Source organism: Mesorhizobium sp. LHD-90, from assembly GCF_030929505.1.
Lineage (GTDB): Bacteria > Pseudomonadota > Alphaproteobacteria > Rhizobiales > Rhizobiaceae > Kumtagia.
The window spans coordinates 57,394-111,592 of record NZ_JAVFVV010000013.1; the positions used below are offsets into that span (position 1 = coordinate 57,394).

At 64.3% G+C, this 54,199-nt stretch carries 58 protein-coding genes (2 of these 58 running past the window's edge); 32 read left to right on the top strand and 26 right to left on the bottom strand.

Annotated elements, in window-relative coordinates:
* On the top strand, positions 1 to 139 hold the end of the coding sequence (locus tag RB623_RS19015; RefSeq protein ID WP_308058508.1) for a response regulator. It extends 1,904 nt beyond the left edge of the window; the window shows 139 of its 2,043 coding nt (coding positions 1,905-2,043); its start codon lies beyond the left edge, outside the window; its stop codon occupies positions 137 to 139.
* Positions 140 to 160: 21 nt separating this feature from the next.
* On the opposite strand, the gene RB623_RS19020 is transcribed toward RB623_RS19015, so the two are convergent.
* From RB623_RS19020 to mutS, 4 genes are all read right to left on the bottom strand, one after another.
* A complete protein-coding gene (locus tag RB623_RS19020; RefSeq protein ID WP_374121707.1) occupies positions 161 to 2,449 on the bottom strand; it encodes a tetratricopeptide repeat protein in 2,289 nt (762 codons plus the stop codon).
* Positions 2,450 to 2,816: 367 nt separating this feature from the next.
* Positions 2,817 to 3,335 (bottom strand): RES domain-containing protein, encoded by a 519-nt coding sequence (locus tag RB623_RS19025; protein ID WP_308058510.1) that lies wholly within the window; start codon positions 3,333 to 3,335, stop codon positions 2,817 to 2,819.
* Positions 3,332 to 3,679 (bottom strand): MbcA/ParS/Xre antitoxin family protein, encoded by a 348-nt coding sequence (locus RB623_RS19030; RefSeq protein WP_308058635.1) that lies wholly within the window; start codon positions 3,677 to 3,679, stop codon positions 3,332 to 3,334. Before RB623_RS19030 ends, RB623_RS19025 begins: the two co-directional genes overlap by 4 nt.
* A 232-nt stretch (positions 3,680 to 3,911) precedes the next feature.
* Complete coding sequence (mutS, locus tag RB623_RS19035) at positions 3,912 to 6,638, bottom strand: DNA mismatch repair protein MutS (RefSeq protein ID WP_374121711.1); 2,727 nt, start codon at positions 6,636 to 6,638, stop codon at positions 3,912 to 3,914.
* Positions 6,639 to 6,831: 193 nt separating this feature from the next.
* Between mutS and RB623_RS19040 the strand changes: the two genes are divergently transcribed.
* Together RB623_RS19040 and RB623_RS19045 are read left to right on the top strand one after the other, a co-directional pair.
* A complete protein-coding gene (locus tag RB623_RS19040) occupies positions 6,832 to 9,117 on the top strand; it encodes an NADP-dependent malic enzyme (RefSeq protein WP_308058511.1) in 2,286 nt (761 codons plus the stop codon).
* Positions 9,118 to 9,387: 270 nt separating this feature from the next.
* Positions 9,388 to 10,002, top strand: coding sequence for a hypothetical protein (locus RB623_RS19045; protein WP_308058512.1), 615 nt, complete (start codon positions 9,388 to 9,390; stop codon positions 10,000 to 10,002).
* Positions 10,003 to 10,007: 5 nt separating this feature from the next.
* Here the strand turns inward: RB623_RS19045 and RB623_RS19050 are convergent, their stop codons facing one another.
* Positions 10,008 to 10,154, bottom strand: coding sequence for a hypothetical protein (locus tag RB623_RS19050; RefSeq protein WP_308058513.1), 147 nt, complete (start codon positions 10,152 to 10,154; stop codon positions 10,008 to 10,010).
* A 150-nt stretch (positions 10,155 to 10,304) separates the two neighbouring features.
* Between RB623_RS19050 and RB623_RS19055 the strand changes: the two genes are divergently transcribed.
* The 3 genes from RB623_RS19055 to RB623_RS19065 all read left to right on the top strand — a co-directional run bounded on the left by RB623_RS19055 (position 10,305) and on the right by RB623_RS19065 (position 11,895).
* On the top strand, positions 10,305 to 10,754 hold the full coding sequence (locus tag RB623_RS19055) for a hypothetical protein (protein WP_308058514.1): 450 nt from the start codon (positions 10,305 to 10,307) through the stop codon (positions 10,752 to 10,754).
* Positions 10,755 to 10,870: 116 nt separating this feature from the next.
* Entirely contained in the window at positions 10,871 to 11,233 is a 363-nt protein-coding gene (locus RB623_RS19060) for a DUF559 domain-containing protein (protein ID WP_308058515.1), read from the top strand.
* Positions 11,234 to 11,643: 410 nt separating this feature from the next.
* Complete coding sequence (locus RB623_RS19065; protein WP_308058516.1) at positions 11,644 to 11,895, top strand: DUF982 domain-containing protein; 252 nt, start codon at positions 11,644 to 11,646, stop codon at positions 11,893 to 11,895.
* Positions 11,896 to 11,899: 4 nt separating this feature from the next.
* Here the strand turns inward: RB623_RS19065 and RB623_RS19070 are convergent, their stop codons facing one another.
* Entirely contained in the window at positions 11,900 to 12,052 is a 153-nt protein-coding gene (locus tag RB623_RS19070; RefSeq protein ID WP_308058517.1) for a hypothetical protein, read from the bottom strand.
* 672 nt (positions 12,053 to 12,724) lie between these two features.
* The gene (locus RB623_RS19075) at positions 12,725 to 13,717 is read right to left on the bottom strand and encodes an adenosine kinase (RefSeq protein WP_308058518.1); all 993 of its coding nucleotides are present in this window, start codon (positions 13,715 to 13,717) and stop codon (positions 12,725 to 12,727) included.
* Between the two features lie 162 nt (positions 13,718 to 13,879).
* On the opposite strand from RB623_RS19075, the gene RB623_RS19080 reads away from it, so the two are divergent.
* The gene (locus tag RB623_RS19080; RefSeq protein WP_308058519.1) at positions 13,880 to 14,590 is read left to right on the top strand and encodes a sulfate transporter family protein; all 711 of its coding nucleotides are present in this window, start codon (positions 13,880 to 13,882) and stop codon (positions 14,588 to 14,590) included.
* Here the strand turns inward: RB623_RS19080 and RB623_RS19085 are convergent.
* A complete protein-coding gene (locus RB623_RS19085; protein WP_308058520.1) occupies positions 14,587 to 15,393 on the bottom strand; it encodes an isocitrate lyase/phosphoenolpyruvate mutase family protein in 807 nt (268 codons plus the stop codon). The genes RB623_RS19080 and RB623_RS19085 overlap by 4 nt on opposite strands.
* Positions 15,394 to 15,537: 144 nt before the next feature.
* On the opposite strand from RB623_RS19085, the gene RB623_RS19090 reads away from it, so the two are divergent.
* Genes RB623_RS19090 through RB623_RS19110 form a run of 5 tightly spaced genes read left to right on the top strand, consistent with a single transcriptional unit; the run spans position 15,538 to position 19,100 of the window.
* Positions 15,538 to 16,296 (top strand): molybdopterin-synthase adenylyltransferase MoeB, encoded by a 759-nt coding sequence (locus RB623_RS19090; RefSeq protein WP_308058521.1) that lies wholly within the window; start codon positions 15,538 to 15,540, stop codon positions 16,294 to 16,296.
* Positions 16,293 to 16,772 (top strand): GNAT family N-acetyltransferase, encoded by a 480-nt coding sequence (locus RB623_RS19095; protein WP_308058522.1) that lies wholly within the window; start codon positions 16,293 to 16,295, stop codon positions 16,770 to 16,772. Before RB623_RS19090 ends, RB623_RS19095 begins: the two co-directional genes overlap by 4 nt.
* Entirely contained in the window at positions 16,769 to 18,022 is a 1,254-nt protein-coding gene (locus RB623_RS19100; RefSeq protein WP_308058523.1) for an aconitase X catalytic domain-containing protein, read from the top strand. Before RB623_RS19095 ends, RB623_RS19100 begins: the two co-directional genes overlap by 4 nt.
* Positions 18,019 to 18,504: an aconitase X swivel domain-containing protein gene (locus tag RB623_RS19105; RefSeq protein ID WP_308058524.1), complete on the top strand. Its 486-nt coding sequence runs from the start codon at positions 18,019 to 18,021 to the stop codon at positions 18,502 to 18,504. The genes RB623_RS19100 and RB623_RS19105 overlap by 4 nt, the downstream gene beginning before the upstream one ends.
* Positions 18,501 to 19,100 (top strand): GNAT family N-acetyltransferase, encoded by a 600-nt coding sequence (locus RB623_RS19110; RefSeq protein ID WP_308058525.1) that lies wholly within the window; start codon positions 18,501 to 18,503, stop codon positions 19,098 to 19,100. The genes RB623_RS19105 and RB623_RS19110 overlap by 4 nt, the downstream gene beginning before the upstream one ends.
* A gap of 51 nt (positions 19,101 to 19,151) precedes the next feature.
* On the opposite strand, the gene RB623_RS19115 is transcribed toward RB623_RS19110, so the two are convergent.
* Both RB623_RS19115 and RB623_RS19120 read right to left on the bottom strand, forming a co-directional pair.
* On the bottom strand, positions 19,152 to 20,141 hold the full coding sequence (locus RB623_RS19115; protein WP_308058526.1) for a 3',5'-cyclic-nucleotide phosphodiesterase: 990 nt from the start codon (positions 20,139 to 20,141) through the stop codon (positions 19,152 to 19,154).
* Between the two features lie 76 nt (positions 20,142 to 20,217).
* A complete protein-coding gene (locus RB623_RS19120; RefSeq protein ID WP_308058527.1) occupies positions 20,218 to 21,219 on the bottom strand; it encodes a D-glycerate dehydrogenase in 1,002 nt (333 codons plus the stop codon).
* Positions 21,220 to 21,390: 171 nt separating this feature from the next.
* Between RB623_RS19120 and RB623_RS19125 the strand changes: the two genes are divergently transcribed.
* The gene (locus RB623_RS19125) at positions 21,391 to 21,939 is read left to right on the top strand and encodes an SH3 domain-containing protein (protein WP_374121708.1); all 549 of its coding nucleotides are present in this window, start codon (positions 21,391 to 21,393) and stop codon (positions 21,937 to 21,939) included.
* 3 nt (positions 21,940 to 21,942) lie between these two features.
* On the opposite strand, the gene RB623_RS19130 is transcribed toward RB623_RS19125, so the two are convergent.
* On the bottom strand, positions 21,943 to 22,314 hold the full coding sequence (locus tag RB623_RS19130) for a DUF4260 domain-containing protein (RefSeq protein WP_308058528.1): 372 nt from the start codon (positions 22,312 to 22,314) through the stop codon (positions 21,943 to 21,945).
* 8 nt (positions 22,315 to 22,322) lie between these two features.
* Entirely contained in the window at positions 22,323 to 22,748 is a 426-nt protein-coding gene (gene irrA / locus RB623_RS19135) for an iron response transcriptional regulator IrrA (RefSeq protein ID WP_308058529.1), read from the bottom strand.
* 231 nt (positions 22,749 to 22,979) lie between these two features.
* Between irrA and fabA the strand changes: the two genes are divergently transcribed.
* From fabA to fabI, 3 genes are all read left to right on the top strand, one after another.
* Entirely contained in the window at positions 22,980 to 23,495 is a 516-nt protein-coding gene (gene fabA, locus RB623_RS19140; RefSeq protein ID WP_308058531.1) for a 3-hydroxyacyl-[acyl-carrier-protein] dehydratase FabA, read from the top strand.
* A 35-nt stretch (positions 23,496 to 23,530) separates the two neighbouring features.
* The gene (gene fabB, locus RB623_RS19145; protein ID WP_308058532.1) at positions 23,531 to 24,748 is read left to right on the top strand and encodes a beta-ketoacyl-ACP synthase I; all 1,218 of its coding nucleotides are present in this window, start codon (positions 23,531 to 23,533) and stop codon (positions 24,746 to 24,748) included.
* 124 nt (positions 24,749 to 24,872) lie between these two features.
* A complete protein-coding gene (gene fabI, locus RB623_RS19150) occupies positions 24,873 to 25,685 on the top strand; it encodes an enoyl-ACP reductase FabI (RefSeq protein WP_308058533.1) in 813 nt (270 codons plus the stop codon).
* A 2-nt stretch (positions 25,686 to 25,687) separates the two neighbouring features.
* On the opposite strand, the gene RB623_RS19155 is transcribed toward fabI, so the two are convergent.
* Positions 25,688 to 26,704 carry a class I SAM-dependent methyltransferase gene (locus RB623_RS19155; protein WP_308058534.1) on the bottom strand — a complete coding sequence of 339 codons (1,017 nt, stop codon included), beginning with the start codon at positions 26,702 to 26,704 and terminating at the stop codon, positions 25,688 to 25,690.
* A 154-nt stretch (positions 26,705 to 26,858) separates the two neighbouring features.
* Here RB623_RS19155 and RB623_RS19160 point away from each other — a divergent pair, with 154 nt between their 5' ends.
* A complete protein-coding gene (locus tag RB623_RS19160) occupies positions 26,859 to 27,935 on the top strand; it encodes a nitronate monooxygenase (RefSeq protein ID WP_308058535.1) in 1,077 nt (358 codons plus the stop codon).
* Positions 27,936 to 27,941: 6 nt separating this feature from the next.
* Here RB623_RS19160 and RB623_RS19165 read toward each other — a convergent pair whose 3' ends face one another.
* The 5 genes from RB623_RS19165 to RB623_RS19185 all read right to left on the bottom strand — a co-directional run bounded on the left by RB623_RS19165 (position 27,942) and on the right by RB623_RS19185 (position 32,712).
* The gene (locus RB623_RS19165) at positions 27,942 to 28,562 is read right to left on the bottom strand and encodes a nitroreductase family protein (RefSeq protein ID WP_308058638.1); all 621 of its coding nucleotides are present in this window, start codon (positions 28,560 to 28,562) and stop codon (positions 27,942 to 27,944) included.
* Positions 28,563 to 28,746: 184 nt separating this feature from the next.
* On the bottom strand, positions 28,747 to 30,891 hold the full coding sequence (pnp, locus tag RB623_RS19170; RefSeq protein WP_308058536.1) for a polyribonucleotide nucleotidyltransferase: 2,145 nt from the start codon (positions 30,889 to 30,891) through the stop codon (positions 28,747 to 28,749).
* Positions 30,892 to 31,216: 325 nt separating this feature from the next.
* Complete coding sequence (rpsO, locus tag RB623_RS19175) at positions 31,217 to 31,597, bottom strand: 30S ribosomal protein S15 (protein ID WP_374121712.1); 381 nt, start codon at positions 31,595 to 31,597, stop codon at positions 31,217 to 31,219.
* Positions 31,598 to 31,711: 114 nt separating this feature from the next.
* Positions 31,712 to 32,188 carry a dUTP diphosphatase gene (gene dut, locus RB623_RS19180; RefSeq protein WP_308058538.1) on the bottom strand — a complete coding sequence of 159 codons (477 nt, stop codon included), beginning with the start codon at positions 32,186 to 32,188 and terminating at the stop codon, positions 31,712 to 31,714.
* Between the two features lie 53 nt (positions 32,189 to 32,241).
* Entirely contained in the window at positions 32,242 to 32,712 is a 471-nt protein-coding gene (locus tag RB623_RS19185; protein WP_308058539.1) for an Lrp/AsnC family transcriptional regulator, read from the bottom strand.
* A 111-nt stretch (positions 32,713 to 32,823) separates the two neighbouring features.
* On the opposite strand from RB623_RS19185, the gene RB623_RS19190 reads away from it, so the two are divergent.
* Complete coding sequence (locus RB623_RS19190; RefSeq protein WP_308058540.1) at positions 32,824 to 33,045, top strand: DUF6356 family protein; 222 nt, start codon at positions 32,824 to 32,826, stop codon at positions 33,043 to 33,045.
* Between the two features lie 35 nt (positions 33,046 to 33,080).
* Positions 33,081 to 33,884: a class II glutamine amidotransferase gene (locus RB623_RS19195; RefSeq protein ID WP_308058541.1), complete on the top strand. Its 804-nt coding sequence runs from the start codon at positions 33,081 to 33,083 to the stop codon at positions 33,882 to 33,884.
* Positions 33,885 to 33,888: 4 nt separating this feature from the next.
* On the opposite strand, the gene RB623_RS19200 is transcribed toward RB623_RS19195, so the two are convergent.
* Entirely contained in the window at positions 33,889 to 35,034 is a 1,146-nt protein-coding gene (locus RB623_RS19200; RefSeq protein ID WP_308058542.1) for an alpha-hydroxy acid oxidase, read from the bottom strand.
* A 187-nt stretch (positions 35,035 to 35,221) separates the two neighbouring features.
* Here RB623_RS19200 and RB623_RS19205 point away from each other — a divergent pair, with 187 nt between their 5' ends.
* From RB623_RS19205 to RB623_RS19215, 3 genes are read left to right on the top strand one after another with little or no spacing between them, the layout of a single operon-like run.
* Positions 35,222 to 35,572, top strand: a complete 351-nt coding sequence (locus tag RB623_RS19205; RefSeq protein ID WP_308058543.1) for a metalloregulator ArsR/SmtB family transcription factor — start codon at positions 35,222 to 35,224, stop codon at positions 35,570 to 35,572.
* Positions 35,569 to 36,021 carry an SRPBCC domain-containing protein gene (locus RB623_RS19210; RefSeq protein WP_308058544.1) on the top strand — a complete coding sequence of 151 codons (453 nt, stop codon included), beginning with the start codon at positions 35,569 to 35,571 and terminating at the stop codon, positions 36,019 to 36,021. The genes RB623_RS19205 and RB623_RS19210 overlap by 4 nt, the downstream gene beginning before the upstream one ends.
* Positions 36,018 to 36,605 carry a glutathione S-transferase N-terminal domain-containing protein gene (locus tag RB623_RS19215; RefSeq protein ID WP_308058545.1) on the top strand — a complete coding sequence of 196 codons (588 nt, stop codon included), beginning with the start codon at positions 36,018 to 36,020 and terminating at the stop codon, positions 36,603 to 36,605. The genes RB623_RS19210 and RB623_RS19215 overlap by 4 nt, the downstream gene beginning before the upstream one ends.
* A 10-nt stretch (positions 36,606 to 36,615) precedes the next feature.
* Here the strand turns inward: RB623_RS19215 and RB623_RS19220 are convergent, their stop codons facing one another.
* On the bottom strand, positions 36,616 to 37,317 hold the full coding sequence (locus RB623_RS19220; RefSeq protein ID WP_308058546.1) for an isoprenylcysteine carboxylmethyltransferase family protein: 702 nt from the start codon (positions 37,315 to 37,317) through the stop codon (positions 36,616 to 36,618).
* A 185-nt stretch (positions 37,318 to 37,502) separates the two neighbouring features.
* Between RB623_RS19220 and RB623_RS19225 the strand changes: the two genes are divergently transcribed.
* From RB623_RS19225 to RB623_RS19235, 3 genes are all read left to right on the top strand, one after another.
* Positions 37,503 to 38,231, top strand: coding sequence for a pentapeptide repeat-containing protein (locus RB623_RS19225; protein WP_308058640.1), 729 nt, complete (start codon positions 37,503 to 37,505; stop codon positions 38,229 to 38,231).
* 68 nt (positions 38,232 to 38,299) lie between these two features.
* Positions 38,300 to 39,889, top strand: coding sequence for a peptide chain release factor 3 (locus RB623_RS19230; RefSeq protein WP_308058547.1), 1,590 nt, complete (start codon positions 38,300 to 38,302; stop codon positions 39,887 to 39,889).
* 76 nt (positions 39,890 to 39,965) lie between these two features.
* The gene (locus RB623_RS19235) at positions 39,966 to 40,316 is read left to right on the top strand and encodes an MliC family protein (protein ID WP_374121709.1); all 351 of its coding nucleotides are present in this window, start codon (positions 39,966 to 39,968) and stop codon (positions 40,314 to 40,316) included.
* A gap of 16 nt (positions 40,317 to 40,332) precedes the next feature.
* Here RB623_RS19235 and RB623_RS19240 read toward each other — a convergent pair whose 3' ends face one another.
* Positions 40,333 to 41,340 carry a M23 family metallopeptidase gene (locus RB623_RS19240; protein ID WP_308058548.1) on the bottom strand — a complete coding sequence of 336 codons (1,008 nt, stop codon included), beginning with the start codon at positions 41,338 to 41,340 and terminating at the stop codon, positions 40,333 to 40,335.
* A gap of 340 nt (positions 41,341 to 41,680) precedes the next feature.
* Here RB623_RS19240 and RB623_RS19245 point away from each other — a divergent pair, with 340 nt between their 5' ends.
* Entirely contained in the window at positions 41,681 to 42,385 is a 705-nt protein-coding gene (locus RB623_RS19245; protein WP_308058549.1) for a pyrimidine 5'-nucleotidase, read from the top strand.
* Between the two features lie 264 nt (positions 42,386 to 42,649).
* On the opposite strand, the gene RB623_RS19250 is transcribed toward RB623_RS19245, so the two are convergent.
* Positions 42,650 to 43,489: an LOG family protein gene (locus RB623_RS19250; protein ID WP_308058550.1), complete on the bottom strand. Its 840-nt coding sequence runs from the start codon at positions 43,487 to 43,489 to the stop codon at positions 42,650 to 42,652.
* 255 nt (positions 43,490 to 43,744) lie between these two features.
* On the opposite strand from RB623_RS19250, the gene dapD reads away from it, so the two are divergent.
* The 4 genes from dapD (at position 43,745) to RB623_RS19270 (ending at position 47,522) form a co-directional block, all read left to right on the top strand.
* Complete coding sequence (dapD, locus tag RB623_RS19255; RefSeq protein ID WP_308058551.1) at positions 43,745 to 44,599, top strand: 2,3,4,5-tetrahydropyridine-2,6-dicarboxylate N-succinyltransferase; 855 nt, start codon at positions 43,745 to 43,747, stop codon at positions 44,597 to 44,599.
* Positions 44,600 to 44,794: 195 nt separating this feature from the next.
* The gene (locus RB623_RS19260; RefSeq protein ID WP_308058552.1) at positions 44,795 to 46,285 is read left to right on the top strand and encodes a gamma-glutamylcyclotransferase family protein; all 1,491 of its coding nucleotides are present in this window, start codon (positions 44,795 to 44,797) and stop codon (positions 46,283 to 46,285) included.
* Between the two features lie 135 nt (positions 46,286 to 46,420).
* Positions 46,421 to 46,783 carry a DUF805 domain-containing protein gene (locus tag RB623_RS19265; RefSeq protein ID WP_308058553.1) on the top strand — a complete coding sequence of 121 codons (363 nt, stop codon included), beginning with the start codon at positions 46,421 to 46,423 and terminating at the stop codon, positions 46,781 to 46,783.
* A 25-nt stretch (positions 46,784 to 46,808) separates the two neighbouring features.
* Positions 46,809 to 47,522 (top strand): hypothetical protein, encoded by a 714-nt coding sequence (locus tag RB623_RS19270; protein ID WP_308058554.1) that lies wholly within the window; start codon positions 46,809 to 46,811, stop codon positions 47,520 to 47,522.
* A gap of 281 nt (positions 47,523 to 47,803) precedes the next feature.
* Here RB623_RS19270 and RB623_RS19275 read toward each other — a convergent pair whose 3' ends face one another.
* The 4 genes from RB623_RS19275 to RB623_RS19290 all read right to left on the bottom strand — a co-directional run bounded on the left by RB623_RS19275 (position 47,804) and on the right by RB623_RS19290 (position 51,981).
* Positions 47,804 to 48,778, bottom strand: a complete 975-nt coding sequence (locus RB623_RS19275; protein WP_308058555.1) for an NAD(P)-dependent oxidoreductase — start codon at positions 48,776 to 48,778, stop codon at positions 47,804 to 47,806.
* 350 nt (positions 48,779 to 49,128) lie between these two features.
* Positions 49,129 to 49,839, bottom strand: coding sequence for a FadR/GntR family transcriptional regulator (locus RB623_RS19280; protein ID WP_308058556.1), 711 nt, complete (start codon positions 49,837 to 49,839; stop codon positions 49,129 to 49,131).
* 6 nt (positions 49,840 to 49,845) lie between these two features.
* Positions 49,846 to 51,015, bottom strand: a complete 1,170-nt coding sequence (locus RB623_RS19285; protein ID WP_308058558.1) for a mandelate racemase/muconate lactonizing enzyme family protein — start codon at positions 51,013 to 51,015, stop codon at positions 49,846 to 49,848.
* A 78-nt stretch (positions 51,016 to 51,093) separates the two neighbouring features.
* Positions 51,094 to 51,981: a sugar phosphate isomerase/epimerase gene (locus RB623_RS19290; protein ID WP_308058559.1), complete on the bottom strand. Its 888-nt coding sequence runs from the start codon at positions 51,979 to 51,981 to the stop codon at positions 51,094 to 51,096.
* Positions 51,982 to 52,356: 375 nt separating this feature from the next.
* Here RB623_RS19290 and RB623_RS19295 point away from each other — a divergent pair, with 375 nt between their 5' ends.
* Both RB623_RS19295 and RB623_RS19300 read left to right on the top strand, forming a co-directional pair.
* Entirely contained in the window at positions 52,357 to 53,412 is a 1,056-nt protein-coding gene (locus tag RB623_RS19295) for a sugar phosphate isomerase/epimerase (protein ID WP_308058560.1), read from the top strand.
* Between the two features lie 206 nt (positions 53,413 to 53,618).
* Positions 53,619 to 54,199 carry the 5' end (the start) of a Gfo/Idh/MocA family oxidoreductase gene (locus RB623_RS19300; RefSeq protein WP_308058561.1) on the top strand. Its footprint extends 607 nt past the window's final position, so only the first 581 of its 1,188 coding nucleotides appear in the window; its start codon is at positions 53,619 to 53,621; its stop codon lies beyond the right edge, outside the window.

Genomic DNA, 54,199 nt, shown 5'->3' on the forward strand with positions numbered 1-54,199 from the left:
GGACGCGACAGCAATGAAGGACCGTCCGGACGATGTCCCGCTTCTTGGCAAACCCTATCCGGACGAAGCGCTGGTCGACATGATCCTGGAACTCCTCAAGCGCAGCCGCCACCTCGCCGTTCGCCAAGGCTCGGGCTGACGGCTCCGTCTGTCACTCTCTTCAAGCCGCTCGCAGCCAATGCCTTTTGTCGGTCTTGTAGGACACGCGCCGGTGCGGGTGGACGACGCTATGGAAAACGCGCAGGGGCAATATCGTCAAGCCGGGCGACGGCCGCAGGTCTGGCGTCCGGGCGATCGACGCTGAAACCACGCGCGAGATCAGGCCAGGGCCGGTGACCAGCCAGATGCTTTCGGTGGCGCCGCCGATAACCGATTGCGCCGCCTCTTGCAGTGCCGCGCCGATGACCGGATGGCGGGGAGTCGCGGCAAGGAAATTGTTGCCGATGGAGCCGAATTCGTCCTGGTAGCAGACAAACTCCGCGTCTCGCGGCAGAAGCGTGCTCAGTGGCGCAGCGCAGAAATCGTCGGCATCGAGATAGATGCCGCCTTCCACGTAAAGCACCGCCAGCCGGAAGATATCCGATTTCATCGCCGCGTGTTTCGCCGCGCGGTAGGCGCGCATCGGCTCGGGCCTGCCGAATGTCGCAAGAAACTCGCGCGCGCCCGTGTCGGACCAACGGCAATATGCGCAGCCGGCGTTGCTCTCCTTCGTGACGTCCATGAGCTTCGCGACGTCCTGCGGCGGCTGATCCTTGTCCCAGAACTGATGCAGGATTTGCGGTATCCGAGGGCTGGTCGCGTCCGACCGGGCAAAAGTTGCGGTTTCGGATCCCCCCGTTCGAGCCAGCCCCGTCAGGAGACCGAGTGCGGCGCCAAAATTTCCAGGATCGGACCGAAGCTGGGCGCCCGCCACTTCGACCAGGGTTTCATCGCCTTCGACAATCGCGGCGTGAAGCGCCTTCGTTTCCGCCGGCCGCAGTCGCAGTTCGTTGACGATCTGGCCGACCAGGCTTCGAAGCGCTCCGGTTCCGCGGCGAGCGGGACCTCCGTTCGCCGGCGTTCTCGGAATGTCGAGGAGCGCCTTCCATGCACGGTCGGGCTGGAATGTGGCGGCTGCGGCGCGGCTGAGCCCTATGCCTGCGCGTGCGTCATCCGGCGCCCGTTCCAGGATCGACTGCGCAATCTCCATCGCGGTGGCATGGTCAAACTGAAGTATTGCCAGGCGCATGCGCAGCTTTGCCCGAACAATCCATTGCTGCGCATCGTCCTCCTGCGGCCATTCGTCCAGAAGCTCCGGGACCTGGTCCCACTCGCCGGATTCGATAAGGCATTCAATGAGCACCTTTCGCTCGTTTGCCGACGTCGCCGCCCCGCGAGAAAGAACTTGCAGCGCTTCCGCTATGCGTCCCGACTTGCGCATGCTGTTTGCAAGTCGCACGCGACGAGCTGCGTCGTCTGGCGCGGAGTCGCAATCCAAGGCAAAATAACGTTGCGCTGCCTCCAGATCCCCGGTCGCCTCGGCCTGAGCGCCCATCAACTGCATCAGGCGGGGATCGCTCGGATGGTGACGGCGAAACGCTTCGACTGCATCGCCGGCATCGGCAACCATCCCCGACTTGCGAAGCAAAATCGCGGTTTGGGCGAGCAGATCGGACGAAGTCGGATGAAAACCTAGCCCCTTTGACAGAACGCCCAGCGCTTCCGGCTGCCGACCCAGGCGGACAAGACACCGGACCAGGCGGAGCCGCTGCTTCTGATCTCGCGGAGCCGCCGCAACGAGACCGGCAAGCAGGTTCGCCGCACGGGTGAAGTCTCCCGAGGCTTCCGCCTGCAACGCCTGTAGCTGACGCGACATGGGATGGTCCGGGTGGTGTTTGGCCAGGTCTTCCAGTCGGGCCGAGGCCTCGGCCGCGCGCCCGGCTTTGCGCAACTGCGACGCCAATTCGACAAGCAGGCCGGCGGACCCGGGCGCCAGGTCCAGCCCCGCCAGCAATACCGTCCGTGCTTCCTCGCTTCGGCCCATTCTGGCAAGACAGCGCGCCCAGCGAAGTCTTTGGCTTTCATCGTCCGGGTGATCGGCAACGTCGATGGAATAGATCCGCTCCGCCCACGCCAGATCGCCGATGGCCTCGGCCAGTCCGGCACGAAGCTGCGGAAGGCGACGGTCCTTGCGGTGAAATTTTGCGAAATATTGGATCTTCGCGTCGGCATCCTTGAACTGACCCGCGCGTCTTAAGTGGGTGGCAAGTTCGAACAGCAGGTCCGCCGACTTCGGCGCCAACTTGAGCCCCGCCGACAGTGCCGCCTGCGCCTCCTCGAAACGCCCGAGTTTTGCCAAGGCGCGTGCCCACCGGACCCGTTTTCGGACATCGTTCGGACGGGCGCGGACTTCCGCTTCGAACAGCTCGGTCGATGTCGACTGATCTATGGAAATAACTCGGCCTCCCAATCGCGTCGCGAACGGCGACGAAAGATGTTCATGCCACCCGATCTACCTGCGGATCATCATGAGCTGTTGTGACACTCGCACGGCTCAAATGCCAGCAGTCCAACCTGCCAACCGCGCTCCTTCATCAAAATGGGCGCGTCAGTTGGCTGCCGGCTTCAACGGGTTGGGCAATTGCTTGCAAATGCGTGGACAACCGGCCGATGCGCCGAGAGGCCATTTCGCCACCGCCAGCGGCACAAGACCATGCTTCTCAAAAGCCGCACGGCTCGTCAAATTGCCTCGCACCATCGCGTCGATATCGACGGTTTCTCGGCGAGCCGCGTGCCGCAACGCTTCTACCGATCGCACTCGGCTTCCATACGTGCGATCATTTCCAGGACAGCATATCCTTCGGAAGGCGGCCGGACGGATCGTGCACTCTGACGCGCCATGGCAGGTCCGGCCCCCATTTCCAAAGGACGAGGTTGCGCATGTCGGGCCGCGTGCCGCGCGCGAAGGACGGCGCGACGATGCCGGCCGCGCCGGCAGCGATCAAGCTCCGCGCCAATGTCCACGAGGCGGGCTTGCGCCGCTCGGCGGCGTCGAGCGCCCAGGCGCAGGCCATGTCGTCCAGCGACGCTCCGGCGGCGCTCCGGCCCTCGCCGGTCGACAGGTCGAGGATGTCCTCGCAGTCGACTTCGTAGAGGCAGATCGTCAGCGGCTCGAGTTTTGCCGAAAACCCTTGCGAGGCCTCGATCACCGCTCCCTCGATCGTCAAGCCGAGATAAAGCGCAGGCACGCCTCTCGGATTGAACCGCCCGCCATGGATCGCCGCGCCGTCGCCCGAAAGCGGACTGAACGACCATTTCGGGTTATGCGCCCGATAGCAGTCGCCGGCAAACCTCAAGCAAAGCCGCCCATTGCGAGGTGGTCGAGATAGTCCCGCACCGCGGCAGCCTTGCCGTCCTTGACGAGACTTTCCGCCGTGCGTCCGCCGAAGGCCGGGATCGGTTCGGCACGATACCAGGCCATGGCCTGCTTTTCGCCGCCAGCCCAGCCGGTGACGCGTGCGATGATCTCGAGCATCTCCGTTATCCTTGCCTGTGTCTTCGCCGCGGTCATGCGGCTGGTGCGGCGCAGCGTTTCGGGCGTCAGCCCGGCCGTCTCGGCCAACTGGCCCTTCGACATGCCGAAACGGTCGACAACCTGGTCGATCTCTACCGCCCCCTCCTCGTCGAACATTCCTGCCATCTGTCCGCGGGTTATCGCTGCGGCCGACGGCGGCGCAAGATAGGGCACAGCGCTTTCTTCGAGGCCGCGCGGGCCGGTATCCTTTTTTCGAAGCGCGGTCATTGACACACCTATTGCCATACAAAGCTGCCATAATATGTGTCCATGCAGCAGACTTGTCAAGCGCCACGGCTTGCGCCGCTGGCCGACGCGGGACGGACGAATGCCGAGATCAGCCACAAGATTTGGCTGCCTAGCTCTGCCGGCCCGCCGTCTCCTTCAGACGATACAGCGCCTCCAACGCCTCCTTCGGCGTCATGTCGTCCGGGTTGAGTGCAACGACCTGTTCGCGCAGCCGGTCTGGCTGGGCCGGTTTCGGCGTCGCCTCCCGCCGCGCCGCGACGGAAAACAGCGGCAGATCATCGACAAGCCGGTTGGCTTTTCCCGAGGTCTCGCCGCTCTCCAACTGGTGCAGCACGTCGCGCGCCCGGTCAACCACGGCGGGTGGCAGGCCGGCCAGCCGCGCCACCTGGATGCCGTAGGAGCGGTCGGCCGCCCCCTTGCCGACCTCGTGCAAAAAGATCACCTCGCCTTCCCACTCCTTCACCCGCATGGTGACATTGTGCAGCCGCGCCAGCTTGTCGGCCAGCGCCGTCATCTCGTGGAAATGCGTGGCGAACAGCGCCCGGCAGCGGTTCTTCTCGTGCAGGTACTCCACCGCCGCCCAGGCGATCGACAGGCCGTCGAAGGTCGCCGTGCCGCGGCCTATCTCGTCGAGAATGACCAGCGCCCGCTCGCCGGCCTGGTTGAGGATCGCCGCCGTCTCGACCATCTCGACCATGAAGGTCGAGCGCCCGCGCGCCAGGTCGTCCGAAGCGCCGACGCGCGAAAACAGCCGATCGACCACCCCGATATGGGCGCGCGTCGTCGGCACGAAGGAGCCGGTCTGCGCCAGGATGGCGATAAGCGCGTTCTGGCGCAGGAACGTCGACTTGCCGCCCATGTTTGGGCCTGTGAGCAGCCAGATGGCGCCGAATTTTCCGCCATTAGCCGGCGAAAGATCGCAGTCGTTGGCGACGAATGGCTGGCCGGATGTTTTTCGCAGCGACTGTTCGACCACGGGATGGCGGCCGGCGTCTATGTCGAAGGTCAGGCTGTCGTCGACCACGGGCCGCGTCCAGCCCTCGCCCACGGCGAGCGCGGCAAGTGCCGCCGACACGTCGAGCACGGCCAGCGCCTGCGCGCCGGCACGAATCTTTTCCGCATGGCCCACCGCCTCGGCGACGAGGTCGTCGAACACTGCGAGTTCGATCTGCAGCGCCCGGTCGGCAGCGTTGACGATTTTTGTCTCCAGGTCGGCGAGTTCGGTCGTGGTGAAACGCATGGCGCTCGCCATGGTCTGGCGGTGTATGAAACGAGCGCGCAACGCATCGCTTCCGGTCATCGCCGCCTGATGGTTGGCCGTCACCTCGATGTAATAACCCAGCACATTGTTGTGCCTTATCTTCAGCGAGCGCACGCCGGTCTCGTCGATCAGCCCGCGTTCCAGCCCGGCGATCACTTTTCGCGATTCGTCGCGCAGCGCCCGCATCTCGTCGAGTTCGGCGTCCCAGCCGGCGCGCACGAAGCCGCCGTCGCGTTTCAAGAGCGGCGTCTCGTCGGCCAGCGCGCGCGCCAGCCGCTCGGCACAATCGGCCGGCAGCCCGCGGATGGCTACCAGCGCGGCCAGAATCTCGGCCGGCGGCGCGGCATTTTCCAGCAGGTCACCGACCTCCGCCGCGGCACGCAACCCGGCGCACAGCGCGCCGAAGTCGCGCGGACCGCCTCGGTTCAGCGCCAGCCGCGTCAGGGCGCGCGGCATGTCTGCAAGGCCCTTCAACAGCAGCCGCAACCCTTCGCGAAGGTCGGTTTCATCCGCCAGCCAGGCGACCGAATCCAGCCGCGCATTGACAGCGTCCGGCGCCGTCAGCGGCGAGGTCAGCCGGTCGGCGAGCAGCCGCGCCCCGGCGCCGGTGACGGTGCGGTCGATCGCGGTAAGCAGCGAGCCGTCGCGGCTGCCCGACAGCGTGCGCGTCAGCTCAAGATTGGCCCGGGTCGCTGCGTCGATGAATAGCGTCGAGCCCGCAGTCTCGCGCTCCGGCACGCCCAGCGGCGGGCGCTCGGCCTTCTGCGTCTTCTCGACGAAGGCGATGATGCCGGAGATCGCCGAAAGCTCCGCCCGGCTGAAATTGGCGAACCCGTCCGGCGTGGCGACCTGGTAGAAGCGGGCGATGCGGGCCGGCGCGGAGGCCGAATCGAACAGGCTGGGCGGCTGCGGGCTGGCCAGCCGGCCGAGCACGTCGAAGACCGGCTTCAGCTCGGGGTCGTAAAACACAGGCTCGGCAACGATCAACTCGCGCGGGTCGACGCGAAAAATGTCGGCAAGCAACCGGTCGGCGGCGGTCTCGGCCACCCGGAACAGGCCGGTGGAAAGCTCCAGCCAGGCCAGCGCGTATCCGCCGCCCTTCACCCGCCCCAGCGCCATCAGGAAACTGGATTCTGCCGGCGAGAGCAGCCTGTCCTCGGTGATGGTGCCCGGCGTCACCAGCCGCACGACGTCGCGCCGCACCACCGATTTCGAGCCGCGTTTCTTCGCCTCCGCCGGGTCCTCGATCTGCTCGCAGACCGCGACGCGATGGCCGAGCCCGATCAATTTCTGCAGATAGTCGTCGGCCGCGTGGATCGGCACGCCGCACATCGGGATGTCGGCGCCAGCGTGTTTTCCGCGCTTGGTCAGCACGATGCCCAGCGCGCGCGACGCCACCTCGGCGTCGTCGAAGAACAGCTCGTAGAAATCGCCCATGCGGTAGAACAAGAGCGAATCCGGGTTCGCCGCCTTGATCTCGATATATTGCTCCATCATCGGCGTCGCGGCGACGGGTCCCCCGCCCCCTTGTTGGGAGGGGTTAGGGCCAGCGGCATAGGGCGTTGCAGTCTCCATCACCGTCCCGATCTTCGGTGAAGGCGAACCCCCACCCGTAAAACCCCTCTCCGCAAGTCGGAGGGGCCTTGTCGTGCAAACTCTTCCTGCTTGGCGCTTTACGCCCGCCGAGTGTAGCCTTAATCCAAAACACTCCACAAAAAGAAGCATCGGGCCGCGCAACGCGGCTCACTGGGAAGGAAACATCGCCCCCATGGCCGCCTCGAAGAAAGCCGACAACGGACCCTCCGTCAGCGCCCAGGAAGCGCTCGACTTCCACGCCATGGGCCGGCCGGGCAAGCTGGAGATCGTGCCGACCAAGCCGATGGCGACGCAGCGCGACCTGTCGCTCGCCTATTCGCCGGGCGTCGCGGTCCCCGTGAAGGCCATCGCCGAGGATCCGAGCCGCGCCTTCGACTACACGTCGCGCGGCAACATGGTCGCCGTCATCTCCAACGGCACCGCCATCCTCGGCCTCGGCAATCTCGGCGCGCTCGCCTCGAAACCGGTGATGGAAGGCAAGGCGGTGCTGTTCAAGCGCTTCGCCGACGTCGATTCCATCGACCTCGAGGTCGACACCGAGGACGCCGAGGCCTTCATCAATTCGGTGCGCTATCTCGGCCCCTCCTTCGGCGGCATCAACCTCGAGGATATCAGGGCGCCCGACTGCTTCATCATCGAGCAGAAGCTGCGCGAGGTGATGGACATCCCGGTCTTCCACGACGACCAGCACGGCACCGCGATCATCGCCGCCGCCGGCCTGATCAACGCGCTGCAGATCACCGGCCGCGACATGAAGACCACGAGGCTCGTCTGCAACGGCGCCGGCTCGGCCGGCATCGCCTGCATCGAGCTCATCAAGTCGATGGGGTTCGCCCCGGAAAACATCATCCTCTGCGACACCAAGGGCGTGGTTTACCAGGGCCGCACCGAAGGCATGAACCAGTGGAAGTCGGCGCACGCCGCCAAGACCGAGGCGCGCAGCCTGGCCGACGCCATGGACGGCGCCGATGTCGTGTTCGGGCTGTCGGCGCGCGGCGCGTTCAGCACCGCCATGATCCAGTCCATGGCCAAGAATCCGATCATCTTCGCCATGGCCAATCCCGACCCGGAGATCACCCCGGAAGAAGTCGCCGAGATCCGCACCGACGCCATCATGGCCACCGGCCGCTCGGACTATCCGAACCAGGTCAACAACGTGCTCGGCTTCCCCTACATCTTTCGCGGCGCGCTCGACGTGCGCGCCACCACCATCAACGACGAGATGAAGGTCGCCGCCGCGCGCGCCCTGGCCGACCTCGCCCGCGAGGACGTGCCGGACGACGTCGCCGCCGCCTACCAGGGCATGCGGCCGAAATTCGGCCCCAACTACATCATCCCCGTGCCCTTCGACCCGCGCCTGATCTCCGCCATCCCCGTGGCGGTCGCCAAGGCGGCGATGGATTCCGGCGTGGCGCGCCGGCCGATCGTCGCCATCGAGCGCTACGCGCAGGAGCTTTCGGCCCGCCGCGACCCGATCGCCTCGACCCTCCAGCGCATCTACGACCGCGTGCGCCGCCAGCCGAAACGCATCGTCTTCGCCGAGGGCGAGGAGGAGCAGGTGATGCGCGCCGCCGTCGCCTATGTGAACCAGAAGCTCGGCACGGCGATCCTGGTCGGCCGCGACGAGATCATCAAGGAAAACGCGCGCGCCGCCGGCATCGACCTGAACAAATCCGGCATCGAGATCATCAATGCCCGGCTGTCACGCCGCAACACGGTCTATGCCGACCATCTCTACGAGCGCATGCAGCGCAAGGGCTTCCTGTTCCGCGACTGCCAGCGGCTGATCAACAACGACCGCAACCATTTTGCCGCTTGCATGCTGGCGCTGGGCGACGCCGACGGCATGGTCACCGGCGTGACCCGCAACTATTCCACCGTGCTCGACGACATCAGGCGCGTCATCGACGCGAAACCCGGTCACTGCGTCATCGGCGCCTCGATCGTGCTGTCACGCGGCCGCACGGTGATCGTCGCCGACACCGCCGTGCACGACATGCCCAACGCGGAAGAGCTCGCCGACATCGCCGAAGAAACCGCCGGTTTCGCGCGCCGCATGGGCTATGAACCGCGCGTCGCCATGCTCGCCTACTCCACCTTCGGCCACCCGCCGGGCGAGCGCTCCGAACGCGTGCAGGAGGCGGTAAAGATCCTCGACAAGCGCCGCGTCGATTTCGAATATGACGGCGAAATGGCGGCCGACGTGGCGCTGAACCACCGGCTGATGCGCGAGCAATATCCGTTCTGCCGCCTCTCAGGCCCGGCCAACGTCTTGATCATGCCGGCCTTCCACTCGGCGTCGATCTCGACCCGCATGCTTCAGGAGCTCGGCGGCTCCACCGTTATCGGCCCGCTGCTGGTGGGGCTGAACAAGCCGGTGCAGATCGTGAGTTTGAACGCCAAGGATTCGGACATCGTCAACATGGCGGCGATCGCGGCGTATTCGGCGGGGAGTTAGCGCCCCCTTTCTCTCCCCTTGCGGGAGAGAAAGCGATTTCAACATCTTAGCTGGAGTAGGACGAAGCCCGTCAGCGACAGCTAAGTGTTAGAAATCGCAAGTGAGGGGATTGATCCTGCCGAGACCGAGGCACATGCGGCAAACTTTAAGTTTGTGAGGGTTAAAGAACGAAACGGAAACATTTCGCTTGCGTGTATCGTGCAAACGATGCACTTGTTCCAATCGCTTCCGAATGTGAGAATCACCTACTCGATTTCGTGAGAACGTTGAATGGCCAAAGGTTCGACAGTTAAGTCGGGAGGCACTTCCCGGATACGCTTCGTCATGGTCGAAGCGGAAATAGCAGATGGCGACATTGGACAAATTACTCAGGCCATCCAAAACGCGCTTCGAGGGCCCGCGCCCACTGTCCAGCGCATTGCATCGTCCAATGGAACGAAGGTAATCGCTCAGGAAACCCCAGAACTTGACGCTGAAGTTGAAGTCGACGACGAGGACGGGGTTGTCGTTGATGTAATTCCGCGGCAGTCGAAATCGAAGGGACCGCGTAAAGCGGCTCCGACGCCCAACGTCCTAAATTTCGATTTAACTTCGGAGCCGTCTCTTGTCTCCTATGCCCAAAAAGCAAATCCGAAAAGTGATCGTAAACGATACCTTGTCATTGCAGCTTGGTTTAAAGAGCATCGCGGGCTCGATGCTATTACGGCCGATCATGTATATACCTGTTATCGATCTCTCAAGTGGCCAACAAGTATAAATGATTTCGGCCAAGCGCTTCGTAAACTTAAAGCAGATCAGCTTTTAACATCACCGGAAAAGGGATCGTACGCAATCAATCACCTTGGTATTGCCGAGGTAGAAAAACTGCTTTCTGGCGGCGAGTAATGGAGCTATCCGAACTTGTTGGGCAGGTAGAAGGTTTCGACACCCTTCAGCCGCGAGAGAAGATTCGGCTGTTCGCGTGGCATCTTCATATACATCAGGCTAGAGCCGTATTCGACAATGAAGATATCCGAGGTTGCTATAGGCAACTTCATCTGACGCCTCCCGACGTGTCTGTATATCTTCCTAGAATGGCGACTTCGAAGCCTCCAGACTTATTGAAGGACCGGGGTGGTTACAAGCTTGCGCGTGCTGTCAGGTCCAGTCTGGACTCTAAATATGGCTTGCACGACCGCGTGATTCAGGTGAGCAAACTACTCTCTGACCTCCCAGGTAAAGTTCCCGACCTCGCGGAAAAGACATTCCTCTTCGAAGCAATGAAGTGCTACCGCGTCGAGGCATACCGTGCTTGCATCGTCATGACTTGGAATTTAGCCTTCGACCATCTGCTGCGTTGGATCATGAGGGACGCGCAGCGCTTAGCAGATTTCAATTCCGCCATATCTCGGCGTTATCAAAAAAAAGCTTCCCTTATGATTATCAGCCAAGATCACTTTGAAGATCTTAAAGAGGCTGAAGTTATTGAGGTGTGCCAAACCGCATCTCTTTTGTCGAAGAACATTATCGAAATCCTGCGAGAGAAATTGAAGCGCCGGAATATCGCCGCCCACCCCTCGCAAGTTGTCGTGACGCAATCACAGGCGGACGACGTGGTGACTGACCTCGTGAACAACGTTGTCCTTGCACTCATTTAGCTTGCGCGGGCGACGTGCTCATTGGCGAAAGTGGGCGGGAGGGAGAAAGCAAATTCGTCGGCTTGGCGAAGCCAAGTCCTTAGAATTTGCAAGAGAGGGGTCTTCAACAAACTGTCATGCGCCAGTCGGTCCCACCCCTTCATCGCAAATTCGCCCGCGCCATGCGGGCCGACGCGACCAAGGCGGAAAACATCCTGTGGCAGGCACTGCGCAACAAGCAACTCGAAGGCTTGAAATTCAAGCGGCAGGTGCCGCTCGACGGCTTCATCCTCGACTTCGTCTGCTTCGAGGCCCGACTGATCCTGGAGGTTGATGGCGGACAGCATTCGGAATCGTCGCGGGACGTAACGCGCGACCGGCATTTCGAGACGCAAGGGTTTCTCACCCTGCGCTTCTGGAACGACGACGTGACGAAAAACATCGACGGCGTCTGCTACCAAATCCTGCTGGAGGCGAAGGCAAGGCTGTCGGATCGGTGAGGAGCTTTCGATCCAAGAAATCCCCTCTCTTGCGATTTCTAACACTTAACCTCGGTGACGGGCTTCGCCCTGCTCGGTTAAGGTGTTGAAATCGCTTTCTCCCCCGCAAGGGGGGAGATAGAACGCTGCCGCGATCTCGCCGCCAATGTCCAACGTTAACGATTGGCGGAAACAGCCGAGCGCGCTATCTCCCCCCCTTGCGGGGGAGAATGGATTTTCACGATCTTAGCGGAGCGCCGAGCCCGACGGGCGAGGGAACAAGCGACGCTAAGTCGTAGAAAATCCAAGAGAGGGGATTTTCGCTTGGCCGCCGACATCATGGTCTTCAGTCGAGCTTGGCTCGGTAGCTAATCAAATACCCACTCACATTCCCTTCGCTTTTGCACTGCAACAGGCGTAAGACGCCGGCCATGGAAAACAATCGCTTCGAGACGTCCGTCACCGTCAAGTCCGCGCAAGGGCCTGACAAGGTGCTGAAGACCGCCCGCGAGGCGAACGACTATCTGCTGTCCGGCTGGTCCGGCAAGCGCGGCCCAAAACACCGCGAGGCGCTGCAGGCCTGCCACGATGCGCTGGCCGGGACCAAGCCGGCGATGACGGCGCGCCGCGCTTTCGTCGCCGCGGCGCGCGAGGCGTCCGTGCTGGTCGCCGACAAGGTCTGAACGTCTATTCGGCCTTTTCGGTCTCGGGGTTGGGCTCGGCTTCGTCCGTCTCCGACTGCTTTTTCGCGGCCTTGGCGGCCAGCTTTTCCGCCTTCTTGGCGGCCTTGATGCGCTCGCGTTCCTTGCGTTCGTGATTGTAGTTGGGCGGCCTCGGCATCGGCTTCTCCTTTTTGTCGTTGCGTAGCCCCCTGCCTAAAAGCATCGGCCGGCGAACACAACCCGGCGCGCAAGAAGAGGCCGGCCCGGGCAAACGGGCCGCGCCAATAGCACAGGCTTCGCCACAGGGGACAGTCTTTTCGGCCCTGCAAAAAAGCCGAAGCGATTGACGACTGGCGTCGACAGAAAAAATCTAACGGTTCCCGATGCTTGCCGGCCTCTGGCACGCCGTCGGAAATTTTCTTGCGACACGATTTTGCAAGAAACTTATCCCCCTCCCCAAAACCACGCGCATACTTTTGCGCAGTTTCTCCCGCCGGGAACGCTTCCGGAGTCGTTCGTTAGCGGGGAGAGACCGGCGCCTCCGTCATGCTGCCGACGAAGCGGCATGGCCGGGGAAGTCTTGTCCGAAGGTTCCTCCTCCGCAACTACGTGCGGAGCGCACTGGACGAGTGCTTAAGCACGGCCAGCCGAGGTGGAAACACCAGAGCCGGAGCTGTCGTGAAGCGGAACGGGACAGGGCCAAAAGTCGCCGGACGGGCGGTCGCAAGGCCGCATAAAAATTTAGATGAGCGAGCTTGCGGCCGCCCGTCTTCCCGACCTTTTTTCAACGACCCGGCCAAAAAGCGCGGGAGCGAGAACCCGTGCCCGGACAAAAAGCGTTCCCGCACTCCTACAGCAGTCCGGCCTTCTCGGCCTCGGCCCGAAGATTCTGGCGCGGCCGGGGGCCGATCTGCTGGATGACGAGGCCGGCGGCCAGCGAGCCGAGATCGCCGCAATGCTGCAGGTCGCGGCCGGTGGTGTAGCCGTAGAGGAAACCCGCGGCATAGAGGTCGCCGGCGCCGGTGGTGTCGACGATCTCGTTTACGGGGATCGGCTTGATCGTCACCGTCTCGTCGCCGCGCACGATCACCGAGCCCTTTTCGGAGCGCGTCACGGCGGCGATCTTGCAGTCCTTGCGGATCAAGTCCAGCGCCGTCTCCAACGAGCTGGTCTTGTAGAGCGACTTGATCTCGTGGCTGTTGGCGAAGACGATATCGACCGTGCCCGAGCGCATCAGCTCGAGGAACTCGCCGCGATAGCGGTCGACGCAGAAGGAATCCGACAGGGTCATCGACACCTGGCGGCCGGCCTGATGCGCCAGCTTCGCGGTCATGCGGATGGCGTCCTTGGCGCGCGGCGGATCCCACAGGTAACCCTCGAAATAGGTGACCAGCGCACCCTTCGCCTTCTCCGGCTCGACGTCCTCCGGGCCGAGCTCGACGCAGGCGCCGAGATAGGTGTTCATCGAGCGCTCGCCGTCCGGCGTCACGAAGATCATCGAGCGCGCCGTCGGCGGCGGACCCTTCAGCGGCCTGGTGTCGAAGGCGACGCCCTGGGCGCGGATGTCGTGGTAATAGATGTCGCCGAGCGTATCCTCCGCCACCTTGCCGAAGAAGGCGGCGCGCCCGCCGAAGCTGGCGATGCCGGCCGCCGTGTTGCCGGCGCTGCCGCCGGACGCTTCGATGGCCGGGCCCATACGCTCGTAGAGCAGGTTGGCGCGGTCGGTGTCGATCAAGTTCATCGCCGCCTTGATGATGCCGTTGTCGGCGAGAAACGCCTCGTCGGCTTGGGCAATGATGTCGACGATCGCGTTACCGATGCACAGCACATCGTATTGGCTCATCCAGGAAACTCCGGCGGTGGGCAAATCCTTGGCGTTCTTGCACAGACGACGCGGCCGGGTCCAGAGATGGGCCGTCGCGCCGCGCAAGTTTCTTGTGCGCGTGCCCTGCGATCCCCATGTCGATCGCATCGGCGCGGCGAAAATCATGGAGACCAGCAAAGCATGATCCTCGCAAGCGCCCGCGCCGCACTGGGCCACCTGTTTTCTCCCCCGTTCCGCGGCGTGTTTTTCAAGACGCTGGGGCTGACGCTGCTGGCGCTCGTCGCTTTGTGGTTCGGGCTGGTGCAATTGTTCGAATGGCTGGCCTGGCCGTGGCTCGACACACTTCTGCCCGGCCTGCCGGGCTGGGCCGGCTGGCTCGGCGTGGTCGCGGCTGTTGTCGCCGGCATCGGGCTGGCGCTGGGCCTTGCCCTGCTGATCGCGCCGGTGACGGCGATCGTCGCCGGCTTCTTCCTCGACGACGTGGCCGAACTGGTGGAGCGGACCGACTACCCGTCGGACCCGCCCGGCCGTCCGATACCAGCGCTGGCCAGCATCGCGCTGTCGCTGAAATTCTTCGGCATCGTGATTGCCGGCAATTTTTTCGCGCTGATGCTGCTGCTGGTGCCGGGGATAAACATCGGCGCCTTCTTCGTCGTCAACGGCTATCTGATCGGCCGCGAGTTCTTCGAATTCGCGGTGATGCGTTTTCAGCCCGAGGCGGAAGCCAAGGCGTTGAGGCGGCGCAATGCCGGCACTGTATTCCTCGCCGGCCTGGTCATCGCCGCCTTCATGGCGGTGCCGCTCTTGAACCTGCTATCACCACTGTTCGCCTGCGCCATGATGGTGCACCTGCACAAGGCGGTCGCGGCCGAGGAAAGGCGGCGGGGCTAGCCGGCTTTGGAGAAAAGCGCTCCCATCTCGGCGAAGGACATGCCCTGGCGTGAAAACTCGAACGAGCCGTTTTCGAGGATTTCGGCTGCCGCCCGCCGGACCGCGCCGAAAGCGAAATTGGTGAGTTTAGAGCCGAGCGAGATGCGCTTGACGCCGGCCTCCGCCAGCGCCGCCACCGTCAGTTCCGGCACGGCCAGCACATTGACCGGGCGCGACACAGAGGAGCAGATGGTCCGCACCGTTTCGATGTCGGAGATGCCCGGCGCATACACCACGTCGGCGCCGGCTCCGGCGAAGGCCTGCAGCCGCCTGATGGTGTCGTCGAGATCGTTCCTGCCCCACAGGAAATTCTCGCAGCGTGCGGTGAAGACGAAACCGTGCTTCACCGCCCGCGCGGCTTCCGCCGCGGCGGCGACACGTTCCACGGCCTGCGAGAACCCGTAGATGGGATTGGAGGGATCGCCGGTATGGTCCTCGATCGAGCAGCCCGCCAGTCCGGCCGCCTCGGCGGCGAAGATGGTCTCCGCGGCGCTGTCGGGGCTGTCGCCCTTGCCTTTTTCGAGGTCGGCGTTGATCGGCAGGTCGACGGCCGCGACCATGTCACGGCAATGCGCCATCATCGCCTCGAAGCCGACCGCGCCATCCACCAGCCCGCGCGAGAAGGCAAAACCGGCGCTGGTGGTGGCCAGCGCCTTGAAGCCGAGCGAGGCGAGCAGCTTGGCCGTGCCCGGATCCCACGGATTCGGCATGACGAAGGCCCCGGCGGCCTGATGGAGATCGTGAAAAACCCTGCCCTTGTCCATGACCGTACCCGCTTGCTGGAATTCATCCGTTGGTCAATTTTACTCCGCCGCGACGGCGCGGCAAAGCGGTGGATTGAAACACTCCTGCCGGTTTGCGGCGGCAGCGCCATTCAAATCCGTCTGCGGCCACGTTATCTTCCCGCCATGAACGCCGCTCCTTTCACCTCCGACGAACTCGAACGTTACGCGCGCCACATCGTGCTGCCGGAGGTCGGCGGGCCGGGCCAGCAGAAGCTGAAGCGCGCCCGCGTGCTGGTGATCGGCGCCGGCGGGCTCGGCGCGCCGGTGCTGCAATATCTGGCGGCGGCCGGCGTCGGCACGCTCGGCGTTGTCGACGACGACACGGTGTCGCTCTCCAACCTGCAGCGGCAGGTAATCCACGACACCGGCTCGGTCGGCGACAAGAAGAACGCCAGCGCCGCGCGCTCCATCGCCCGCATCAACCCGAACGTGACCGTCGAGACCCATGATTTCCGCATCACGGCGGACAATGCACGCGAGCTTGTGCGCGGCTACGATCTGGTCGCCGACGGCTCGGACAATTTCGACACCCGCTACGCCGTGGCGGACGCCTGTACGGCGGAGGAAAAGCCTCTGGTGCATGCGGCGGTCGGCCGCTTCGACGGGTCGCTGACCGTGCTGAAACCCTTCGAGGCGGGGGCCGACGGTCGCAAGAATCCTTCCTACCGGGACCTGTTTCCCGAACCACCGCCGCCCGGCATGGTGCCGTCCTGCGCCGAAGCCGGCGTGCTCGGTGCGCTCACTGGCGTGATCGGCACACTGCAGGCGATGGAAGTGATCAAGCTGATCACCGGCATAGGCGAGCCGCTTGTCGGCCGGCTGCTGCTCTATGACGGGCTGGCCGCGCAGTTCGACACGATCCGCTACAAGGCAGCGCTATGAACCGTGTGAAGGTGGCGCCGCTACAGGCGGATTTCGACGACTGGGACGGGCTGCTGGCGCTGGTCCGCCGCGCCTTCTCTTATATGGACGGCATCATCGATCCGCCCTCCTCCGCCCACCAACTGACAGCGGACTCGCTGCGCACCAAGGCACGGACCGAAACTATCTTCCTCGCACATACGGACGGCCGGCTGGCCGGCTGCGTCGCGCTCGCCGAGTGCGGCGACCATTTTTATCTCGGCAAGCTGGCGGTCGAGCCGGATTTGCAGGGGAAGGGCATCGGCAGGCTGCTGGTCGAAGCGGCCGAGCGTTTTGCGCGCGTGGGCGGCAAGCCGGTCATCGAATTGCAGACGCGGATCGAGCTCGAGGGCAACCAAAGAACCTTCGCCCGGCTCGGCTTCCTCGAGACAGGACGCACGGCGCATCCGGGTTTTGACAGGCCCACCTCGATCACCATGCGCAGGGTTTTGGCGTGAGCCTGTCGCTGAACGAGCAGGAACGGACAATCGCCGCCGGGCAGGACAGCCCGGCGATGGCGATGCGCATCGTTGCCGAAAGCGCCCGGCTGCTTGGCGCGCCGCGGCTGATCCCGATCGCCTCGGCGCATATAGACGGGGCGCTTTATCACGGCGATTCCGGCACGCTGTTCGCCGAAAGGCTGGTCGCGGGCGGCGCGCGGGTCGTGGTGCGCTCGACGCTGAATGTCGGCGCGCTGGACCTGACGGGCTGCTCGCGCGGGCGGCTGGAGGAGCCGGCGCGCGGCATGGCACGGCGCATGATGGACGCCTATCGGAAACTCGGCTGCGAGCCGAGCTGGACCTGCGCGCCCTATCAAGCCGGGCACCGCCCGGCTTTCGGCAGCGACGTCGCCTGGGGTGAATCGAATGCCGTGGTGTTCTGCAATTCCGCGCTCGGAGCGCGCACCAACCGCTACGGCGATTTTCTGGACATCGCCTGCGCCATATCGGGTCGCGCGCCCGACTGCGGGTTGCACCGGCCGGAGAACCGCGGGGCCAGGCTGGTTTTCGATCTCCGCAAGCTGCCGGTTGCCTTTACGCGGTCCGAGATCGCCTGGCCGGTTCTGGGCAGCCTGTACGGGCGGCTCGTTGGTGACACGGTCGGTGTTGTCGTCGGCGTCGATGCCCATCCCGGCGACGACGCGCTGAAAGCCTTCGGCGCGGCGGCGGCCTCCACCGGCGAGGTCGGGCTGTTCCATATCGCCGGCGTCACGCCAGAAGCGCCCGACCTTGCCACAGCGCTCGGCGAGCAGTCGCCGGAAACGAGCATCGTGGTGACCGACCAGATGGCACGCGACGCGCAGGTGCGGCTCTCCACGGCCGAAAGCGTCGACCGCGTCGACGCCGTGGCGATCGGTAGCCCGCATCTTTCGGCGGCCGAGGTCGAACGTCTCGAAGCGCTGATCGCCGGCCGAAAGCTTGCCGTGCCGCTTTATGCCTGCACCGGCCGGCATGTGCTGGCGTCCCTGGAAGCGGACGGCCGCCGCAAGGCGCTGGAGGCCGCTGGCGTGGTCGTGGTCGCGGACACCTGCGTGGTAGTCACGCCGATCCTGCCCGACAGGACAGGCGGCGTGCTGATGACCAATTCCGGAAAATTCGCACAGTACGCGCCGGGCAACACCGGTTATGCCGTGCTCTACGGCTCGATGGCCGAATGCGTGGAAAGTGCTGTCGCCGGACGACCTGCCTATGCCGGGCCGGCCGCATGACGGGCGCCGATACATCGCCGCAGAAAGAGCCCCCACCGCAGCGGCTTCTGGCGGAAGTGCTGGTGCCGGGAACGGCCGGCACGGGCGAGGCGCTGGTGCTGTCGGCGCCGATCAGTTTCTGGGGCGGCGTCGATCCGGCAAGCGGTCGCATCGCCGACGTGCGCCATCCCGAGCATGGCGCGACCATTGCCGGAAAAATTCTGTTTCTGCCGGGCACCATCGGCTCGTCCTCGGCCTCGGCCGTGCTGCTGGAGCTTGTCCGCAACGGCCATGCGCCGACGGCCATCGTCATGCATGAGCCGGACGCGATCCTATTGCTCGGCATCATCGTGGCGCGCGAAATGGGGTGGCCGACGCCGGTGGCTGTGAGGCTTGATTCAGGTCAATTTCCAACGTTTGCATGTGCGCGGGTCGTTGTCGGGGCCGATGGTTCGATTAGAATTGCCGATAGCGTCTGTGAGCCAGCAGAGATCAAAACATGACGGTGTTGATCCGAACCGCCACCCGCAACGACGCGCTGCATGTGGCCGCTATCGTCGACATAGCTGGGCACGGAATCGATCTGGGCAGTTGGTTACGCGATCTGGACGCGGATCACGCCGTGCTATCGGTCGCGCGTCGAGCGGCATCGGCCGACTCGAATAGCGCGTATCACTTCTCGAGGGCTCACCTGATTGAACTGGACGGAGAGGTGGCAGGCGGTCTTGTCGGCAGCCTGCTCACCGGAGACGAAAACGAAGTACTCGATCCCGGATCGCCAATCCAACCGTTGGTGACACTGGAAACGCGCCTGCCCGGATACTGGTCGATCCTGGCCATCGCCGTCTATCCGGAGTTTCGCGGCAAGGGCCTGGCGCAAGAGTTGTTGGCCCACGCAACTGGTTTGGCGGTTACTTGCGGTGCGAAGGGGCTCTCACTTGTCGTCGAAGACACCAACGCTTCGGCAATCGCACTCTACGGTCGCATGGGCTACGCGATGGCTGAGACGCTTCCCTGGATCGCCTATTCCGGACGGTCCGGTCCAAAGAATTGGATGATGATGAAGAAAGGTCTTGGTCCGGAGCGCTCTACCTCCTGACCGTCATTTGAGGTAGCGCGCAAAGGTCGACACTCCATTTGCTGCCCTTCCTCAGAACCGCCACTTCATCCCCTGCTCGGGGATGATGAAATTCACGCCGAGATCATTGCCCGCCTGCAACTCCTTCAGGATGTCCTCCTGCGGCAACGGACCTTTCTTCAGCGAATATTTGATGTGGCTGATCACCACGGGCAGGTCCTTGAGGCTGCCTTTTCCGGCCTTCTCTTCCAGTCCGTGCAGCGACTTCAGCAGCCAGGCCGGCGTCAGGTGCCCGAACAAAAACTTGTCCGGCTGTGCATTGGTGTAGGACACCTCGATGATGATGGCCTTCAGTTGCCTGGCACGAACCTTGTCGGCGACGGCGGTCCAGATGTCGGCGATTCTCGTCGCCTTTTCCACTTCGTCCGGCCCCGTGTCGCCGAAGCAGAGCAGCGCGTCCTTGCCGTTCTCGACCAGGAAGGCCGTTGATTCCACCCCGCCATGGCTGAGCGGGAAGGCGGTGACGCTCATGCCTGTCCCTGTAAGCTCCACCTTACCGGACGCCGGCAGGTCGCGATACTCGTATTTCTTGAGCAGCGGCTCCTTGCCCCTATTGCCGAAATTGGGCCAGGCCTCCCAATTGAAGTAGGTCTGCTCGATGTCGCTGTTCACCGAGGGCAGCGCGTAGATCGGCTTCTTGGCGTCGTCCGGCGAGGCGGCGATCAGACCGGCGATGTGGTCGAGATGGGCGTGGCTGATGAGATAGCCCCTGATCCGGTCCGTCAGCATGTAGCCCACCCGCGTGTAGGGCGAATCGGCCGGAACAGTCACCGTGTCGAAGGCGCCCTTGGCTTCCGCGACGCGCAGTCCGGCGACCAGCGCGCCGGCATCGCAGGTTACACCGCGCGGGTCCCCATGCGGCGAAATCAGGTAGGCGCTGAGATTGCCGTCCTCGATGCCACCGCGTGCGCCGAGCGTCACCACGTCGAAGCCCTCGCCTGCCCGGCTGAGTGTCGGCAAGGCGAAACATGCCGCGAGCGCGAACAAAATCGTCCGTTTCATGAAGGGCCCCTCGATTGTGTTGGGAGCGCATAGCGCCCGCTGATGACGCAGCCGTGTCGGACGAGGCCGCGACGCCTCAGGTTCGGTTCGGCAGCACGCGGTCCGGCGGACGGTGTCCGTCGAAGAAGGTGCGGATGTTGATGATGACCTTCTCGCCCATGTCGATGCGGCCCTCGATGGTGGCCGAACCCATATGCGGCAGGATGACGACCTTGCCCCTGGCGGCGAGCTTCACCAGTTTTGGGTTGACGGCGGGCTCATGCTCAAACACGTCGAGCCCGGCGCCGGCGATCTTGCCGTCCTGCAGCATCTTGATCAGCGTCTCCTCGTCGATCAGGTCGCCGCGCGCCGTATTGACGATGTATGCCGTCGGTTGCAGAAGCGCCAGCCGCCGCGCCGAGAGCAAATGGAAAGTCGCGGGCGTCGACGGGCAGTTGATGGAAATGATGTCCATGCGCGCCAGCATCTGGTCGAGGCTCTCCCAGTAGGTCGCCTCCAGCTCGTCCTCGATGCTTGACAGGGCGCGGTGGCGGTTGTGGTAATGGATCGACAGGCCGAAGGCCTTGGCGCGGCGCGCCACGGCGGTGCCGATTCGTCCCATGCCGACGATTCCGAGCCGCTTTCCGGTGAAGCGGCGCCCCAGCATCCAGGTCGGCGACCAGCCCTCCCATTTCGCCGGATGCTCAAGGATGTTGGCGCCCTCGGTCAGCCGGCGGGGCACGGCGAGCATCAGCGCCATGGTCATGTCGGCGGTGTCCTCGGTCAGGACGCCGGGCGTGTTGGTGACGGTGATTCCTTTGCGGGCCGCCGCCTCAACGTCGATCTTGTCGACGCCGTTGCCGAAATTGGCGATCAGCCTGAGGGCTTTGCCGGCCTGCTCGATCAGCGGCGCGTCGATGCGGTCGGTGACCGTCGGCACCAGCACGTCCGCCTCCTTGACCGCAGCGACCAGTTCGGCCTGGGTCATCGGGCGGTCGTCGACGTTCAGCCTTGCGTCGAAAAGCTCGCGCATGCGGGTCTCGACCTGGTCCGGAAGCTTGCGGGTAATGACGACGAGAGGCTTTTTCTTACCCGCCATTGTTTCCTCGAATCCGGGTCCCGTTGAGACCTCTTTAACCAAGACAGGCGAAACTTGAAGCCGGTCCGGCGCGAGAGCCTGTGTAACAAGCGGTCGGGCCGATGACAAAGAAAAAGGCGCCCAGCCGTCCGGCAGGTGCTTCGAGTTCAGGTGTACGAAAGGTCTGGTCCCGTGTCGCTTCGTGCCGCCACAATCGCCCTGCTGACCGGTATAGCACTGCTGCCGCTGGACTGTGGGCCATCGCCGGCGCAGGGCGCAATCGGCCAAAGCGCGACGCTTGGGCCCAGCGGCCTGCCGCTGCCTCGGTTCGTCAGCCTGAAGTCCGGCCGTGTGAACTCGCGCATCGGGCCCGGCGTCAGCTATCCGGTCGACTGGATGTATCTGAAATCCGGCCTGCCGATGGAGATCATCCAGGAATACGACAACTGGCGGCGCGTGCGCGATGCCGACGGGGCCGAGGGCTGGATCAACCAGTCGCTGCTGTCGGGCAAGCGCACGGCGATCGCAGCACCCTGGCAGCGCGGCAAGGAAACGACCATCGACCTGCTCTCCGAGCCGCGCAAGGACGCGAGCAAGACGGCAGCGATCGAGCCCGGTGCCGTCGGCGTCATCAAGGAATGCAATGGCGACTGGTGCCGGATGGCTTTCGCCGGCCATACGGGGTGGCTCAACCAGACGCTGGTGTGGGGCGCCTACCCAGGCGAGACGATCAAGGATTGAGGGTCAGCCCCTGCCGATACGGCCGAGATGTGTATCCTGGAACGACGTGGGCAGTTTCAGCCCGTAGCCGAGCGCCCGGTCGACGGCGACGTGGAACGCCCAGATCAGCGCGATCTGTAACATGACATCGCTATCCGTCACCCGACCGATGCCGGCCAGCAGCACCGGCCCGATCAGCGTGTGCGCCAGATTGTAGGCGAAGGCGCCGATACGCGGTCCCGCCAGATAGCCGAGCATGAACAAGTCGGGCGCCAGCACCAGCACGGCGAACAGCAACCACGATCCGTCGATTGCCGTGAACGCGAGCAGAAGCGCTACCGCCCCGCATGCCCACTCAAGCTTGAGCGTGACATCCATCCATCTTGGAAGAAGCATTCAGGATATCAGAGGTCGGACTTCCGGCGCAGGCGCACGACCACGTCGACGTTGACGATCTCCATGCCTTCCGGCGGCTCGGGGAGATTGCTGACCTTGATCGGGCCGGACATGATGTCGAAGACGGCGTTCTCGCCCTCGATGAAGAAATGGTGGTGATCCGACGTATTGGTGTCGAAATAGGTCTTCGACCCTTCCACCGCCAGGATGCGGAGCAGCCCCGCTTCGGTGAACTGGTGCAGTGTATTGTAGACGGTGGCCAGCGAAACCGGCACGCCGGCGGCAAGCGCCTCCTCGTGCAGCAGTTCGGCCGAGAGATGGCGGTCGCCCTTGGCGAACAGCAGATCGGCAAGCGCCACGCGCTGGCGTGTCGGGCGCAATCCGGCCCGGCGCACGCGTTCGTCCACGCTGATCCTGTCGTTAGGCGACTTCATCGTCCCGCCAATCTGACCCCAATTCCCGACGCTTGCCCCACGAAAGCGGCAAATATGCGCATAAAACCGTTAAGAGCATATATTCGGTTGTCCGCAGACGATCAATAGGCGTGCATTGACCGGGCAGGGCCGGCAGGATAATCGCTAACGTCGATTTCCGGACTGCAACGGTTCGTGAAGACCGTTCGGCATGACAAGCGGCCGGACGCCAGGCGAGACAAGGCTGAAACCATGGCAGGCGCAAAATCCAGCTACGACTACGAAGATCTGCTGGCCTGCGCGCGCGGCGAGTTGTTCGGGCCCGGAAACGCGCAACTGCCCTATCCGCCGATGCTTATGTTCGACCGCATCACCGAGATCAGCGAGACGGGCGGCGCCTTCGACAAGGGCTTCATCCGCGCTGAGTTCGACATCAAGCCGGACCTGTGGTTCTTCGGCTGCCATTTCATCGGCAACCCGATCATGCCCGGATGCCTGGGCCTAGACGCCATGTGGCAGATGACCGGTTTCTATCTCGGCTGGCTGGGCGAACCCGGCAAGGGCATGGCGCTGTCGACCGGCGAAGTTAAGTTCAAGGGCATGGTCACGCCGTCGGTCAAGAAGGTCGAGTACGGCGTGGATTTCAAGCGGGTCATGCGAGGACGGCTGGTGCTTGGCATCGCGGACGGCTGGCTGAAGGCCGACGGCGAGCCCATATACGCGGCGACCGACCTGAAGGTCGGCCTGTCGAAACAGTCCGCAACCTGATCGGCCCGACGCGTCGGTCTTTGTAGGAGCGCATCATGAGACGAGTCGTCGTCACGGGGCTGGGGATCGTCTCCTCGATCGGCAACAACGCCAACGAGGTGCAAGCCTCGCTGCACGACGCCAAGTCGGGCATCAGCTTCTCCGATTCCTTCGCCGAGCACGGCTTCAAGTGCCAGGTCTGGGGCGCGCCGACGCTCGACCCGACGGACATGATCGATCGCCGCGCGCTGCGCTTCCTGCACAAGGGCGGCGCCTGGAACCATGTCGCCATGCAGCAGGCGATCGTCGACGCGGGGCTGGAAGAGAGCGACGTCACCAACGAGCGCACCGGCATCATCATGGGTTCGGGCGGCCCCTCGACCCGCACCATCGTCGAGGCGGCGGAGATCACCCAGAAGAACAACAGCCCGAAGCGCATCGGCCCCTTCGCCGTGCCGAAGGCGATGTCGTCGACCGCCTCGGCGACGCTCGCCACCTGGTTCAAGATTCACGGCGTGAACTACTCGATCTCGTCAGCCTGTTCGACCTCGGCGCATTGCATCGGCAACGCGGCGGAGATGATCCAGTGGGGCAAGCAGGACGTGATGTTTGCCGGCGGCCACGAGGATCTCGACTGGACCATGTCCAACCTGTTCGACGCCATGGGCGCCATGTCGTCGAAATACAACGACCGCGCCTCCACCGCCTCGCGCGCCTATGACGTCAACCGCGACGGGTTCGTCATTGCCGGCGGCGCCGGCGTCCTCGTGCTGGAGGAACTGGAGCGGGCCAAGGCGCGCGGTGCGAAAATCTATGCCGAGATAGTCGGCTATGGCGCGACCTCTGACGGCTACGACATGGTCGCCCCGTCGGGCGAAGGCGCGGTGCGTTGCATGAAGCAGGCGATCGCCACGGTGAAGACGCCCATCGACTACATCAACACGCACGGCACCTCGACGCCGGTCGGCGATTCGCGCGAAATGGCGGCGATCCGCGAAGTTTTTGGCGAGAAGATGCCTTACATCACCTCGACCAAGTCGCTTACCGGCCATTCGCTGGGCGCGGCCGGCGTGCAGGAATCGATCTATTCGATCCTGATGATGCAGGGCGGCTTCATCGGCAAGAGCGCCCACATCGAGGAGCTCGATCCCGAATTCGAGGGCATGCCGATCGTGCGCGAGCGCATCGACAATGCAAAGATCGACACGGTGCTGTCGAACTCCTTCGGCTTCGGTGGCACCAATGCGACGCTGGTGTTCCAGCGCTACAGTTGAGCGAACAGAAAATAGCGAATAGCGAATAGCAGGGAGCAGCCAGCGAGCGGCAAACCGGTTTGTTCCTGCTATTCGCTACTCACTATTCGCTACTCGCTACTCGCTTTATCAAGGATCCTTCACCATGACCCCACTTATGCAGGGCAAGCGTGGCCTCGTCATGGGGGTCGCCAACGATCATTCGATCGCCTGGGGCATTGCGCAGAAACTGGCGGAGCACGGCGCGTCGCTCGCCTTCACTTATCAAGGCGAGGCTTTCGGACGGCGCGTGCGGCCACTGGCCGACAAGGTCGGCGCCTCGCTGGTGATCCCTTGCGACGTGGAGGACAGCGCGTCGGTCAGCGGCGTCTTCGAGACGCTCGGCAACGAATGGGGAAAACTCGATTTCATCGTCCACGCCATCGGCTTTTCCGACAAGAACGAGCTGAAGGGCCTTTACGCCGACACCAGCCGGGAGAACTTCATCCGCACGATGGTGATCTCCTGCTATTCCTTCACCGAGGTGGCGCGCAACGCCGCCGCACTGATGACGGATGGCGGATCGATGATCACACTGACCTATGCCGGCTCGGTCCGCATCATGCCCAACTATAACGTCATGGGCGTCGCCAAGGCGGGACTGGAAGCGAGCGTACGCTACCTCGCCAACGATTTTGGCCCGCGCGGCATCAGGGTCAATGCAATCTCAGCCGGACCGGTGCGCACGCTGGCCGGCGCCGGCATTTCCGACGCCCGCCACATGTTTTCCTACCAGCAGCGCAACTCGCCACTCAGGCGCACCGTGAGCCTAGACGAGGTCGGCGGCTCGGCCCTCTACCTGCTGTCGGACCTATCCTCGGGCGTCACCGGCGAAATCCATTACGTGGATTCGGGCTATCACATCGTCTCGATGCCGACGCTGGAAGAGCTGAAGCAGAGCGATCCGGAACACGGCTGAGGTCACCGCCGCGCAGCGATCACCTTGAAACGGTTGTCGCCGGCTATCTCGGCAAGGCTGGAGAAATGTTCTGAGATCGTCCGTTCGTAGGGCAACTGGCGGTTGGCGACCAATAACAGCCTGCCGCCCGGCTTCAGCGCGCCGGCAGCAGCCTTAATGATCGCTTGCCCGAGCGACGGTTCGGCTTGCCGGCCGGTGTGGAAGGGTGGGTTCATGACGATAGCGTCGTAACGTTCCTTCACCGGCTCGTCGGCGAGATCGTGCCAGAAAAAACGCAGCGGCACGCTTGAGTCCGCAAGGTTCCGCCGGGTCGCCTCGAGCGAGGCATGGTCGGCTTCGTAGAGGTCGATCGATCTGACCTTTTCGCAACGCGCGGCGACCTCGGCGGCGAGATATCCCCAGCCGGCGCAAAAGTCGGCGAGATGGCCGGCAAGGTCCGCCGGCAGGTTGGCGGCCAGCAGCTTCGAGCCGGGATCGACGCGATCGTGCGAAAACATCCCGGGCGCGGTCTTGAAACGGCCCTCGACGAGGCCGGTTTCCGCTTCCGCGCGCAGACCGGCCAGGGCGCTTCCAGGTTCGGCGGGGCGGCGCAGCCAGAAGACAACGCCGTGGCTTTTCGGCAGGTGCCCGTCGATCTGGACAAGCGCGCCGACGCGTTTGCGCAGGCTCGCGACGCCGTCATCCTTGCCGCCGGCGACCACGATCAGGCCACCAGGGTTGGTGCGCGCGACGGCCTCGGCGAGGCGGATTTCATTCTCGCCGCGATGCCTGCCGCAAAGCACCAGCGCGGCGTCGTAGTTTTCGCCTTCCGGAACGGGCGAGACATCGTAGCCGGCCTTCTCCAAAGTGCGAAACGACGGCCGAAATCCCTGCACTAGGCTCAGCCGGGCCGCAAAACCTTCCGGCAGCCGAAAACCCGGCTCCGCGCCCAGGAACAGCACACGCTTGCTGGCGTCCGGCACCGGCAATTCGCCCGACACGAAGGGATGGAACAGGACGGCGGGCGTTTCGCGGGACATGGTTGCTGCGGACTGCTCCACTGGTCTACGCTGATGCATCGACGCCTGCTCGGGAAGCCGCCTGGCGGAAGGCGCGCGCATGCGCCGCCAGCCCAGCGCCTGCCGCGCGGTTGGCGCTGTCTGTAGCCTCCGATAGCTGGAAAGGGAACCGATCATGTGGCCCGATCGCCGAATCCTCGAGCTTTTCGACATCGACGTGCCGATCCTTCTGGCGCCGATGGCGGGACCGGTGCTGGCCGACATGGCGGTGGCCGTCGCCAATGCCGGAGGCCTGGGCGCGCTGCCTTGTGCGATGCTCAACCTCGACCAGGCGCGGGCCGAACTCGAGAAGATCCGCCTCGCCACCAACGCGCCGATCAACCTGAACTTCTTTTGCCATACCCCTCCGGTCTTCGACGAAGCACGTGAAAAGGCATGGCGCGAGCGCCTGAAACCCTACTACGAGGAGTTTGGCGTCGATCCGGCCGGCCCGATTCCCGTATCGAACCGGACGCCGTTCGACGAAACCTTCTCCGGCTTGATCGAGGAGTTCCGGCCGAAAGTGGTGAGTTTCCATTTCGGCCTGCCGGAACCCGCTCTTCTCGAGCGGGTAAAAGCGACCGGCGCGAAGGTGATCTCCTCCGCCACGACGGTCCGTGAGGCCGTATGGCTCGAGCAACGCGGTTGCGACGCAATCATTGCGCAGGGCGCCGAGGCAGGCGGGCATCGCGGAATCTTCCTCGGCGACGACGTATCGCACCAGGTTGGCACGTTTGCGCTGGTCCCGCAGGTGGTCGACGCGGTCAAGGTGCCGGTGATCGCCGCGGGCGGCATAGCCGACGCGCGCGGCATCGTCGCCGCGCTGGCGCTCGGCGCGGCGGCCGTACAGATCGGCACCGCCTACCTGTTCTGCCCGGAGGCAAAGCTGTCTCCTCCCCATCGCGCCGCGCTGAAGGGCGCCTGGGATGACGACACCGTCCTGACCCGCATATTCACGGGACGGCCAGCGCGCAGCATCGCCAATCGCGCCATCCGCGAGGTCGGCGCGATGTCGGACCTGGCGCCGGCCTTCCCGCTCGCCGGCGGCGCGCTGGCGCCGTTGCGCGCCCGCACCGAACCGGCCGGATCTGGCGACTTCATGCCGCTGTGGTCGGGACAGGCGATGCGGCTCGGCCGCGAGATGCCGGCCAAGGAATTGACGCTGACACTTGCCGAAGAGGCGCTGCGGCGACTCGCCCGCCTGGCACGGTGAGCCGTCTCAGGTGTGAAACGTCGCGATGTCGGAGAGTGGCCGCTTTCGCATGGCGTGCGCCGGTATCGTCGCGCCTTCCTTCGGATAACCGGCGACAAGCAGGATGTAGGGCTTGTCGTGGGCGGGCCGGCCGCAGATCTCGTTCAGGAAGCTCATCGGATTGGGCGTGTGGGTAAGCGTCGCAAGGCCTGCGCGGTGCAGTGCCGCGATCAGGAAGCCCGTGGCAATGCCGATCGACTCAGGCACGTAGTAGTTCTTCCGCAGCACGCCGTCGGCCGAGACGCTCTTGCGCTCGCCGAAGATGACGATGAGCCATGGCGCCTCTTCCAGGAACGGCTTGCTCGCATCTGTGCCGAGCGGCTGGAGCGCCTTCAGCCATTCCTCGCCCGCCCGCCCGGCGTAGAATTCCGCCTCTTCCTCTTCGGCCGCGGCGCGTATGCGAGCCTTCATGTTCGCATCGCCGATCACCGAGAAGTGCCAGGGCTGATGATTGGCGCCGTTCGGAGCCGTGCCCGCCGCGCGCAGGCAGGTTTCGATGATGTCGCGCGGAACCGGCCGCGAGGAAAAATCGCGCACCGTGTGCCGCGCACGAATCTCGTCGTAGAATGCCTGCGCGCCCTGCCGCATCCGCTCGACGGGCAGTTCCCGGTAGTCCGGCAAGGCAACCGGAACGTAGTCATTCACGCTGTCGACCAAAACGATGCCCCTCGCCCGTGGAACGCAAGCCTTCCGGCCGGCCGGCAATCTACAGCAAAACGGGCGCGGCGAAAGTCGCCGCGCCCGTTTGGTTCCCAGGAATTGCCGACGCCGCTTACGCCGCGTCTTCGGCTTCCGCCTTCTTGTCGCGGACGATTTCCTTGCCGGTCGTCTGGTCGACGACCTTCATGGAGAGGCGCACCTTGCCGCGCTCGTCGAAGCCCATCAGCTTGACCCAGACCTTGTCGCCTTCCTTGACCACGTCGGTGGTCTTCTGGACGCGCTCGTTGGCGAGTTGCGAGATGTGGACCAGGCCGTCGCGCGGGCCGAAGAAATTGACGAAGGCGCCGAAATCGGCGGTCTTGACGACCGTGCCTTCATAGATCTCGCCGACTTCCGGCTCGGCCACGATGGTGTGGATCCACTTCTTGGCCGCTTCGATCTCCTTGGCGTTGGAAGAGGCGATCTTGACCGTGCCGTCGTCCTCGATGTTGATCTTGGCGCCGGTCTTCTCGACGATCTCGCGGATCACCTTGCCGCCAGAGCCGATCACTTCGCGGATCTTGTCGGTCGGGATGTGCATGACCTCGATGCGCGGCGCGAACTCGCCGAGCTCCTTGCGGCCCTCCGACAGCGCCTTGGCCATCTCGCCGAGAATGTGCTGGCGCCCACCCTTGGCCTGGTCCAGCGCCACCTTCATGATCTCCTCGGTGATGCCGGCGATCTTGATGTCCATCTGCAGCGAGGTGATGCCGTTGCTGGTGCCCGCCACCTTGAAGTCCATGTCGCCGAGATGGTCCTCGTCGCCGAGGATGTCGGACAGGACCGCGAAGCGCTCGCCTTCCTTGATCAGGCCCATGGCGATGCCGGCGACCGGCTTGGCCAGCGGCACGCCGGCATCCATCAGCGCCAGCGAGGTGCCGCACACCGTCGCCATCGACGACGAGCCGTTGGACTCGGTGATCTCGGAAACGACGCGCAGCGTATAGGGGAACTGCTCGATCGAGGGCAGCATCGGGTGGATGGCGCGCCAGGCGAGCTTGCCGTGGCCGATCTCGCGGCGGCCGGGCGAGCCCATGCGGCCGGTCTCGCCGACCGAGTAGGGCGGGAAGTTGTAGTGGAGGAGGAAGGTCTCCTTGTACATGCCGGTCAGCGAGTCGACATACTGTTCGTCCTCGCCCGTGCCGAGCGTGGCTACGACGATCGCCTGCGTCTCGCCGCGAGTGAACAGCGCCGAGCCGTGGGTGCGCGGCAGGATGCCGACTTCCGAGACGATCGGGCGGACCGTCTTCAGGTCGCGGCCGTCGATGCGGCTGCCGGTGTCGAGGATGTTCCAGCGGACGATCTTTGCCTGCAGCTCCTTGAACACGCCGCCGACCTGCTCGGAGGTCCAGGCGGTCTGCTCGGCGCCTTCCGGCAGCAGCGTCGCCTTGACCTTGGCCTTGGCAGCGTCGACGGCGGCGTAGCGGGCCTGCTTGTCGGTGATCTTGTAGGCGGCACGCAGCTCGTCCTCGACCAGGCCAAGCATGGTGGATTCAAGCTCGGAAAGGTCGGTGACCTTGTGATCGCGCGGATCCTTGGCGGCGGCCTCGGCGAGCTGAATGATGGCGTCGAGCACCGGCTGGAAGCCCTTGTGGCCGAACATCACGGCGCCAAGCATGACCTCCTCGGGCAGCTCCTGGGCTTCCGATTCCACCATCAGCACGGCATCGCCGGTGCCGGCGACGACGAGGTCGAGCTTCGATTCGGCCATCTCGTCGATATGCGGGTTGAGCTTGTACTCGCCGCCGATGTAGCCGACGCGGGCGCCGCCAATCGGACCCATGAACGGCACGCCCGACAGCGTGAGCGCGGCCGAGGTGGCGACGATCGACAGGATGTCCGGATCGTTCTCCAGATCATGCTGCATGACGGTGACGACGACCTGGGTGTCGTTCTTGTAGCCGTCGGCGAAGAGCGGGCGGATGGGGCGGTCGATCAGGCGGGAGACAAGCGTCTCTTTCTCGCTCGGGCGGCCTTCACGCTTGAAATAGCCGCCGGGAATCTTTCCGGCCGCGTAGGTCTTTTCCTGGTAGTTGACGGTGAGCGGGAAGAAGTCGAAGCCCGGCTTCGGCTCCTTGGCGGAGACGACGGTGGCGAGAACCACGGTCTCGCCATAGGTGGCGAGCACGGCCCCGTCGGCCTGGCGGGCTATCTTGCCGGTCTCCAGGATCAGCGGCCGGCCGGCCCATTCGATTTCCACTCTGTGATGATTGAACATGTCTTGTCCTTGCTATGCGGGCAGCGCCGGTCCGGCCCATTGCCGGCGGCGCGCCCCCTATTGGCTTCGTTTCGGACGAGCCACGGGCAAGACAACGGGAGGTCCGGATGTCGACGCGGCATTTCGCGGCGTCTCCGGGCGTCCTGCAATCCTGCCCCATGACCCTGTCCATGGGCGGTCCCGATCCTGCCCTTCGGATCGAACCGGTGGTGGAACACGATGCCCCCGGCCTGGCGGCGGCTTCCTGTTCCCGCGAGCGACGGTGAGCCGTTGCCCGAATGCGCGACCGGCGGGCTTTCGCTGGGAAAGCCCGCCGGTCAGTTCGTCAGCGGCGCAGGCCAAGCTTCTCGATCAGCGTCGCGTAGCGGCCTTCGTCCTTGCCCTTCAGATAGTCGAGCAGGCGGCGGCGCTGCGACACCAGAGCGAGCAGGCCACGGCGGGAATGGTTGTCCTTCACATGGCCCTTGAAGTGCTCGGTCAGGTTCTTGATCCGCTCCGAGAGAATGGCGACCTGGACTTCGGGAGACCCAGTGTCTCCCGACTTGGTCGCGTATTCCTTCATCAGTTCTTGCTTGCGATCAGCAGTGATCGACATCGCGTTTTTCCTTTTGTGCTTGCGGAAACGGGACGCCCACGGCCGGGATGTCGTCCAGCGGGGGCCGATTTTATCGCGCGTTACCGAGCGATGCGGCGCATATAGTCCAATTCTTTTGTAAAAGCCATACCCCTTGACAGGGCAGGTTTTACGCCCTCGCAGGCGACTCGCAAGCTGCCGGAAACGATCGTCCGAGCAGGACGACTTCGCCCTTCGCCGGCCCGATCAGTTCGATCCCGTCGAGCCGAATCCGCCAGCGCCGCGCAGCGTCTCGCCGGCGAGATCGCGCTCCTCGATCGCGGCGCGCGTCACCGGGGCGATGATCAGTTGGGCGATGCGCATGCCGCGCGTCACGGTGAAATCGTCGTCACCGAGATTGACGAGCAGCACTTTCACCTCACCGCGATAGTCGCAGTCGATGGTGCCTGGCGTGTTGAGGCAGGTAATGCCGTGCTTGAAGGCCAGCCCGGAGCGCGGCCGTACCTGGCCCTCGAAATTTTCGGGGATCTCCAGGATCAGGCCCGTCGGCACCAGCGCCCGCTTGCCGGGCAGGATGAGGATCGGCCGGTCGTCGGCGACGGCGGCGCGCAAATCCATACCCGCCGCGCCGGCGGTTTCATAGGCCGGCAGGTCGAGGCCACGTGCATGCGGCAGGCGGACGACGCCGACAAGCGGAGCAGACTCGGAGCGGGATGTTGTCATGACGGCGATCTATCGGGCCGGCGGCCGAAGCGTCAATTCGCCGGTGGTGGCAATCAGCGGATTTCCACCGGCACGACGGTGGTCTCGCGGATCTCCTCCATGACGAAGGAGGCGGAGACGTCGTTGAGCGGCACTTTGGCGATCAGCCTCTGGTAAAGCCGGTCGTAAGCCTTCACGTCGGCGACGCGCGCCCTCAGCACATAGTCGAGGTCGCCGCTCATCCGGTAGACGCCGGTGATCTCCGGCAGGCTGGTGACGGCGGCGCGGAAGCGGGCCAGCCATTCCGGGTCGTGGTGCGAGGTGCGCACGAGGATGAAGACGGAGAGGCCGAGCCCGAGCTTCTCCGCGTCGACCAGCGCGACCCGGCCGGTGATGACGCCCTCATCCTCCAGCCGGCGGATGCGCCGCCAGCAGGCGTTGCGCGACAGGTTCACACGCGCCGACACATCGTCGACGGACAGCATGGCGTCGCGCTGCAGTTCGGCGAGGATACGGCGGTCGATTGCGTCCAATTCGGTCGTCATCGTGGGATGATTGTCCCAACGATAGTTATTTTCAAGGGACGGATTGGGACAAGTTCTCACAAAGACGAGATATGATCGAGATAATCGAAGAATAACGAGGGAACCGCCGCCATGACCACCCGCCTTGCCAGACTGTTCGTCGATCATCCGGCTTCCGTCGACGAGACCTATTTCGGCCACATGGCCTTCGCCGCCTGGTTTTCGTCAAGACTGTTCCTGGCCGCCGGTGCCGCGATCGTTCACGCTTTCCTGCCCTTCCTTTTCGAGACTACCGCCAGCCGAATCGTCCGCGAGCTTGCCGAGCAGACGCACAACCGCCGCGCCAAGGCCTGAGAGGGAGCCGCCGCCGGCACGAGGGGACATCGATCATGTGCCGCTGGGCGGCCTATATCGGGCCGGAACTTTTCCTCGAAGACATCGTCACCGCGCCCTGCCATTCGCTGATCGCGCAGAGCCACCACGCGCTGGAGGCCAAGACTCCGACCAATGGCGATGGGTTCGGCATGGCCTGGTATGGCGAGCGCGACGAACCGGGACTCTATCGCGACATATTGCCTGCCTGGTCCGATCCCAACCTGAAAAGCCTGTGCCGCCAGATCCGCTCCGGCCTGTTTCTCGCCCATGTGCGGGCGTCGACCGGCGGAGCGACCAGCCGCGCCAACTGCCATCCCTTCGCCATCGGGCGCTGGGCATTCATGCACAACGGCCAGATTGGCGGTTTTGAGCAGTTGCGGCGCCGGCTGGAGGCGAGCCTGCCCGACGCACTCTACGAACGGATCGACGGCAGCACCGATTCCGAACTGTTCTTCCTGCTGATGATCGAGGAAGGCCTTGAGGCCGACCCGCAGGGGGCGGCGGAGCGTGCCGCAATGCGGGTGATCGAGGCCGCGCATGCCGCCGGCATCGAGCCGCATTTGCGCCTCACCGCCGCCTTCAGCGACGGCACGGCGCTGCATGCCATACGCTACGCAACCGACGCCTTCGCACCGACGCTCTACACGGCCGAATTCCGCAAGTCCGGCGGGCGCTGCGTGGTGTCCGAGCCGTTCGACCGCGAGAATCCAGACTGGCAGGCGATCCCGCCGTCCAGTTTCGTCACCATCACGGGTGCTGCAGTCCACATCCGCCCGTTCGCGCCGGCCGGCCGCACCCGGCTGGCGGTAGCGGTGTGAACACTCAGTCGCGCCCCTTGTAGAGCAGCTCCGGCCCGGCGTCGGTGATCAGCCGCTTGCCGCACAGCGCCAGCGTCACGTCGAGTTCCTTGCGGATGATGTCGAGCGCCAGCGTCACGCCATCCTTGCCGCCCGCCCCGAGGCCGTAGAGGAAGGGCCGGCCGATATAGGTGCCCCTGGCGCCGAGGCAGAGCGCCTTCAGCACGTCCTGGCCGGAGCGGATGCCGCCATCCAGATGCACCTCGATCCGGTCGCCGACGGCTTCCACGATCTCCGGCAGCACCGAGATGCTCGACGGCGCGCCGTCGAGCTGGCGGCCGCCATGGTTGGAGACGATGATCGCGTCGGCGCCGGTCGCAGCCGCAAGGCGGGCGTCCTCCGCGTCGAGGATGCCTTTCAGGATCAGCTTGCCGCCCCAGCGCTCCTTGATCCAGGCCACGTCCTTCCACGACAATTGCGGATCGAACTGCTCGGCCGTCCAGGACGATAGCGACGACAGGTCACCGACGCCCTTTGCGTGGCCGACGATATTACCGAACGTACGGCGCTTGGTGCGCAGCATATTCATGCACCAGGGCAGGCGCACCGCCATGTTCGCCAGGTTTCCGGCGGTCATTTTGGGCGGGGCCGACAGGCCGTTGCGGATGTCCTTGTGGCGCTGGCCGAGGATTTGCAGGTCCAGCGTCAGCACCAGCGCCGAGCACTTTGCCGCCTTGGCCCGGTCGATCAGGTTGAGCACGAAATCCTTGTCACGCATGACATAGAGCTGGAACCAGAACGGCTTTTTCGTCACCGAGGCCACGTCCTCGATCGAGCAGATGCTCATGGTCGACAGCGTGAAAGGCACGCCGAATTCCTCCGCCGCCTGCGCCGCCAGCATCTCGCCGTCGGCGTGCTGCATGCCGGTCAGGCCGGTCGGCGCCAGGGCCACCGGCATCGACACCTTTTCGCCGATCATGGTGGATTCCAGCGAGCGGTTCGTCATGTCGACCAGCACGCGCTGCCGGAACTTGATCTTGCGAAAATCCTCTTCGTTGGCGCGATAGGTGCTCTCCGTCCAGGCGCCGGAATCGGCATAGTCGAAGAACATGCGCGGCACACGCCGGCGGGCGACTTCCTTGAGGTCGGCGATATCGAGCGAGGGCTTCATCGGCAGGTTTTCCGAAATAGGACGAAGGTGGCTGCATTGCTGGGGAAATGAGCAGCCATCGACCTAATCGTCTTCACCACGGAAGTCGATGCCGAAATGGCGATTGGCGCGTCCAGCGGCCGTCGCTTGACATGCCGGGGTTCCTGCTTTATTTAACCATTGAGATAAATAACCATACGGTTCCGTAATGGCCGCCGACCGATTGAGCGTCACTTTGCAGGCTCTCGCCGACCCGACCCGGCGAGCCATCCTGGCGCGGCTTGCACTCGGCGAGGCGACTGTGACCGAACTGGCGCAACCGTTCGACATGAGTTTTCCGGCGGTTTCCAAGCATCTCAAGGTGCTGGAGCGCGCCGGGCTGGTCGAGCAGGGCCGCGAGGCGCAGTTCCGGCCGCGACGCTTGCGGCCCGAGCCGCTGCGCGACCTCGCGGGGTGGCTGGAAAACTACCGGCGTTTCTGGGACCAGAGTTTAGACCGGCTCGACGCCTATCTGAAGGAGATTCACAAGGCAGAGGGCGACAAGGGAGAGACAAAATGAACATCCGCACCGAAACCCGCCCGGAACTGACGATCAAACGCAGCTTCGACGCGTCGCGCGATCTGGTGTTCCGCTGCTGGACCGAACCGGAGCGGCTGAACCGCTGGTGCTGCCCGAAAGGCTTTTCGCTGCCCTTCTCCGAGGGCGACGTTCGCCCCGGCGGCTCGTTCAAGACCTGCATGCGCGCGCCGGACGGCACCGACCATTGGCTTTCAGGCACCTATCAGGAGATCGTGCCGCCGGAGCGGCTGGTATTCTCGCACCGCTGGCTCAACGAAGAGGGCGAGCACGAGCACGAAACCGTCGTCACCATCACGCTCAGGGAGCAGGACGGCAAGACGCTGCTCACCCTTCACCAGGCGTTCTTCCTGTCCGAAGCCTCGCGCGACGGCCATCGTGAAGGCTGGAACGAAACTCTCGACAACCTTGCGGAGTATCTTGCGAAATGAAGCTCTATCATGCCCCCGGCTCCTGCAGCCAGGCGCCGCACATCGCGCTCAACGAAGCCGGCCTGTCCTTCGAGCGGATCGTGGTCGACATACCCACCCGCACCACCGAGGCGGGTGGCGACTTCACAAAAATCAACCCGAAGGGGTATGTGCCGGCGCTGGTGCTGGACGGCGGCGAGGTGCTGACCGAGAACGTCGCGATCATCACCTGGATCGCCGAGCAGGCACCGCACCTTATTCCCTCCGGCACGCTCGGCCGTATCCGCATGATAGAGGCGCTCGGTTTCATGACCGAGGAGCTTCACAAGCCTTTCCTCACTTACATGTTCCTGCCGGGGGACGAGATGAAGGCAATCAACCGGCGAGTGCTCGGCGAGCGTTTCGACTATCTCGCTGGCCAATTGAAGGGCGCTTACCTGTTCGGCGATGCTTTCAGCGCGGCTGACGCCTTTCTTTTCGTCATGGTGAGTTGGGGGCGCGGTTTCTTTGATGTGAAGCCGCCGGCGGCGCTCGAAGCGTATCACGCCCGCGTCGCTGCACGGCCGGCGGTGCAGGCAACGCTCAAGGCCGAAGGCTTCGCCTGAGCGCCGCGCGCTACCAGACGCCCGGCAACAGCCGATAGCGAGTTTTTGCCGCGAAATCGGCATAGCCGGGCAGTTCCTCGCGCAGCGTCGCGTCCTCCCAGGCGGTGCGCAGCACCAGCAGCGCTGCCGTCGCGGCCGCTGGAAGCAGCGCCACCAGCGAGCCGAGCGCCAGCGCCATGCCGAAGAACATGGCGATCGCCCCGACATACCCCGGATGCCGGACGAAGGCATAGGGCCCGGTGTCGATGACACGATGCCCGCGCTCGCTCTGGATGCGGACGCCCGGCTCGAAGAAGCGGTTGACGGCTTGCGCCCAGCAAAACAGCGCGATCCCGGCAATCAGCAGGACATAGCCGAGCATTATCGCCCCTTGCGGCGCCGGCATCCAATGGAACCGGCCGGCGTCCAAGCTCGCCACCGGAAGAATCGCCAGGAAAAGCGGAAAGAAGATCGAAAGCAGCACGCGGTCCCAGCCCTTCGTGCCTTGCTGCACGCGGCTGCGGGCGGCGAAAATCACCGGATTGACGCGCCAGAGAACCAGAGCGGCGGCGACCGTCGCGACGGCAAAGACCGCGAGAAACAGCCAACCGGGCAACCAACGCAACGTGCCGGCCGGCCAGAAGACGAGCGCAGCCATCACCAGCGGAATGCCCACCGCATAAGCCACCCATTGCAGCGGCGTCAGCGGTTTCGGATCGTGGAATTCGCTCATCCTGCAGGTTCCCGGTCGCACTGTCCGCTTGAGGTAGGGCGTTCGCTTCGCCCGGACAGGGCAGGACGTCCGGACACGAAAGCGTCATCTTCCTCCTGAAAAGCGTTCGGTATATTACCGTTGCGAGAGGCACGGGAAGAATGCGACGCGATCGGTCGGAGAGTTCGGACATGTCGAAGAGTTTGATGGAACGCGCCTTCCGGACTACCGCGCGGAGCGCAGGTCTTCCAGCCGCCGTCATGGTGGGCGCGCTGTTTTCCGCCTGTCTCGCCGCGTCTTCGACTGCCCAGGCAGCAAGCTGCAAGTCGGAGCCGGCACCCTCCATCGACTGGCAGGACTGCCCCAAGGCCAATCTCGTGCTGGAGCAAAGCGCGCTCGACGGCGCCAATCTGTTCAGTGCGGATTTCAGCTACACTGACCTGCGCGGCTCCAGCCTGATCGGCGCGAATTTCGAGAAGGCGACGCTTATCCGCTCCTCGCTCGCCGGCTCCAAGGCCGACAAAGCGAATTTCAACCGCGTCGAAGGCTACCGCACGGTGTTCTCGCAGGTCTCGGCGGCTGGCGCCTCCTTCGCCAGCGCCGAACTGCAGCGCGCCGACTTCACCGGCGCCGACCTGACCGGCGTGGATTTCGAGAAGGCCGAGCTCGGCCGCGCCAATTTCACCGATGCCGTCATCACCGGCGCACGTTTCCCGATGGCCAACCTGGCGCGCGCCCAGTTGCAGGCTGCGAAATTCGAAGGCCCGCTTGCCTTCGACGGCGCCTTCCTCTTCCTGACCCATATCGAGGGTATGGACCTGAGCCAGGCGACCGGCCTGCAGCAATGGCAGATCGACCAGGCATGCGGCGACCAGAACACCAAACTGCCGGCGGATCTGAAGGCGCCGGCCGACTGGCCCTGCGCGAGCAATTGATCCGTCTTTCCGTTCGACACCCGGTTTCGGCGCGGTTATAAGCCGCCGCATCCAACGGATCCCTGGACATGACCGAGACGATTGAACAGGCGGTGGCGCGCCGCCGCACTTTTGCGATCATCGCCCACCCGGACGCCGGCAAGACGACGCTGACCGAAAAGCTGCTGCTGTTCGGCGGCGCTATCCAGCTCGCCGGCGAGGTGAAGGCCAAGAAGGACCGCATGAACACGCGCTCCGACTGGATGAAGATCGAGCGCGAGCGCGGCATTTCGGTCGTCACTTCGGTGATGACCTTCGAATATGGCGACAACGTCTTCAACCTGCTCGACACGCCCGGCCACGAGGACTTTGCCGACGACACCTATCGGACGCTCTCAGCGGTCGACAGCGCGGTCATGGTCATCGACGCGGCAAAAGGCATCGAGCCGCGCACCCTAAAACTGTTCGAGGTGTGCCGGCTGCGCGACATCCCGATCGTCACCTTCGTCAACAAGATGGACCGCGAGGCCCGCGACACCTTCGAGATTCTTGACGAGATCGAGCAGAAGCTGGCGCTGGACACCGCGCCGATCACCTGGCCGATCGGTCAGGGCAAGACCTTTGCCGGCACCTACCATCTCGCGGAAAACGCAGTGCGGCGCAGCGACGAGGAAATTGAGCGCACCAAGGTGAACGGCCCGGATTCCAACCGCGTCGCCGGGCTGTTGCCCGACAACGACCGGCCGGCCTTCATCGAGGAACTCGACCTCGCCCGCGGGGCCTGCCGGCCGTTCGACCTTGCCGCGTTCCGCGAAGGGCATCTCACGCCGGTCTATTTCGGCTCGGCGCTGCGCAATTTCGGCGTGCGCGACCTGATCGAAGGGCTCGGGGCGTTCGCGCCGCCGCCGCGCGACCAGGAAGCCGATATCAGAACCATCCATGCCACCGAACCGGAGATGAGCGCCTTCGTCTTCAAGATCCAGGCCAACATGGATCCCAACCACCGCGACCGCATCGCCTTCGTGCGGGTCTGTTCCGGCACGCTGGAGCGCGGCATGAAGGCAAAGCTGGTGCGCACCGGCAAGCCGATGAGCCTGTCGGCGCCGCAGTTCTTCTTCGCGCGCAGCCGCATCACCGCCGACGAAGCCTATGCCGGCGACGTGGTCGGCATTCCCAATCACGGAACGCTGCGCATCGGCGACACGCTGACCGAGGGCGAAAACATCATTTTTCGCGGCGTGCCGAATTTCGCCCCCGAAATCCTGCGCCGCGTGCGGCTCGGCGACGCCATGAAGGCCAAGAAGCTGAAGGAAGCGCTGCAGCAGATGGCCGAGGAAGGCGTCGTCCAGCTTTTCCAACCCGAGGACGGCTCGCCGGCCATCGTCGGCGTGGTCGGCGCGCTGCAGCTCGACGTGTTGAAAGAACGGCTCGCCGTCGAATATTCGCTGCCGGTCGATTTCGAGATGTCGCGTTTCTCCGTCTGCCGCTGGATTTCGGCGGCTGATCGGGCCGAGGTGCAGCGTTTCATCGACGCGCATCGCGGCGACATCGCACGCGACCTCGACGGCGATCCGGTGTTCCTGGCCCAGCACGGATTTTCGCTGAACTACGAGGCCGAGCGCTGGAAGGCGATCAAGTTCGACGCGATCAAGGATTATCAGGTGCGCGAGGCGGCCTGACGGGCACCGACGGCCGCACCGGGTTCCGGCGCGGCGGTTTTGTAGCTACAGTGCGAGACACCAAGAGAGAGCCGCCATGCGCCTGCCGATGGTCACCCTTGCCAGCACGCTCCTTGCATCGCCGGCACTCGCCGCCGACATCACGATAGAACTTCCCGGCGGCGACCAGCCCACGAGCGAACAGATCGAATATGTCTGCGAAGGCAGACGCATTTCGGCGACCTACATCAATGCCGGCAGCAACGCTCTGGCCGTGATAGACCTTGGCGACCAGACGGTGGTGATGGCCAACGTGCTTGCCGGGTCTGGCGCAAAATATGCCGGTCAGCAATTCGTCTGGTGGACGAAGGGTCCGGAGGCCTCACTCTACGATCTGACACAGGGAGAGGACAGCGCGCCCGTGGCCGCTTGCCGCCAGGCAAGGTAGTGGCAGGCTGCCTTGCCTATTCGACCACGATGTCACGCGTTTCGCTTAGGACCGGCTGCATGTTTTCCAGAACCTCGATCGTCATCTGGTAGCGGCCGGGTTTCGGACTCCCGCGCTTGCCGGTGAAGGACGAATAGGCGGCCTTGCTGCGATCGAGCGGCGGCGACATGGTTTCGGCAAAGATGTCGCCATCAGGCCCGACGATCGAGATGTAGATGCGGTCGCCTTTCCGCAGGTTCATGAACCAGCCCCAGCCGACGAGATTGGGCGACGAGCCCGTGGCTGCCGGCGGAGCGCCATCGACCACCAGCGCGTCGTAATCGAGGGGACCGCCGGCAAGACCGGCGCCGAGCAGTTGCGGGCCGCCCTTCCCCAGCGCGCCAGCGACATCCGGCTCGAACAGCGAGGCGGGCTGCGCGCCGTCCTTGAGGCAGCCTTGGGATAGCGGCCGGCCGGTCATCGGGTCGATGGGTTTGCCCTCCTTGCGCGCGGTCAGGTGGACATGCGGAAACGCCGCCATGCCTGACGCGCCGATCTCGCCGAGTTTTTCGCCGCGCTTGACCTGGTCGCCCTTGTTCACGGTCACGCTGCCCTGCCGCATATGGCAATATTGGGTCTGCATGCCGCCGCCGTGGTCGAGCAGCACGCCGTTGCCGCAGTCGATGCCGGCAACCGCAGCGCGGTCGGCTTCTGTGATCACGAGGCGGTCAGGCACCCCGTCGCGAAGGCCGTCGACAGCGCCATCGGCGACGGCCGTGACAGCAATTCCCTGTTTCACATCCGCCATGGAGCGCACGCGCAGGTCGATGCCATCGTGGCCGTCATAGGTCGCGGTGCCGCAGAACGGGTCGGCGACACCGGGGCCGGCGTCCATGTCGGCAAATTGCTGGACGAAACAATTCTGGCCGGGCTTGCAATCGGCGGGCAAGCCGAGACCTTCGTCCGCAAGACCAATGCGAGGCGACACGAAAGCGAGGGCGACGCTGACCGCCAGCGCGGCGGCGGCTGGGTGTACCGGGCTCATGGCGGAGCTCCCTTGACTGGAGGGATCGGGCCGAGGTTCGGCCAGAATGCACCGGAATCACCTTGCTTGGCCAGCACAGGCGGGCGACACGACGGCGCCCGGCCTCTCGGCGGTCCTCGGGGGTGCATTCTGGGCGATTTCGGAAGCCCGGCGGTTTCCTTTGCCGGCAGCCGTGCTATTTGCGACGCGTCTGCCCGCCGCCGGCAGCCGAGGAGTTTCATGACTGAACGGTTGGCGAAGCTCAGGCGGCGCCAAAGAGTCAGCCCACGGCCGCCAGGCAGATGCCTTGCCGAAGCTGCAACCAATTGAAGAACAAGCATAAAGCGACCCAGGAACGACCATGACCGACCAGCCCGACCCTAGCCGCTTCGCCCATGTCAGGGACTGGGTGTTCGACCTCGACAACACGCTCTATCCGCACCACACCAACCTGTTCTCGCAGATCGACGTGAAGATGACGGCCTATGTGTCGGAGCTGCTGCGGCTGCCGCGCGAGGAAGCCCGCAAACTGCAAAAAGAGCTTTATCTTCAATATGGTACGACGCTGGCCGGGCTGATGGCGCGGCACAATATCGATTCCGACGATTTTTTGCAGAAGGTCCACGACATCGACTATTCCTGGGTGTCCCCGGACGCCGCGCTGGGCGAGGCCATAAAAGCGTTGCCCGGACGAAAGTTCATCTTCACCAACGGCAATCGCGGCCATGCCGAGCGCACGGCGCAACAGCTTGGAATCCTTGACCAGTTCGACGACATTTTCGACATCGTCGCGGCCGGACTGACGCCCAAGCCGGCGCAGCAGACCTATGACCGCTTCGTCGAACTGCACAAGATCGTGGGCTCAGACGCAGTGATGTTCGAAGATCTTGCGCGCAACCTGGTTGTGCCGAAGGCGCTCGGCATGACCACCGTGCTGATCGTGCCGCGCAATTTCGAGCCGACCTTTTCGGAGATCTGGGAAAAAGATCCGGCGTTCGACGACGCCGTCGACTACGTCACCGACGACCTTGCGGGGTTCTTGACCGGGACGACGCCAAGGGGCTGATTTCCCACGAGGATTTTTCGCCGGACGATGCTGGCGCGAAATCCGTGAAGTCCGGAACATCGTTGCAAATCAAAGGCTTGCCGGAGTACGCGCAACATACAGCGCCGACGCGCTTCACTGGAGGCGCCAAAATAGGGGGCTGGGCTTGCCTTACGGCCCTTTTGGCTGTCGGAACGGCGCCGCGGACTTCACTTTCGCAGGGCGCCTCTCACCGGCTCGCGTCTCCCGCCATCTCTCCCGGCGGAGAAGGAAGATGCCGTCCGCTCAGAGCCCGTAAAACCGGCTGATGATGCCCCAGGCGTCCTCGGCGGTGTCGACGAAGTCGATGATGTCCTGGTCGCCGGGCGAGATGGTGCCCTGATCGGCCAGATAGTCGAGGTCGATGGCGCGTTTCCAGAACTTGCTGCCGAACAGGATGACCGGAACACGCTCCATGCGGCCGGTCTGGATCAGGGTCAGCGTCTCGAAGAATTCGTCGAGCGTGCCGAAGCCGCCGGGAAAGACGCACACGGCCTTGGCGCGCATGACGAAGTGCATCTTTCGGATCGCAAAATAGTGGAAGTTGAAGCAGAGCTCCGGCGTCACGTAAGGGTTCGGCGCTTGCTCGTGCGGAAGCACGATGTTGAGACCTATCGAAGGCGCGCCGACATCGTCGGCGCCGCGGTTGCCCGCTTCCATCACGCCGGGCCCCCCGCCAGTGACCACCACGAATTCGCGGTAGTAGGACAGCGCCGACTGCTGCGAGCACAGCCGGGCGAATTTCCGCGCTTCGTCGTAATAGACGCTGTTCTTCAAAAGGTTCTTCTTCTGCGTCTCGTTCTTGGCGGCCCAGGCCTCGCCGCCCGGCTCGGGCAGGCGGGCGCCGCCGAACAGGATGACGGTGGAGCGGATGCCACGCTCGGCCAGCGTCATCTCCGGCTTCAGGAGTTCGAGCTGCAGGCGCACCGGCCGCAACTCGCGCCGGGTCATGAACTCCTCGTCCGCCCAGGCGAGCTTGTAGGTGGCGGCGCGCGTCTGCGGCGTGTCAGGGACATCCTTGACCCGCTCCAGATCCTGGTCGGCGTGCGAAAGCGGCGTCCAGCCGGTGTTTTCATTGGGATTCATGACAATTCCAGTTCTACCCGTTCGCCTGCGTCACCTTGCGCCGCAGGCGCGATTGACCCGACCCATGGCCTGACATAGGGTCCGCGCCGCCCGGAGGCCGCTTGTCTACTCTACTCCCGCGGCCGACTGCCGCAGCGAGTTGTCAACAGCCTCCCGGAGCTTGATTCAACCCCGGCATGGCGTGCCGTGGTGGAACCAGGCTCTTGCAGAGAGCATGGAAGCCAGCCCTTAACAGCGCGTGTCGCGGAGCACCAGATGGCCAGACCTGACCTGACGAGCCTTGAGAAGACGATCGAGAACGCTTTCGAGGCCCGCGACGGGATTTCGACATCGACACGCGGCGAGGTCCGCGAGGCGGTCGAGGAGGCGCTGGTGCTGCTCGACCATGGCGAGGCGCGGGTTGCCGAGCGCCAGGCCGATGGCCAGTGGACGGTGAACCAGTGGCTGAAGAAAGCCGTGCTTCTGTCCTTCCGCCTCAACCCGATGGAGGAGATCAGCGGCGGCCCGGGCGGCGCGGTCTGGTGGGACAAGGTGCCGTCGAAATTTTCGGGCTGGAGCGGCGTCGACTACGAAAAGGCAGGGTTCCGCGCCGTTCCTTCGGCGATCGTGCGCCGTTCGGCCTATGTCGCGCCGGGCGTGGTGCTGATGCCGTCCTTCGTCAATCTCGGCGCCTATGTCGACAGCGGCACCATGGTCGACACCTGGGCTTCGGTCGGCTCCTGCGCGCAGATCGGCAAGAACGTGCATCTTTCCGGCGGCGTCGGCATCGGCGGCGTGCTGGAGCCGATGCAGGCCGGCCCGACCATCATCGAGGACAATTGTTTCATCGGCGCGCGCTCGGAAGTGGTCGAAGGCTGCATCGTGCGCGAGGGCTCGGTGCTCGGCATGGGCGTGTTCATCGGCAAGTCGACAAAAATCGTCGACCGCGCCACCGGCGAGGTTTTTTACGGCGAAGTGCCGGCCAACTCCGTCGTGGTCGCCGGCGCGCTGCCCGGAAAGCCGCTGCCCAATGGCGAGCCTGGCCCCAGCCTCTACTGCGCCGTCATCGTCAAGCGGGTGGACGAGAAGACAAGGTCGAAGACGTCGATCAACGAGTTGTTGCGGGATTGAGGGCTGGGCGGCGGAACGCCGTGGAGGCCGCCTGCCTCTGTTGTCGGCCAACTGCCGCCCTGTGTGGCGTTGGTGGCCAAGCGGTATCGTCCCACGTTGCCGCACCTGTTTGAAAGCTCAGCGACATCGATCTATTGCTTAGCTTTCGCAAACTTTTTGCAGGTCGGTGCGACGAGCCCATCGGGGGGAGCGATTATGTTGAAAGCTACCGACGAGGAAATCGAGAACATTCGGGAATACTTTGAATGGCAGGCTCCCGACCTGGAAGTAACCTTTATGCAGAAGGTCTACTCGGAAGCCGTCCTGAGCACCCACCACGACGTGTGGGACATCCACACTAACAAGGATCGCTGGTGGGTCATTACGGGCGGCACAAACCTCTATTCTCAGGAGCAATTCCCAAATATGGACCTTGCTCTGACCTTCCATATTGGCCTGATCCTCCGCATTCCGCGTACGGAAAAGCAGCAAGAAGACGATCTACGCATCCTCCCGTTCGGCCCCGTTTTTGAAAAGTTGGAGGAAGCCGGCACTGCGGTGACACAAGCGCAGAACCTCACGGGTTATCAGGCTGTCGGCGTTCGTTGCCGCGAGGTGCTACTCGAACTGATCGGCGTTGCACAGGACTCCGCGAAGTGGACAGACAGTCCGCCACAGCGTGCGAACTTCCGCGCTTGGACGGAGATCATCTGCAACGATCTTCTGCCGAGCGACACAAACAAAGAACGTCGCGGGGCCCTCAAGGGTGCGCTTGAGACTGCATGGACGTTTTCAAACTGGCTGACGCACTCAAAGTCGGCCACCTGGATCGATGCAGACATGGCGCACTCGTTGCTTCAGCATGCTACCGGCATGGCGACCTCATTGATCCTTCGCGAGTTACGAGGTGTACCCGAAGAATGCCCGACGTGCGGATCGCCGCATCTCGAACCCGACAACGGCGAGAATACCGCCGCACCCGGCATAATCTGGGAGCGACCGCGTTGTACCGACTGTGGATGGACCGGCAGGCCCGTACCAATCATCGACCTCGAGGATGGACAGCCCATCATCACTCGCGAAGGCGAAAAATCCGACGAGCACAGCATCATGGCGGTACCGCTACGCACCATTCTTAAGCCTGGTGATCTACCGATCGAGCCGTCGAAGAAAAGAGAGGCCGGGCCTCCGGAGCCCGTCGTCTATTTTGCCTACGGATCGAATATGTCGACCGCCCGCTTGCGCAAGCGCATGCCAAGCTGCGAGCCGCTCGGCATTGCAATATTGCCTGGTCACACGCTTCGCTTCCACAAGCGCAGCACGGATAAATCCGGGAAATGCAACGCATTTGCCAGCGGCAACAACAGAAGTGTAATAGGAGTCCTGTTCAGCTTCGATCCTACCCAGCGTGACAAGTTAGACGAGGCTGAAGGCGTTGGCAGCGGCTACGAGCACGCGATGGTCACGGTCATCAATGACAAGGGTCGCAGGCGAAAAGTCCTTACCTATCTGGCCACACCTGACTACATCGACGACAGCCTTAAGCCCTATAGTTGGTACAAGGACTTTGTTCTTGCAGGTGGCAGGGAACACGGACTACCGCCGGAGTATATTGCCGAATACATCCAGTCGGTTGAGGCGATCGACGACCCCAGCGCGGCTCGCGACAAGAAGCAGCGAGCCACACTCGCAAATCACGGGCTATGAGACTACGGATCGGCGCGAGTTGCCGACCCATCTAAGCTCCTGTTTTTCCATCGTATTCGACAGAGACGGTTTCCGGCCTTCCGATCCGCTCCCGGAGATGGTAGGCGTGGCCCGCCAGATTTGGAGTGAATTCGCTTGCAGGGCCAACCGACATTGCCGTGGCTGTTTTTCAGCTTCTCAGGAAGGCTCGGCCGCCAACCCTACGCGCTCGCCGGCCTGCTGTGCTACATGGCGCGCACGTTCCCGCTCTACCGGATCATCGTCGCGCCGAACGAGGAAGCGGCGAATTTCTGGGGCGGAATCTTCCTGCTCGTCGCGCTCTGCTCCTTCTTCGCGCTGGTTCCGCTGGCGGCGAAACGCCTGCAGGATTTCGGCAAGCCGACCGCGCTGGCCTTCCTGTGTATCCTGCTCGACATACTGATGTATCTGCCGCTGTGCTTCATCAAGGGCGATCCGGGGCCGAACCGTTTTGGGACGGCGACCAACCAGCCGAAATAGCCGGGGCCGGGATGGGGGCCGGAAGATGTCATACCGCTCGCTCGACCCCCGACTGATCATCGAAACCGCGGAGCGGCTGGAGGCAAGGATCGCCGACCGGTTCCCGGAAACGGGCCTGCGCAAGGTCGGCAAGGAACTGGTGTCGCTGGCGCGCGATATGCGTGACGCCGCGGTCGACCTCCAGCGGCCGATCCGCTGGCTTCGCATCCTGGTCGGTGTGGTGATCGTGCTGGGGGCTTGCGTGCTGCTCACCGTCGGCGCCTATCTGCGGTTCGACCGGCTGACGGGCAGCGGCGACGTGATCGAGTCGATGCAGGGCATCGAGGCGGCGCTCAACACCGTCATCCTCGTCACCGTCGGCGTGCTGGCGCTGGTGCATACCGAGGACCGGATCAAGCGACGTCGCGTGCTGCGGCAGTTGCACGGGCTGCGCTCGCTGATCCACGTCATCGACATGCACCAGTTGACCAAGGATCCGGCGGCGCTGTCATCCGGCTTCAAGCCGGCGGCGCATTCGCCGAAACGCACCATGAGCCGAGCCGACCTGCTGCGCTATCTCGACTACTGTTCCGAGATGCTGTCGATCACCGGCAAGCTGGCGGCGCTGTTCGCCCAGTCGGTCAACGACGAGGTGGTGGTAGCGGCGGTCAACGACGTGGAAAACCTCGGTTCCAACCTGTCGCGGAAAATCTGGCAGAAGATCACCATGCTCGACGCGGAGAACGGCACGGCAAGTTAAGCGGCGGCGCGACATGCTTTATGCGGGTCTTTTTTTTGACCGTCGGCGCTGCCCCTCATTGCCCTGCCAGACATCTCTCCCGTTTACGTCAGGGCAATCGCATATGGACATTATGCCGCTCCGAGCCGGCTACGCCGGCTCGGAGCGGCATCTCGCCGCAGGCGAGGCGTCGAGGATCATCTCGCAAAGTAGGTCCATATGCGATTGCCTGGCGTAAACGGAGAGATGCTCGGCAGGACAGTGAGGGGCGGCACCGACGGCCAAGGAAATGACCCTTGGGATTATTGGGGGAACCGCTGCCGGTATCTTGCGACCGCTTCCGGGTTGCGCAGGTTGAGCGGCAGTTCGCCGGCAAGCACACGCAGCGCCTCCTCCACCGCGCCGACCCCCATGCGCATCATGCTTTCCTCGGTGATGCCGGCCAGATGCGGCGTGACGATGACGTTGTCGAGGCCCAGATAAGGATGGTCGGGCGCCAGCGGCTGGCGCGTGAACACGTCGAGCGCCGCCCCGCCGATGCCGCCCTCGCGCAGCGCCTCGAGCAGCGCCTCGTCGTCGATGACCGGGCCGCGCGAGACGTTGACCAGCAGCGCGCCGGGCTTCATCGCAAGAATCCTTTGCCGGCTCATCAGACCGACCGTGTCGGGCGTCAGCGGGCAGGCAAGCACGATGATGTCGCTCTCCGCCACCAGAACGTCGAGCGGCACGGCGCGCGCATGGTCCGGAAAGCCTTTGCCGCTGCGGCTGGCGCCCAGCACCTCCAGACCGAAACCGTGATGGCCGATCGCCGCCACTTCGCGGCCGATGGCGCCCATGCCGACGATGCCCAGGGTGCGGCCGGCGAGCTCGCGCGCCGAATTGGCGTGTTCGCGGCCGGCGAACCAGCCGTGCCTGCGGAGGTCGCCGTCGATCCTGCGAAAGCCGCGCAGCAGCGCCAGCGCCGCAAAGATCGCGTGCTCGGCGACGGAACGTGCGTTTGCGCCCGGCAGGTTGGCCACCAGCACGCCGGCGGCGGTGGCTTCCTCGACCGGGATCATGTCCAGCCCGGCGCCGTGGCGGATCGCGGCGCGGATGACATGGTCGCCGGCAAACATGTCCGGCGGCAGCACGGCGCGCACGATCACCGCGGCCGCGTCGCGCGATTCCTGTTTCAGCGTCGCCGCATCCAGCGCCGAAGCAATGCGAAGCTCGCCCGCGCCGGCGAGCATCTTTGCCGCGCGGGGATGAAGGGGGTGGGTGGAGTAGATGATCGGCACGGTCTAGGCCGAAGTCCCACGGCACTGGTGGGGCCGGATGTTGGGGGAGGCCGTATTCCGTCCAGCACCCCTCATCCGCCTCGCTGCGCTCGGCACCTTCTCCCACAAGGGGAGAAGGGGGAGTTTCGCGCTTACGCCCCCACAAATCTCGATCGTTGATGATTGGCTGAGACGGAAGTGCCGAGCTCCCCCTTCTCCCCTTGTGGGAGAAGGTGCCGAGTGTAACGAGGCGGATGAGGGGTGCTGGAAGGAGTGCGACAACCGGGACTGCAACGTCGCGAACTCCAAAAGCTGCGCTACCAAAGGATTAGAACTGTCAACCTTGATGAACCATTGAAGACAAATGCCCATCACGCCTTCTCCAATGCCTTCGTCGCCTCCTCGTTGCCGGAGATCAAGCCCTTCCAATAGCTCTCAGCCCCTTGCAGATGCGCGCTCATCAGCGCCTGCGCCAGATTGCCGTCGCGGCGCACCAGCGCGTCGAATATCTGCAGGTGCTCGGCATGCGAGCGCCGGCCGCGCTCCGGGTCGTTGAAATAGATCGGCAGGCGCCGCTCGCCCAGCACGTAGTAGATGCTGCAGATCTTGTGGAAGACGCTGTTCTGCGTGGCCCGCACGATCTCCAGGTGGAAATCGCGGTCTTCTCGCGCCAGCCCTTCGCCGGCCGCCAGCCGCGCCTCGGAGGCCGCGAGAATCTCGCGCAGCCGTTCGAAATTCTCCTCGGTGGCGCGTGAGCAGGCGAGCTCGGCCGCCTTGATCTCGTGGATCTTCCTGAGCTCCACCGTCTCGTAGATCTGGATCGGGTCGAGCGGCACGCCGGCCTTGGCGAACAGCGCCATGGCCTCGACGCTGGCCTGGCGGGTGGTCAGGTAGATGCCGGATTTTGCCCGCCGCTCGACGATGCGCATGGCTTCGAGGATCGCCAGCGTCTCGCGGATCTGGCCGCGGCTCACGGAAAAATGCTCGGCCAGTTCGCGCTCCGAGGGCGTGCGGCCCGTCTCGCTGTTGGAGCAGGCGTAGAGATAGGCCGCGAGTTCGGCGAGGAGATCCTTTTCCTTCATCTCGTTTCAGCCGCCTTGCGCGTGAGCCTCCAGGAATTTCTCCGAAACGGTGAAGCCGAGACCGGGCTTGTCGGGGATCGCGACCATGCCGTCCCTGGCTTCCACGGTCTCCTCGACGAGGTCGTGGATCATCGGATTGGCGCCGAGCGAATATTCGATGGTGAAGCTCGCCGGCGACGCCGCGCATAGGTGCAGGCCGGAGAAAAAGCAAGGCGCGCCGGCCCACAGGTGCGGCGCGAAACGCAGGTTGAAGGCGCTGGCGATGGTGCCGATCTTCATCGCTTCCGAAATGCCGCCGCAGAAGGCGGGGTCCGGCTGAAAGATGTCGGCGGCCTTCATTACGGCGAGGTCGCGGAAATCGTAGCGGGTCGCCTCGCTCTCGCCGGCGGCGACCGGCACGGAACCGGAGGCGCGCACCTCGGCCATGCCGGCCTTGTCGTCGGCGATCACCGGCTCCTCGAACCAGGCGAGGTCGCAATCGGAAACCAGCGCGACGAAGCGCTTGGCCTCGGCGACCGTATAGGTGCCGTGCGCGTCGACGGCGATGTCGACGCCCTCGCCCAGCGCCTTGCGGGCGGCGCGGACGCGCGCCGCCGATATGTGCGGCGCGCCGTCCATCGCCCCCACCCGCATCTTCACCGCCCCGAAGCCCCCGGCGTCGATGTAGGATCTCAATTGTTCGCCGATCGTCTCGGCCGGCGCCCAGCCGCCCGAGGCGTAGGCGGGAAGCCGGTCGGCCTTGCGGCCGCCGAGCAACTGCCACACCGGCTGGCCGAGATGTTTTCCCAGAATGTCCCACAGCGCGATGTCGACGGCGCTGATGGCGGCGACCGACATGCCGCGCCGCGCGATCTGCGGCATGGCGTGGCCATGCCTGGCGGCCGAGTTGGCGCGCACGCCGTTGTAGAGCATCTCCCAGATTGGCCCGATGTCGCCGGCGTTGCGGCCGGCCAGCATGGGACCGACCTCGTGGTTCAGCATATGGACCAGCGCGCCATAGGTGCCGGCGCTGCCGGCGGCGTTCTTGCCTTCGCCCCAGCCGACCAGCCCGTCGTCGGTCTCGATGCGCAGGATGGCTGCGTCGAAGGTCTGCACCTGGCCGAAATCGCTCCGGTGCTGGCGCGACGCCTCGATGGGTATGCGGACCCACCACGCCTGGGTTTTCTTGATGCGCATCAATTGCCTGTCACTGCTCGAAAAAGAAACTGCGCCAGCCATCGCCCCCCGGAGACGGCCGGCGCAGCAAGTCGCCGACTACTTGATCAGCGGCAGGATGGTCTCTGCCGTTATGCGCATCTGGTCGGCGTAGAATTTCTCCGTCAGCAGGCTCGATCCATGGTCCTGGATGAACTTCAACTGCTCGGGCGAGATGTCGACAGGGTTCTTTTCCACCATGTCGGTGTAACGGTTGGCCGGCGTGCGGTCGACCGGCGCGACGAACTCGTTGGTGAGCGCGCCGTCGTAGCCGATCTCCTTCAGGGTGCCGACGATCTTCTTCCAGTCGAGCTGGCCGAGGCCCGCCGCGAAACGGTCATTGTCGGCGACATGGAAGTCGAACAGGCGTTTTCCGGCCAGCCGGATCGCCTCGTACATGTCGGATTCCTCGATGTTCAGATGGAAGGCGTCGAGGCAGACGCCGCATTCCGGGCTGACCGCGTCGGCCAGCGCCAGCGCCTGCGAGGCGCGGTTGAACAGGTAGGTCTCGAAGCGGTTGAGCGGCTCGATCGCCACACGCACGCCCACCTTCTGGGCATGGGCGAAGCACTCCTTGGTGGCGTCGACCACCCATTTCCACTCTTCCTCCGGCGAGGCGTCCGGCACCACCTTGCCGACGGTCGCCGGCACCAGCGTGATGATCTGGCCGTCGAGTTCGCTCACCATGGTCAGCACGTCCTTGACATACTGCACCGAGCGGGCGCGCTGGCCCTCGTCCTTGGCCGCGAGGTTGCGCTCGCCCAGCGTCAGCGTGACGGCGCCCCAGCAGCGGATGCCGTGCTCCTTGAGCAGGCGACGGGTGTCCTTGATGTCGTATTGGGTGGGCTCGCCGGAAATCTCGATCGACTCGTAGCCATACTGCTTGATGCGCCTGAGCGTGGTCTCAAGCGGCTCGGCGCGCATCCAGTTATGCGTCGAAAGGTGCATCGTTTTCCGTCTCCCAATTTCGCCTTGCATTGGTTCCGCCGCATGCGGAAGCCCGTTTCCTCCCGCAAGGCAACCCAGCATTGTCGTCAACTGGTTCTACCAATTGGGTATTGGTGGATTTCTAGCCCATTTACAACCCTCCCGCAAGAAGCTTCCACGTTCGCCGCCATCGCAAACATAACTTGCTGAAATTTCTGTATAAAATTACCATCCGCGCGAAACCTCGCAGTTTTTGCGCCGACGATCGCTGGCTTGACCAGATTGCGGGATTTGGTATGACCAGAGGAATCGAGCCTGCTTCGGGCATTCCCCGGCCCGCGCCTTGCGGCCCGGTCGGGAATGTCTAGGATGCGGCCGCATTTCAGGAGGAGACGAATGGCAAAGACGATGAAGGGCCCGGCGATTTTCCTGGCCCAGTTCGCGGGCGACGCCGCCCCGTTCAATTCGCTGCCGGCGATTGCCAAATGGGCGGCGGGGCTGGGTTACAAGGGGGTGCAGATCCCGACCTGGGACGCAAGGTTGTTCGACCTCAAGAAGGCAGCGTCCTCGAAAACCTATTGCGACGAGGTGAAGGGCATCTGCGCCGACGCCGGCGTCGAGATCACCGAGCTCTCCACCCACCTGCAGGGCCAGCTCGTCGCCGTGCATCCGGCCTACGACGCGCAGTTCGACGGCTTCGCGCCGCCGGCGGTCCACAACAACGCGAAGGCGCGGCAGGCCTGGGCCGTCGAGCAGATGGAGTTCGGCGCGAAGGCCTCCAAAAACCTCGGGCTGAAGGCTTCCGTCTCCTTTTCCGGCGCGCTCGCCTTCCCCTATCTCTACCCGTGGCCACAGCGCCCGCCGGGCCTGATCGAGGAAGCGTTCGAGGAACTCGGCAGGCGCTGGAAGCCGATCCTCGACAAATACGAAGACGCCGGCGTCGACGTCGGCTACGAGATCCATCCCGGCGAGGACGTGTTCGACGGCGCCACCTTCGAGATGTTTCTGGACGCGGTCGGCGGCCACAAGCGCTGCAACATCAACTACGACCCGTCGCACTTCCTGTTGCAGCAGCTCGACTATCTCGATTTCATCGACATCTACCACGAGCGCATCAAGGCGTTTCACGTCAAGGACGCCGAGTTCAACCCGACCGGCCGCCAGGGCGTCTATTCCGGCTACCAGGGCTGGGTGAACCGCGCCGGCCGCTTCCGCTCGCTCGGCGACGGCCAGGTCGATTTCTCCGGCATCTTCTCAAAACTCGCCGCCTACGACTACGATTCCTGGGCAGTGCTGGAATGGGAATGCTGCCTGAAACATCCGGAGGACGGTGCGGCGGAGGGCGCGCCCTTCATCCAGCACCACATCATCCGCGTCACCGAGCGCGCCTTCGACGATTTTGCCGAGGGCAAGTCGGACAAGGCGGCGCTCAGGAAGATGATGGGGATCTAGCGCCGGTTCCCCTCCCCCTTGAGGGGAGGGTGGCGGCGAAGCCGCCGGGAGGGGTCGCCGCGGCAGTGCGCGACGCCTTCTGCTGCGCGCGGACGGTATGAAGAAGAGGTCGAGATTTTCATCGACGACCCCACCCCGGACGGCTACGCCGTCCGTCCCTCCCCTCAAGGGGGAGGGGGGCGTCGTACCAGTCAGGGAGGACAAAAATGGTAACCGGCAGGCAGGTCGAATCGGGCTCGGGCCCCATCCGCTACGGCATGGTCGGCGGCGGGCAGGGCGCCTTCATCGGCGCGGTGCACCGCATCGCGGCGCGCATCGACGGCGAGTTCGAGCTGGTGGCCGGCGCGCTGTCGTCCGACCCGGCGCGGGCGAAGGCGTCGGCCGCCGATCTCGGCCTCGACCCGGCGCGCAGCTACGGCAGCTTCGCCGAGATGGCGAGGGCCGAGGCGAAACGCCCGGACGGCATCGAGGCGGTTGCCATCGTCACACCCAACCACATGCACTGGCCGGCGGCGAAGGCGTTTCTCGAGGCCGGCATCCACGTCATCTGCGACAAGCCCCTGACCTCCAACCTCGCCGACGCCAAAAAACTGGCGGCGCTGGTGGAAAAGAGCGGCAAGCTTTTCGTGCTCACCCACAACTACACCGGCTACCCGATGGTGCGGCAGGCCCGCGAGATGGTGGTTTCGGGCAAACTCGGCGACATCCGCGTCGTGCAGGCCGAATACCCGCAGGACTGGCTGACCGAAAAGGCGGAGGACAGCGGCTCGAAACAGGCGGCCTGGCG

What these genes read in the sequence shown, in the direction of transcription:
- RB623_RS19260 (WP_308058552.1), top strand. Translation starts at nt 44,795, where the DNA reads ATGTTGAAAGCTACCGACGAGGAAATCGAGAACATTCGGGAATACTTT.
- mutS (WP_374121711.1), bottom strand. Translation starts at nt 6,638, where the DNA reads ATGGAGACTGCAACGCCCTATGCCGCTGGCCCTAACCCCTCCCAACAA.
- RB623_RS19070 (WP_308058517.1), bottom strand. Translation starts at nt 12,052, where the DNA reads ATGCCGAGGCCGCCCAACTACAATCACGAACGCAAGGAACGCGAGCGC.
- RB623_RS19075 (WP_308058518.1), bottom strand. Translation starts at nt 13,717, where the DNA reads ATGAGCCAATACGATGTGCTGTGCATCGGTAACGCGATCGTCGACATC.
- RB623_RS19205 (WP_308058543.1), top strand. Translation starts at nt 35,222, where the DNA reads ATGGCCGCCGACCGATTGAGCGTCACTTTGCAGGCTCTCGCCGACCCG.
- RB623_RS19160 (WP_308058535.1), top strand. Translation starts at nt 26,859, where the DNA reads ATGTGGCCCGATCGCCGAATCCTCGAGCTTTTCGACATCGACGTGCCG.
- dut (WP_308058538.1), bottom strand. Translation starts at nt 32,188, where the DNA reads ATGACAACATCCCGCTCCGAGTCTGCTCCGCTTGTCGGCGTCGTCCGC.
- RB623_RS19220 (WP_308058546.1), bottom strand. Translation starts at nt 37,317, where the DNA reads ATGAGCGAATTCCACGATCCGAAACCGCTGACGCCGCTGCAATGGGTG.
- RB623_RS19280 (WP_308058556.1), bottom strand. Translation starts at nt 49,839, where the DNA reads ATGAAGGAAAAGGATCTCCTCGCCGAACTCGCGGCCTATCTCTACGCC.
- RB623_RS19105 (WP_308058524.1), top strand. Translation starts at nt 18,019, where the DNA reads ATGACGGGCGCCGATACATCGCCGCAGAAAGAGCCCCCACCGCAGCGG.
- dapD (WP_308058551.1), top strand. Translation starts at nt 43,745, where the DNA reads ATGGCCAGACCTGACCTGACGAGCCTTGAGAAGACGATCGAGAACGCT.
- RB623_RS19225 (WP_308058640.1), top strand. Translation starts at nt 37,503, where the DNA reads ATGGAACGCGCCTTCCGGACTACCGCGCGGAGCGCAGGTCTTCCAGCC.
- RB623_RS19115 (WP_308058526.1), bottom strand. Translation starts at nt 20,141, where the DNA reads ATGAAACGGACGATTTTGTTCGCGCTCGCGGCATGTTTCGCCTTGCCG.
- RB623_RS19065 (WP_308058516.1), top strand. Translation starts at nt 11,644, where the DNA reads ATGGAAAACAATCGCTTCGAGACGTCCGTCACCGTCAAGTCCGCGCAA.
- RB623_RS19030 (WP_308058635.1), bottom strand. Translation starts at nt 3,679, where the DNA reads ATGGCAGGAATGTTCGACGAGGAGGGGGCGGTAGAGATCGACCAGGTT.
- RB623_RS19210 (WP_308058544.1), top strand. Translation starts at nt 35,569, where the DNA reads ATGAACATCCGCACCGAAACCCGCCCGGAACTGACGATCAAACGCAGC.
- RB623_RS19120 (WP_308058527.1), bottom strand. Translation starts at nt 21,219, where the DNA reads ATGGCGGGTAAGAAAAAGCCTCTCGTCGTCATTACCCGCAAGCTTCCG.
- RB623_RS19290 (WP_308058559.1), bottom strand. Translation starts at nt 51,981, where the DNA reads ATGCACCTTTCGACGCATAACTGGATGCGCGCCGAGCCGCTTGAGACC.
- RB623_RS19155 (WP_308058534.1), bottom strand. Translation starts at nt 26,704, where the DNA reads ATGTCCCGCGAAACGCCCGCCGTCCTGTTCCATCCCTTCGTGTCGGGC.
- RB623_RS19050 (WP_308058513.1), bottom strand. Translation starts at nt 10,154, where the DNA reads ATGAAGTTGCCTATAGCAACCTCGGATATCTTCATTGTCGAATACGGC.
- pnp (WP_308058536.1), bottom strand. Translation starts at nt 30,891, where the DNA reads ATGTTCAATCATCACAGAGTGGAAATCGAATGGGCCGGCCGGCCGCTG.
- fabI (WP_308058533.1), top strand. Translation starts at nt 24,873, where the DNA reads ATGACCCCACTTATGCAGGGCAAGCGTGGCCTCGTCATGGGGGTCGCC.
- irrA (WP_308058529.1), bottom strand. Translation starts at nt 22,748, where the DNA reads ATGAAGTCGCCTAACGACAGGATCAGCGTGGACGAACGCGTGCGCCGG.
- RB623_RS19080 (WP_308058519.1), top strand. Translation starts at nt 13,880, where the DNA reads ATGATCCTCGCAAGCGCCCGCGCCGCACTGGGCCACCTGTTTTCTCCC.
- RB623_RS19185 (WP_308058539.1), bottom strand. Translation starts at nt 32,712, where the DNA reads ATGACGACCGAATTGGACGCAATCGACCGCCGTATCCTCGCCGAACTG.
- RB623_RS19295 (WP_308058560.1), top strand. Translation starts at nt 52,357, where the DNA reads ATGGCAAAGACGATGAAGGGCCCGGCGATTTTCCTGGCCCAGTTCGCG.
- RB623_RS19285 (WP_308058558.1), bottom strand. Translation starts at nt 51,015, where the DNA reads ATGCGCATCAAGAAAACCCAGGCGTGGTGGGTCCGCATACCCATCGAG.
- RB623_RS19240 (WP_308058548.1), bottom strand. Translation starts at nt 41,340, where the DNA reads ATGAGCCCGGTACACCCAGCCGCCGCCGCGCTGGCGGTCAGCGTCGCC.
- RB623_RS19190 (WP_308058540.1), top strand. Translation starts at nt 32,824, where the DNA reads ATGACCACCCGCCTTGCCAGACTGTTCGTCGATCATCCGGCTTCCGTC.
- fabA (WP_308058531.1), top strand. Translation starts at nt 22,980, where the DNA reads ATGGCAGGCGCAAAATCCAGCTACGACTACGAAGATCTGCTGGCCTGC.
- RB623_RS19110 (WP_308058525.1), top strand. Translation starts at nt 18,501, where the DNA reads ATGACGGTGTTGATCCGAACCGCCACCCGCAACGACGCGCTGCATGTG.
- RB623_RS19060 (WP_308058515.1), top strand. Translation starts at nt 10,871, where the DNA reads ATGCGCCAGTCGGTCCCACCCCTTCATCGCAAATTCGCCCGCGCCATG.
- RB623_RS19195 (WP_308058541.1), top strand. Translation starts at nt 33,081, where the DNA reads ATGTGCCGCTGGGCGGCCTATATCGGGCCGGAACTTTTCCTCGAAGAC.
- fabB (WP_308058532.1), top strand. Translation starts at nt 23,531, where the DNA reads ATGAGACGAGTCGTCGTCACGGGGCTGGGGATCGTCTCCTCGATCGGC.
- RB623_RS19095 (WP_308058522.1), top strand. Translation starts at nt 16,293, where the DNA reads ATGAACCGTGTGAAGGTGGCGCCGCTACAGGCGGATTTCGACGACTGG.
- RB623_RS19245 (WP_308058549.1), top strand. Translation starts at nt 41,681, where the DNA reads ATGACCGACCAGCCCGACCCTAGCCGCTTCGCCCATGTCAGGGACTGG.
- RB623_RS19230 (WP_308058547.1), top strand. Translation starts at nt 38,300, where the DNA reads ATGACCGAGACGATTGAACAGGCGGTGGCGCGCCGCCGCACTTTTGCG.
- RB623_RS19130 (WP_308058528.1), bottom strand. Translation starts at nt 22,314, where the DNA reads ATGCTTCTTCCAAGATGGATGGATGTCACGCTCAAGCTTGAGTGGGCA.
- RB623_RS19090 (WP_308058521.1), top strand. Translation starts at nt 15,538, where the DNA reads ATGAACGCCGCTCCTTTCACCTCCGACGAACTCGAACGTTACGCGCGC.
- RB623_RS19215 (WP_308058545.1), top strand. Translation starts at nt 36,018, where the DNA reads ATGAAGCTCTATCATGCCCCCGGCTCCTGCAGCCAGGCGCCGCACATC.
- RB623_RS19040 (WP_308058511.1), top strand. Translation starts at nt 6,832, where the DNA reads ATGGCCGCCTCGAAGAAAGCCGACAACGGACCCTCCGTCAGCGCCCAG.
- RB623_RS19250 (WP_308058550.1), bottom strand. Translation starts at nt 43,489, where the DNA reads ATGAATCCCAATGAAAACACCGGCTGGACGCCGCTTTCGCACGCCGAC.
- RB623_RS19200 (WP_308058542.1), bottom strand. Translation starts at nt 35,034, where the DNA reads ATGAAGCCCTCGCTCGATATCGCCGACCTCAAGGAAGTCGCCCGCCGG.
- RB623_RS19270 (WP_308058554.1), top strand. Translation starts at nt 46,809, where the DNA reads ATGTCATACCGCTCGCTCGACCCCCGACTGATCATCGAAACCGCGGAG.
- RB623_RS19085 (WP_308058520.1), bottom strand. Translation starts at nt 15,393, where the DNA reads ATGGACAAGGGCAGGGTTTTTCACGATCTCCATCAGGCCGCCGGGGCC.
- RB623_RS19165 (WP_308058638.1), bottom strand. Translation starts at nt 28,562, where the DNA reads ATGCGGCAGGGCGCGCAGGCATTCTACGACGAGATTCGTGCGCGGCAC.
- RB623_RS19045 (WP_308058512.1), top strand. Translation starts at nt 9,388, where the DNA reads ATGGCCAAAGGTTCGACAGTTAAGTCGGGAGGCACTTCCCGGATACGC.
- RB623_RS19235 (WP_374121709.1), top strand. Translation starts at nt 39,966, where the DNA reads ATGCGCCTGCCGATGGTCACCCTTGCCAGCACGCTCCTTGCATCGCCG.